55 protein-coding genes (2 of these 55 only partly in view) are annotated in these 57,671 nt (G+C 53.7%); 29 read left to right on the top strand and 26 right to left on the bottom strand.

Annotated elements, in window-relative coordinates; all coding sequences use genetic code 11:
* From mrdA to lipA, 8 genes are all read left to right on the top strand, one after another.
* Nucleotides 1-726 carry the 3' portion of a peptidoglycan DD-transpeptidase MrdA gene (gene mrdA / locus ABVM99_RS12020; RefSeq protein WP_000828700.1) on the top strand. The gene continues 1,176 nt to the left of window position 1, outside the view, so the window shows 726 of its 1,902 coding nt (coding positions 1,177-1,902); the start codon falls outside the window, past its left edge; it ends in the stop codon at nt 724-726.
* A gap of 2 nt (nt 727-728) precedes the next feature.
* Nucleotides 729-1,841, top strand: a complete 1,113-nt coding sequence (gene mrdB / locus ABVM99_RS12015) for a peptidoglycan glycosyltransferase MrdB (protein WP_000131713.1) — start codon at nt 729-731, stop codon at nt 1,839-1,841.
* A 10-nt stretch (nt 1,842-1,851) separates the two neighbouring features.
* A complete protein-coding gene (gene rlpA, locus ABVM99_RS12010; RefSeq protein ID WP_023195557.1) occupies nt 1,852-2,985 on the top strand; it encodes an endolytic peptidoglycan transglycosylase RlpA in 1,134 nt (377 codons plus the stop codon).
* A gap of 139 nt (nt 2,986-3,124) precedes the next feature.
* Nucleotides 3,125-4,336 carry a D-alanyl-D-alanine carboxypeptidase DacA gene (gene dacA, locus ABVM99_RS12005; protein ID WP_000858711.1) on the top strand — a complete coding sequence of 404 codons (1,212 nt, stop codon included), beginning with the start codon at nt 3,125-3,127 and terminating at the stop codon, nt 4,334-4,336.
* A 107-nt stretch (nt 4,337-4,443) separates the two neighbouring features.
* A complete protein-coding gene (gene ybeD / locus ABVM99_RS12000; protein WP_000850547.1) occupies nt 4,444-4,707 on the top strand; it encodes a DUF493 family protein YbeD in 264 nt (87 codons plus the stop codon).
* Nucleotides 4,708-4,806: 99 nt separating this feature from the next.
* The gene (lipB, locus tag ABVM99_RS11995; protein WP_000284009.1) at nt 4,807-5,448 is read left to right on the top strand and encodes a lipoyl(octanoyl) transferase LipB; all 642 of its coding nucleotides are present in this window, start codon (nt 4,807-4,809) and stop codon (nt 5,446-5,448) included.
* 301 nt (nt 5,449-5,749) lie between these two features.
* Entirely contained in the window at nt 5,750-6,703 is a 954-nt protein-coding gene (locus tag ABVM99_RS11990) for a YbeF family transcriptional regulator (RefSeq protein ID WP_001282817.1), read from the top strand.
* A gap of 205 nt (nt 6,704-6,908) precedes the next feature.
* Nucleotides 6,909-7,874, top strand: coding sequence for a lipoyl synthase (gene lipA, locus ABVM99_RS11985; protein WP_000042640.1), 966 nt, complete (start codon nt 6,909-6,911; stop codon nt 7,872-7,874).
* A gap of 85 nt (nt 7,875-7,959) precedes the next feature.
* Here lipA and tatE read toward each other — a convergent pair whose 3' ends face one another.
* Both tatE and ABVM99_RS11975 read right to left on the bottom strand, forming a co-directional pair.
* Nucleotides 7,960-8,163 carry a twin-arginine translocase subunit TatE gene (tatE, locus tag ABVM99_RS11980; protein WP_000503938.1) on the bottom strand — a complete coding sequence of 68 codons (204 nt, stop codon included), beginning with the start codon at nt 8,161-8,163 and terminating at the stop codon, nt 7,960-7,962.
* A 128-nt stretch (nt 8,164-8,291) separates the two neighbouring features.
* Complete coding sequence (locus ABVM99_RS11975) at nt 8,292-9,080, bottom strand: deaminated glutathione amidase (protein ID WP_052938299.1); 789 nt, start codon at nt 9,078-9,080, stop codon at nt 8,292-8,294.
* A 90-nt stretch (nt 9,081-9,170) separates the two neighbouring features.
* Between ABVM99_RS11975 and crcB the strand changes: the two genes are divergently transcribed.
* Nucleotides 9,171-9,554, top strand: coding sequence for a fluoride efflux transporter CrcB (gene crcB, locus ABVM99_RS11970; RefSeq protein ID WP_000939753.1), 384 nt, complete (start codon nt 9,171-9,173; stop codon nt 9,552-9,554).
* Between the two features lie 57 nt (nt 9,555-9,611).
* On the opposite strand, the gene cspE is transcribed toward crcB, so the two are convergent.
* Together cspE and pagP are read right to left on the bottom strand one after the other, a co-directional pair.
* Complete coding sequence (cspE, locus tag ABVM99_RS11965) at nt 9,612-9,821, bottom strand: transcription antiterminator/RNA stability regulator CspE (protein WP_000034826.1); 210 nt, start codon at nt 9,819-9,821, stop codon at nt 9,612-9,614.
* A 187-nt stretch (nt 9,822-10,008) separates the two neighbouring features.
* Nucleotides 10,009-10,581, bottom strand: coding sequence for a lipid IV(A) palmitoyltransferase PagP (gene pagP / locus ABVM99_RS11960; RefSeq protein WP_001623090.1), 573 nt, complete (start codon nt 10,579-10,581; stop codon nt 10,009-10,011).
* A 377-nt stretch (nt 10,582-10,958) separates the two neighbouring features.
* Between pagP and dcuC the strand changes: the two genes are divergently transcribed.
* Entirely contained in the window at nt 10,959-12,344 is a 1,386-nt protein-coding gene (gene dcuC / locus ABVM99_RS11955; protein ID WP_000958619.1) for an anaerobic C4-dicarboxylate transporter DcuC, read from the top strand.
* Between the two features lie 53 nt (nt 12,345-12,397).
* On the opposite strand, the gene dpiA is transcribed toward dcuC, so the two are convergent.
* Complete coding sequence (dpiA, locus tag ABVM99_RS11950) at nt 12,398-13,078, bottom strand: two-component response regulator DpiA (RefSeq protein ID WP_000138779.1); 681 nt, start codon at nt 13,076-13,078, stop codon at nt 12,398-12,400.
* A complete protein-coding gene (dpiB, locus tag ABVM99_RS11945) occupies nt 13,047-14,708 on the bottom strand; it encodes a sensor histidine kinase DpiB (protein ID WP_000121823.1) in 1,662 nt (553 codons plus the stop codon). Before dpiB ends, dpiA begins: the two co-directional genes overlap by 32 nt.
* Nucleotides 14,709-15,093: 385 nt before the next feature.
* Here dpiB and citC point away from each other — a divergent pair, with 385 nt between their 5' ends.
* The 9 genes from citC to rnk all read left to right on the top strand — a co-directional run bounded on the left by citC (nt 15,094) and on the right by rnk (nt 23,392).
* Complete coding sequence (citC, locus tag ABVM99_RS11940; RefSeq protein ID WP_023195552.1) at nt 15,094-16,170, top strand: [citrate (pro-3S)-lyase] ligase; 1,077 nt, start codon at nt 15,094-15,096, stop codon at nt 16,168-16,170.
* Complete coding sequence (citD, locus tag ABVM99_RS11935) at nt 16,167-16,463, top strand: citrate lyase acyl carrier protein (protein ID WP_000700679.1); 297 nt, start codon at nt 16,167-16,169, stop codon at nt 16,461-16,463. Before citC ends, citD begins: the two co-directional genes overlap by 4 nt.
* The gene (gene citE, locus ABVM99_RS11930; RefSeq protein ID WP_000622342.1) at nt 16,460-17,368 is read left to right on the top strand and encodes a citrate (pro-3S)-lyase subunit beta; all 909 of its coding nucleotides are present in this window, start codon (nt 16,460-16,462) and stop codon (nt 17,366-17,368) included. Before citD ends, citE begins: the two co-directional genes overlap by 4 nt.
* 9 nt (nt 17,369-17,377) lie before the next feature.
* Entirely contained in the window at nt 17,378-18,907 is a 1,530-nt protein-coding gene (gene citF / locus ABVM99_RS11925) for a citrate lyase subunit alpha (protein ID WP_000192334.1), read from the top strand.
* A gap of 3 nt (nt 18,908-18,910) precedes the next feature.
* Nucleotides 18,911-19,462: a citrate lyase holo-[acyl-carrier protein] synthase gene (gene citX / locus ABVM99_RS11920; protein ID WP_052938300.1), complete on the top strand. Its 552-nt coding sequence runs from the start codon at nt 18,911-18,913 to the stop codon at nt 19,460-19,462.
* On the top strand, nt 19,434-20,330 hold the full coding sequence (gene citG, locus ABVM99_RS11915; RefSeq protein ID WP_017441656.1) for a triphosphoribosyl-dephospho-CoA synthase CitG: 897 nt from the start codon (nt 19,434-19,436) through the stop codon (nt 20,328-20,330). Before citX ends, citG begins: the two co-directional genes overlap by 29 nt.
* Before the next feature lie 37 nt (nt 20,331-20,367).
* Complete coding sequence (gene citT, locus ABVM99_RS11910; RefSeq protein WP_000059028.1) at nt 20,368-21,831, top strand: citrate/succinate antiporter CitT; 1,464 nt, start codon at nt 20,368-20,370, stop codon at nt 21,829-21,831.
* 109 nt (nt 21,832-21,940) lie between these two features.
* Nucleotides 21,941-22,747 (top strand): ribonuclease I, encoded by an 807-nt coding sequence (rna, locus tag ABVM99_RS11905; RefSeq protein WP_001092586.1) that lies wholly within the window; start codon nt 21,941-21,943, stop codon nt 22,745-22,747.
* Between the two features lie 234 nt (nt 22,748-22,981).
* Nucleotides 22,982-23,392 carry a nucleoside diphosphate kinase regulator gene (gene rnk / locus ABVM99_RS11900; RefSeq protein ID WP_000089748.1) on the top strand — a complete coding sequence of 137 codons (411 nt, stop codon included), beginning with the start codon at nt 22,982-22,984 and terminating at the stop codon, nt 23,390-23,392.
* Between the two features lie 82 nt (nt 23,393-23,474).
* Here rnk and ABVM99_RS11895 read toward each other — a convergent pair whose 3' ends face one another.
* The gene (locus ABVM99_RS11895) at nt 23,475-24,713 is read right to left on the bottom strand and encodes a zinc-dependent alcohol dehydrogenase (protein ID WP_000646110.1); all 1,239 of its coding nucleotides are present in this window, start codon (nt 24,711-24,713) and stop codon (nt 23,475-23,477) included.
* A 222-nt stretch (nt 24,714-24,935) separates the two neighbouring features.
* On the opposite strand from ABVM99_RS11895, the gene uspG reads away from it, so the two are divergent.
* Nucleotides 24,936-25,364, top strand: a complete 429-nt coding sequence (uspG, locus tag ABVM99_RS11890) for a universal stress protein UspG (protein ID WP_000278499.1) — start codon at nt 24,936-24,938, stop codon at nt 25,362-25,364.
* A gap of 67 nt (nt 25,365-25,431) precedes the next feature.
* Here uspG and ABVM99_RS11885 read toward each other — a convergent pair whose 3' ends face one another.
* From ABVM99_RS11885 to ahpC, 6 genes are all read right to left on the bottom strand, one after another.
* Complete coding sequence (locus ABVM99_RS11885) at nt 25,432-26,199, bottom strand: dimethyl sulfoxide reductase anchor subunit family protein (RefSeq protein WP_023195551.1); 768 nt, start codon at nt 26,197-26,199, stop codon at nt 25,432-25,434.
* Complete coding sequence (locus ABVM99_RS11880) at nt 26,199-26,756, bottom strand: 4Fe-4S dicluster domain-containing protein (protein ID WP_001250381.1); 558 nt, start codon at nt 26,754-26,756, stop codon at nt 26,199-26,201. Before ABVM99_RS11880 ends, ABVM99_RS11885 begins: the two co-directional genes overlap by 1 nt.
* The gene (locus ABVM99_RS11875) at nt 26,753-29,032 is read right to left on the bottom strand and encodes a molybdopterin-dependent oxidoreductase (RefSeq protein WP_017441654.1); all 2,280 of its coding nucleotides are present in this window, start codon (nt 29,030-29,032) and stop codon (nt 26,753-26,755) included. Before ABVM99_RS11875 ends, ABVM99_RS11880 begins: the two co-directional genes overlap by 4 nt.
* Nucleotides 29,025-29,585, bottom strand: coding sequence for a molecular chaperone (locus ABVM99_RS11870; RefSeq protein WP_023195550.1), 561 nt, complete (start codon nt 29,583-29,585; stop codon nt 29,025-29,027). Before ABVM99_RS11870 ends, ABVM99_RS11875 begins: the two co-directional genes overlap by 8 nt.
* Nucleotides 29,586-29,917: 332 nt before the next feature.
* Nucleotides 29,918-31,483, bottom strand: coding sequence for an alkyl hydroperoxide reductase subunit F (gene ahpF / locus ABVM99_RS11865; RefSeq protein ID WP_000887644.1), 1,566 nt, complete (start codon nt 31,481-31,483; stop codon nt 29,918-29,920).
* Nucleotides 31,484-31,724: 241 nt separating this feature from the next.
* A complete protein-coding gene (gene ahpC / locus ABVM99_RS11860; RefSeq protein ID WP_000052802.1) occupies nt 31,725-32,288 on the bottom strand; it encodes an alkyl hydroperoxide reductase subunit C in 564 nt (187 codons plus the stop codon).
* A gap of 440 nt (nt 32,289-32,728) precedes the next feature.
* Between ahpC and dsbG the strand changes: the two genes are divergently transcribed.
* The 4 genes from dsbG (at nt 32,729) to ABVM99_RS11840 (ending at nt 36,685) form a co-directional block, all read left to right on the top strand.
* Nucleotides 32,729-33,475: a thiol:disulfide interchange protein DsbG gene (gene dsbG / locus ABVM99_RS11855; protein WP_023195748.1), complete on the top strand. Its 747-nt coding sequence runs from the start codon at nt 32,729-32,731 to the stop codon at nt 33,473-33,475.
* Between the two features lie 316 nt (nt 33,476-33,791).
* A complete protein-coding gene (locus tag ABVM99_RS11850; protein ID WP_000002487.1) occupies nt 33,792-34,697 on the top strand; it encodes a LysR family transcriptional regulator in 906 nt (301 codons plus the stop codon).
* Between the two features lie 162 nt (nt 34,698-34,859).
* Nucleotides 34,860-36,095: a phosphoadenosine phosphosulfate reductase gene (locus ABVM99_RS11845; protein WP_000118142.1), complete on the top strand. Its 1,236-nt coding sequence runs from the start codon at nt 34,860-34,862 to the stop codon at nt 36,093-36,095.
* Entirely contained in the window at nt 36,068-36,685 is a 618-nt protein-coding gene (locus tag ABVM99_RS11840) for a ParB/RepB/Spo0J family partition protein (protein ID WP_001164751.1), read from the top strand. Before ABVM99_RS11845 ends, ABVM99_RS11840 begins: the two co-directional genes overlap by 28 nt.
* Here the strand turns inward: ABVM99_RS11840 and ABVM99_RS11835 are convergent, their stop codons facing one another.
* Nucleotides 36,686-37,846, bottom strand: coding sequence for a pyridoxal phosphate-dependent aminotransferase (locus ABVM99_RS11835; RefSeq protein ID WP_052938301.1), 1,161 nt, complete (start codon nt 37,844-37,846; stop codon nt 36,686-36,688).
* 126 nt (nt 37,847-37,972) lie between these two features.
* Between ABVM99_RS11835 and ABVM99_RS11830 the strand changes: the two genes are divergently transcribed.
* On the top strand, nt 37,973-39,061 hold the full coding sequence (locus ABVM99_RS11830) for an oxidoreductase (RefSeq protein WP_023194513.1): 1,089 nt from the start codon (nt 37,973-37,975) through the stop codon (nt 39,059-39,061).
* 35 nt (nt 39,062-39,096) lie between these two features.
* On the opposite strand, the gene ABVM99_RS11825 is transcribed toward ABVM99_RS11830, so the two are convergent.
* The 7 genes from ABVM99_RS11825 to entC all read right to left on the bottom strand — a co-directional run bounded on the left by ABVM99_RS11825 (nt 39,097) and on the right by entC (nt 46,482).
* On the bottom strand, nt 39,097-39,294 hold the full coding sequence (locus ABVM99_RS11825) for a YbdD/YjiX family protein (RefSeq protein WP_000460619.1): 198 nt from the start codon (nt 39,292-39,294) through the stop codon (nt 39,097-39,099).
* 63 nt (nt 39,295-39,357) lie between these two features.
* Nucleotides 39,358-41,463 (bottom strand): pyruvate/proton symporter CstA, encoded by a 2,106-nt coding sequence (cstA, locus tag ABVM99_RS11820; RefSeq protein WP_023194512.1) that lies wholly within the window; start codon nt 41,461-41,463, stop codon nt 39,358-39,360.
* 181 nt (nt 41,464-41,644) lie between these two features.
* Nucleotides 41,645-42,058: a proofreading thioesterase EntH gene (gene entH / locus ABVM99_RS11815; RefSeq protein ID WP_000637966.1), complete on the bottom strand. Its 414-nt coding sequence runs from the start codon at nt 42,056-42,058 to the stop codon at nt 41,645-41,647.
* Between the two features lie 2 nt (nt 42,059-42,060).
* Complete coding sequence (entA, locus tag ABVM99_RS11810) at nt 42,061-42,816, bottom strand: 2,3-dihydro-2,3-dihydroxybenzoate dehydrogenase EntA (RefSeq protein ID WP_020839499.1); 756 nt, start codon at nt 42,814-42,816, stop codon at nt 42,061-42,063.
* Complete coding sequence (locus tag ABVM99_RS11805; RefSeq protein WP_001007166.1) at nt 42,816-43,673, bottom strand: isochorismatase; 858 nt, start codon at nt 43,671-43,673, stop codon at nt 42,816-42,818. Before ABVM99_RS11805 ends, entA begins: the two co-directional genes overlap by 1 nt.
* A gap of 13 nt (nt 43,674-43,686) precedes the next feature.
* Nucleotides 43,687-45,297 carry a (2,3-dihydroxybenzoyl)adenylate synthase EntE gene (gene entE / locus ABVM99_RS11800; RefSeq protein ID WP_001222447.1) on the bottom strand — a complete coding sequence of 537 codons (1,611 nt, stop codon included), beginning with the start codon at nt 45,295-45,297 and terminating at the stop codon, nt 43,687-43,689.
* 9 nt (nt 45,298-45,306) lie between these two features.
* Nucleotides 45,307-46,482, bottom strand: a complete 1,176-nt coding sequence (gene entC, locus ABVM99_RS11795) for an isochorismate synthase EntC (protein WP_000367596.1) — start codon at nt 46,480-46,482, stop codon at nt 45,307-45,309.
* Nucleotides 46,483-46,789: 307 nt separating this feature from the next.
* On the opposite strand from entC, the gene fepB reads away from it, so the two are divergent.
* Complete coding sequence (gene fepB, locus ABVM99_RS11790) at nt 46,790-47,746, top strand: Fe2+-enterobactin ABC transporter substrate-binding protein (RefSeq protein ID WP_001238992.1); 957 nt, start codon at nt 46,790-46,792, stop codon at nt 47,744-47,746.
* Between the two features lie 62 nt (nt 47,747-47,808).
* Here fepB and entS read toward each other — a convergent pair whose 3' ends face one another.
* Nucleotides 47,809-49,053: an enterobactin transporter EntS gene (gene entS, locus ABVM99_RS11785; RefSeq protein WP_001081661.1), complete on the bottom strand. Its 1,245-nt coding sequence runs from the start codon at nt 49,051-49,053 to the stop codon at nt 47,809-47,811.
* A gap of 110 nt (nt 49,054-49,163) precedes the next feature.
* Between entS and fepD the strand changes: the two genes are divergently transcribed.
* The 3 genes from fepD to fepC are packed head-to-tail and all read left to right on the top strand — an operon-like array spanning nt 49,164 to nt 51,951.
* The gene (gene fepD / locus ABVM99_RS11780; RefSeq protein WP_023195368.1) at nt 49,164-50,171 is read left to right on the top strand and encodes a Fe(3+)-siderophore ABC transporter permease; all 1,008 of its coding nucleotides are present in this window, start codon (nt 49,164-49,166) and stop codon (nt 50,169-50,171) included.
* Nucleotides 50,171-51,160 (top strand): iron-enterobactin ABC transporter permease, encoded by a 990-nt coding sequence (gene fepG / locus ABVM99_RS11775; protein WP_072101795.1) that lies wholly within the window; start codon nt 50,171-50,173, stop codon nt 51,158-51,160. The genes fepD and fepG overlap by 1 nt, the downstream gene beginning before the upstream one ends.
* Complete coding sequence (fepC, locus tag ABVM99_RS11770) at nt 51,157-51,951, top strand: iron-enterobactin ABC transporter ATP-binding protein (RefSeq protein WP_023195366.1); 795 nt, start codon at nt 51,157-51,159, stop codon at nt 51,949-51,951. Before fepG ends, fepC begins: the two co-directional genes overlap by 4 nt.
* A 53-nt stretch (nt 51,952-52,004) precedes the next feature.
* Here fepC and wzz(fepE) read toward each other — a convergent pair whose 3' ends face one another.
* The 4 genes from wzz(fepE) to fes all read right to left on the bottom strand — a co-directional run.
* Entirely contained in the window at nt 52,005-53,141 is a 1,137-nt protein-coding gene (gene wzz(fepE), locus ABVM99_RS11765) for an LPS O-antigen length regulator Wzz(fepE) (RefSeq protein WP_023195365.1), read from the bottom strand.
* A gap of 249 nt (nt 53,142-53,390) precedes the next feature.
* Nucleotides 53,391-57,275 carry an enterobactin non-ribosomal peptide synthetase EntF gene (gene entF / locus ABVM99_RS11760; RefSeq protein ID WP_052938302.1) on the bottom strand — a complete coding sequence of 1,295 codons (3,885 nt, stop codon included), beginning with the start codon at nt 57,273-57,275 and terminating at the stop codon, nt 53,391-53,393.
* Nucleotides 57,272-57,490 carry an MbtH family protein gene (locus tag ABVM99_RS11755; protein ID WP_000396006.1) on the bottom strand — a complete coding sequence of 73 codons (219 nt, stop codon included), beginning with the start codon at nt 57,488-57,490 and terminating at the stop codon, nt 57,272-57,274. Before ABVM99_RS11755 ends, entF begins: the two co-directional genes overlap by 4 nt.
* 30 nt (nt 57,491-57,520) lie before the next feature.
* Nucleotides 57,521-57,671, bottom strand: partial view of an enterochelin esterase gene (gene fes / locus ABVM99_RS11750; protein ID WP_000656603.1) — the 3' end only. Its footprint extends 1,064 nt past the window's final position; the window shows 151 of its 1,215 coding nt (coding positions 1,065-1,215); its start codon lies beyond the right edge, outside the window — the gene reads right to left on this strand; its stop codon occupies nt 57,521-57,523.

The following is a 57,671-nucleotide window of genomic DNA, read 5'->3' as shown; positions in this document are numbered from 1 at the left end:
TATCAGGTGGCCTATGACATGGGGATCGATCGCCTGTCGGAATGGATGGGTAAGTTCGGCTATGGTCACTATACCGGAATTGATCTCGCAGAAGAGCGCTCTGGTAATATGCCGACCCGCGAGTGGAAACAGAAACGCTTTAAAAAACCGTGGTATCAGGGCGATACGATTCCGGTGGGCATCGGCCAGGGTTACTGGACAGCGACGCCGATTCAGATGAGTAAGGCGCTGATGATCCTTATTAACGACGGCGTAGTTAAAGTCCCGCACCTGTTAATGAGCACCGCGGAAAACGGTAAACAGGTGCCGTGGGTACAGCCGCATGAGCCGCCGGTGGGCGATATTCACTCCGGCTACTGGGAAATTGCGAAAGATGGCATGTATGGCGTCGCCAACCGCCCTAACGGCACGGCGCATAAATATTTTGCCAGCGCGCCCTATAAAATCGCGGCGAAGTCGGGCACCGCGCAGGTCTTTGGCTTGAAGGCCAACGAAACGTACAATGCGCATAAAATCGCCGAGCGCCTGCGCGACCATAAATTAATGACCGCCTTTGCGCCGTATAACAATCCCCAGGTCGCCGTCGCGATCATCCTTGAAAACGGCGGCGCAGGCCCGGCAGTAGGCACAATCATGCGCCAAATCCTTGATCACATCATGCTGGGCGACAACAACACCCATTTGCCTGCGGAAAACCCGGTGGTTGCAGCGGCGGAGGACCAATAATCATGACGGATAATCCGAACAAAAAAACCTTCTGGGATAAAATTCATATCGATCCCACGATGCTACTTATTCTGCTGGCGTTACTGGTTTACAGCGCATTGGTCATCTGGAGCGCCAGCGGCCAGGACATCGGCATGATGGAGCGTAAAATCGGTCAGATTGCGATGGGGCTGGTGGTTATGGTGGTGATGGCGCAGATCCCGCCGCGCGTGTATGAAGGCTGGGCGCCCTATCTCTATATCATTTGTATCATTCTGCTGGTCGCCGTTGATGCCTTCGGCGCAATATCCAAAGGCGCGCAGCGCTGGCTCGATCTGGGAATCGTTCGCTTTCAGCCTTCGGAAATAGCCAAAATCGCCGTGCCGCTGATGGTCGCCCGCTTTATTAACCGCGACGTCTGCCCGCCCTCGCTGAAAAATACCGCCATCGCCCTGGTATTAATCTTTATGCCTACCCTGCTGGTCGCCGCCCAGCCGGACCTGGGGACGTCTATTCTGGTCGCCCTTTCCGGTCTCTTTGTCCTATTTTTGTCTGGTCTGAGCTGGCGCTTAATTGGGGTCGCCATTGTATTGATCGCTGCATTTATTCCTATTTTGTGGTTTTTCCTGATGCACGATTACCAACGCCAGCGCGTCATGATGCTCCTTGATCCGGAGACCGATCCGCTGGGCGCGGGCTATCATATTATTCAGTCTAAAATCGCCATTGGCTCAGGCGGCCTGCGCGGTAAAGGCTGGCTCCACGGCACCCAGTCGCAGCTGGAGTTTTTACCCGAGCGCCATACCGACTTTATCTTCGCGGTACTGGCGGAAGAGCTCGGTCTGGTGGGCATCCTGATTCTGCTCGCGCTCTATATTTTGCTAATAATGCGCGGCTTGTGGATTGCCGCCAGAGCGCAAACTACATTTGGTCGCGTGATGGCTGGCGGATTAATGTTAATATTATTCGTTTATGTCTTCGTAAATATTGGTATGGTGAGCGGTATTCTGCCTGTGGTTGGAGTACCTTTACCCCTGGTCAGCTACGGGGGCTCCGCACTGATTGTGCTGATGGCCGGGTTCGGGATTGTGATGTCGATCCACACCCACAGAAAAATGTTGTCGAAAAGCGTATAAGGGGTGCGCAATGCGTAAGCAGTTGCCTGTAATCTGCGTCGCGGCAGGGATAGTACTACTCGCGGCATGTACTAATGACGGCGGTCAGCAGCAAACCACCGTCGCGCCGCAACCTGCGGTATGTAATGGTCCGACTGTGGAAATCAGCGGAGCGGAACCGCGTTATGAACCTCTGAATCCGACCGCAAACCAGGATTATCAGCGTGACGGTAAAAGTTATAAAATCGTTCAGGACCCGTCCCGCTTTAGCCAGGCTGGCCTGGCCGCTATTTATGATGCGGAACCCGGCAGTAATTTAACCGCCTCCGGGGAGATGTTCGATCCGATGCAGCTTACCGCCGCCCATCCGACACTGCCTATCCCCAGCTATGCGCGAATCACCAACCTGGCCAACGGTCGCATGATCGTCGTGCGTATTAACGATCGCGGCCCCTATGGCACCGATCGGGTCATCTCCCTGTCCCGCGCGGCGGCGGATCGTCTGAATACCTCGAATAATACTAAAGTACGGATTGACCCCATTATCGTGGCGCAGGATGGTTCGCTCTCCGGCCCGGGGATGGCCTGTACGACGGTGGCGAAACAGACCTACGCTCTGCCCCCGCGCCCTGATTTAAGCGGCGGAATGGGAAGCGCCTCTTCAGTACCTGCGCAACCGCAAGGCGACGTGCTTCCGGTCAGTAATTCCACGTTGAAAAGTGACGACACCACCGGCGCGCCGGTGAGCAGCAGCGGCTTCCTCGGCGCGCCGACTACGCTGGCGCCTGGCGTGCTGGAGGGTAATGAACCGACGCCGGCGCCACAGCCAGCGCCGGTTTCCGCGCCGGTGGCGGCTCCAGCGACTGCGACGCCGGTGAGCGCGCCTGCCGCCGCGGCCCCGGTATCTGCCCCGGTGAGCGCACCAGCCGCCGCGGCGAGTGGTCGTTTCGTCGTCCAGGTCGGCGCCGTCAGCGATCAAACGCGCGCGCAGCAGTACCAACAGCGTTTAAGCCAGCAGTTCAGCGTACCAGGGCGCGTAATACAAAACGGCGCGGTCTGGCGTATTCAACTGGGGCCTTTTGCCAGTAAAGCCGAAGCCAGCGCGTTACAGCAACGTTTGCAAACAGAAGCACAATTACAGTCCTTTATCGCCAGCGCGCAGTAACCGATCGCAGGTATCTGTACTGTCAATTTCTGTAAATGACATTAACAAAGTCACGCGGAAAGTCAGATGCCTGCCAGTTATGCTTTTGCTATAGTAGGGCTCTTTTTTTAATTTCATCACGGACGTCGTAGTTCAGACCATGAAGACCACTTTTTCCGCTCGTTTTATGCAGCGCATGGCGCTCACCACGGCGCTTTGTGCCGCGTTTATCTCAACCGCACATGCCGATGACCTGAATATCAAAACTATGATCCCGGGTGTTCCGCAGATCGATGCGGAATCCTACATCCTGATCGACTACAACTCCGGTAAAGTTCTGGCGGAACAAAACGCCGACGAACGTCGCGACCCGGCGAGTCTGACGAAGATGATGACCAGTTACGTCATCGGACAGGCAATGAAAGCGGGTAAATTTAAAGAAACCGACCTGGTTACCGTCGGTAATGATGCCTGGGCCACCGGCAATCCGGTATTTAAAGGCTCCTCGCTGATGTTCCTCAAGCCGGGAATGCAGGTACCGGTCTCTCAGTTGATACGCGGCATCAATCTGCAATCCGGCAATGACGCCTGTGTGGCGATGGCTGATTTCGCCGCCGGTAGCCAGGATGCTTTCGTCGGGCTGATGAACAGCTATGTGAACGCGTTGGGGCTGAAAAATACCCACTTCCAGACCGTACACGGCCTGGACGCCGACGGACAATACAGTTCAGCTCGCGATATGGCGCTGATTGGTCAGGCGTTAATTCGCGATGTGCCTAACGAATATGCCGTTTATAAAGAAAAAGAGTTCACCTTTAACGGCATTCGCCAGTTAAACCGTAACGGTCTGCTGTGGGATAACAGCCTGAATGTGGACGGCATCAAAACCGGCCATACCAGCAAAGCGGGCTATAATCTGGTCGCTTCCGCAACCGAAGGCCAGATGCGATTGATTTCCGCCGTGATGGGCGGACGGACCTATAAAGGCCGTGAAACAGAAAGCAAAAAACTGCTGACGTGGGGCTTCCGTTTCTTTGAAACCGTTAATCCGCTGAAGGCTGGTAAAGAGTTCGCTTCTGAACCCGCCTGGTTTGGTAATACCGATCGCGCCTCGCTGGGCGTCGATAAAGACGTTTACCTGACGATCCCTCGCGGTCGCATGAAAGATTTGAAAGCGAGCTATGTACTGAATACCGCAGAACTGCACGCGCCGCTGCAGAAAAACCAGGTGGTCGGCACCATCAACTTCCAGCTGGACGGTAAAACCATCGAGCAGCGTCCGCTGGTCGTACTGCAAGAGATCCCGGAAGGGAACTTCTTCGGTAAAATCATTGATTACATTAAATTAATGTTCCATCACTGGTTTGGATAAAAATTGAACGCTTGAAAGTGTGATTTTCGTCCCCATATACTATGCATCAGTAAAACTCCCGCCCTGTGGCGGGAGTTGTTATTTTTTTACGTAATGCCGGAGCTGACATGAAAACCAAACTTAACGAACTGCTTGAATTCCCTACGCCATTTACTTACAAAGTAATGGGGCAGGCGTTACCTGAGCTGGTTGATCAGGTGGTTGAAGTGGTACAGCGCCATGCGCCTGGTGATTACTCTCCGACGGTAAAACCGAGCAGCAAAGGCAACTACCACTCGGTCTCTATCACCATTAATGCCACCCATATTGAACAGGTTGAAACGCTGTACGAAGAACTGGGCAATATTGATATCGTGCGAATGGTATTGTAATACATCCAGACGGTTACCCGGTCTTATCCGGGTAACTCCCCGCCTCCCCCGCTGTGATATACTTTCCTCTCTTTTTTCATTCTCTACGGAGATGCCGTTTTGTATCAGGATAAAATCCTTGTCCGCCAGCTCGGCCTTCAGCCCTATGAAGCTATCTCTCAGGCCATGCATAACTTTACCGATATGCGCGATGAAAACAGCCATGATGAAATCTGGTTGGTTGAGCATTACCCGGTGTTTACCCAGGGCCAGGCCGGTAAAGCGGAACATATATTGATGCCTGGCGATATTCCCGTTGTGCAGAGCGATCGTGGAGGACAGGTGACCTATCATGGTCCGGGCCAACAGGTAATGTACGTTTTACTTAACCTGAAACGACGTAAACTGGGCGTGCGTGATTTAGTCACCCTACTTGAACAGACCGTGGTGAATACGCTGGCTGAAATTGGTATTGAGGCGCATCCGCGCGCCGATGCGCCGGGCGTCTATGTGGGTGAAAAGAAAATCTGCTCGCTGGGTTTACGTATCCGTCGCGGCTGCTCATTCCACGGTTTAGCGCTAAACGTTAACATGGATCTTTCTCCTTTCCTACGTATCAACCCGTGTGGTTATGCCGGCATGGAAATGGCCAAAATAACACAGTGGAAGGAAGACGCTACCACGGATAATATTGCGCCCCGCTTGCTGGCGAATATTTTAGCTCTGCTAAATAATCCACCGTATGAATATATTGCTGCTTAATGCGTAAAATATAATGGCCCAAGAAATTTATGGGTCATTAATCATATATGATTTGAATGCTTTACTTCTCCCCCCGCTTTCTATATTTTCGTTATATCCCTGCTGTAGCCGCCAGGCGGCATGGCCTCTTCAGTCCTCATGATGAGGAATTTTCCGTGACCAAAATCCCGGCCTTGCTGTTACTTATCTTATTGAAATGACTAAAAATACATTCATAAGAGTAATTTTAAAACCAACTCATAAATGCAAAATATACTATTTCATCTATTATTCATAATACGAATGAATTCGGAGCCAGAGCGTGAGTGATAATAATCAGGCAGAAAGACAACCGGCCGATCAACACCTACAAGACAAACCGCAAATTTTCAGAACACTGAGAAATATTGACCTCAATCTGTTGACGATTTTTGAGGCCGTATATGTCCATAAAGGGATCGTCAATGCAGCGAAAATTCTTAACCTGACGCCGTCAGCCATCAGCCAGTCCATTCAAAAATTACGGACTATATTTCCCGATCCGTTGTTTATTCGCAAAGGCCAGGGCGTAACGCCCACGACGTATGCTACGCATCTGCACGAATACATCAGCCAGGGGCTGGAATCTATTCTTGGCGCCCTGGATCTCACGGGCAGCTATGATAAGCAACGCACCATTACAATTGGCACGACGCCTTCAGTCGGCGCGCTAGTGATGCCGATTATTTACCAGGCCATCAGGCCGCGTTATCCTCAGCTTTTGCTGCGCAACATTCCGGTAGACGATGCCGAAAGCCAGCTTAGTCAGTTTCAGACCGATCTCATTATCAATACCCATAGCTATAACAACCGGAGCATCCAGCATCACGTCCTGTTTAGCGATACGCTTGAGATTGTCTGCCGCCAGCATCACCCGTGTCTGGCGAACGCCATTACTGAAGAGAGACTGAACAGCGCGGATCACACCTTTCTGATGCTGGAGGGACAACATCTTTCCCTCCTGCGCCAGCGACTGCAGGAGACATTTCCCGATCAGCAAATCAGTTTTAGCAGCTACAATATTTTTACCATTGCCTCGCTGATCGCCAGCAGCGATCTGCTGGGACTGATGCCCACCCGCTTCTACGACTTATTTAGCCGTTGCTGGCCGCTTGAACGCCTTCCCTACGCGCCGGTGAATAGTGAACAGGTCGAGTTCTCGCTGCATTACAATAAACTGAGTCTGCGCGATCCGGTGCTGGAGAACGTCATTGATATCATCCGTGAGGCGTTCTGACAAAAATGTTGCATTCAGGTCACGGAAGATATGGGCAAACAGCACAAAACAACAACTATTTTACATTTTGCCGGGCTGTCAGGCTGCTTTATGGCCCTTATCAATGATATACTGCGTGTCACAAATTCAAAAATAGTTGATAAATACAACTTTCCCTTGAATTGAAACGCTTTCCTTCGTTATTCGCAACTGGAACACGCACGCTATGAGTAAACCCATTGTGATGGAACGCGGTGTAAAATACCGCGATGCCGATAAGATGGCTCTTATCCCGGTTAAAAATGTGGTCACAGAGCGCGACGCTCTACTACGTAAACCGGAATGGATGAAAATAAAACTTCCGGCGGATTCTACCCGTATCCAGGGCATCAAAGCCGCAATGCGCAAAAATGGCCTGCATTCTGTCTGCGAGGAAGCGTCTTGCCCAAACCTGGCTGAATGTTTCAACCACGGTACCGCTACGTTTATGATCCTTGGCGCCATTTGCACTCGCCGCTGTCCGTTCTGTGATGTCGCCCATGGCCGCCCCGTTGCGCCGGATGCGGAAGAGCCGCAGAAACTGGCGCAAACGATCGCCGACATGGCGCTACGCTATGTGGTCATCACCTCTGTCGACCGTGACGATCTGCGTGACGGCGGTGCCCAGCATTTTGCTGACTGCATCACTGCCATCCGTGCCAAAAGCCCGGAGATAAAAATAGAGACGCTGGTGCCAGACTTCCGTGGACGTATGGATCGCGCGCTGGATATCCTTAACGCGACGCCGCCGGATGTGTTTAACCACAACCTGGAAAACGTGCCGCGTATTTACCGCCAGGTTCGTCCGGGCGCCGATTACAACTGGTCGCTGAAATTACTGGAACGCTTCAAAGAAGCGCACCCGGAAATTCCGACAAAATCGGGTCTGATGGTGGGCTTAGGCGAAACCAATGCGGAAATCATTGAGGTTATGCGCGACTTACGCCGTCACGGCGTTACCATGCTGACGCTTGGTCAGTATCTACAGCCAAGCCGCCATCACCTGCCGGTACAGCGTTATGTCAGCCCGGAAGAGTTTGACGAGATGAAAGCGGAAGCCCTGGCGATGGGCTTTACCCATGCCGCCTGTGGCCCCTTTGTACGTTCTTCGTACCATGCTGATCTCCAGGCCAAAGGCATGGAAGTGAAATGATCGTGTAATAGACGCTTACATTTCAGGCAAAAAAAACCGGCAACTCGCCGGTTTTTTTACTCTGCGGAGCAAGCGCATTGCGCTATTACTCTTTATGCGAGAGTTTTTCAGCCTGAACGCTACCGTCGACGTCTTTCTTAACGCCCGCGTCTTCATCGTTCATTGCTTTCTTGAATCCTTTAATCGCCGTGCCCAGGTCTCCGCCCAGCGTACGTAACTTCTTGGTACCAAACAGCAGAACAACCAGTGCGGCAACCACCAGCAGTTTGGTAATACTAATCTCACCCATAGATACCTTCTTCACTAAAAACAGGCTGCGTAACGCGCCGGATTAACCTGAGAATATTAACGGTCTTTCGACGCGCGCACACAATAGCAATCTGTAACAAGGTGAATCAAGCTTTGCGTAAAAAAACATCATAATAATTGCGGTGGCGCAAATCGTCGTTGCTGCAAAAGAGGAAGTTGCTCCCGCACCTGGTCTATTCGTTCTCTGAATATTTCCGCGACGATCAGCGCCGGACGATCGGCTGCTGCGGCTATCGTTACCCCCAACGGATCGATAATACGACTTTGACCAATATTACGATTACCACACTCCCCGGCCGCAATCATATAGCAGGTGGTATCCAGCGCTCTCGCCGCCAGCAGCGTCGACCACTGCTGCTCTTTCAACGGGCCGCGAACCCAGCCCGTCGGCAGCGCCAATACGTCAGCCCCCTGTAAAGCCAGCGCTAACGCCATGTCAGGAAAGCGCAGGTCATAACAGGTCATAAGCCCCACCTTAACCCCCACCACGTCCAGCACAGGCGCGATAACGGTTCCGGCATCAATACTGTGGGATTCTTGCATCGAAAACGCATCATAAAGATGCAGCTTCGCGTAACGCGCGACAATGTGACCTGCCCGTAGCGCCACCAGCATATTAACCGCCCGTCCAGGCGTTGACGGGACAAGGATAGTGAATATCGTCGTCATATTATTATGAGCGCTTTCTTCCAGAAGCCGCGTCATAAACGCGCCATCCAGCGGCTGCGCGGCGCGAATCGGCAGGTCAAGGTCGATGTCATCTCGCGCTAATATCCCCTCAGGCAACACCAGAAGCGATACGCCGCGGCCCGCCGCCTGAGCCATTAACGAAACGCAAACTTGCGCATTCTTTTCCCATACAGAACTCACCACAAACTGCCCGGCTGCAACGAACATATCCCCTCCCACACCTCTGTCAGGACTCGCCAATTATGCGTGTTCGGCGTTACACTCCTCCTGTATAGCAATTAAATAAAGGATTCGGCAGTGTTACAGCTTCTTTTAGCAGTTTTTATCGGCGGTGGAACGGGGAGCGTAGCCCGGTGGATGCTAAGTATGCGTTTTAATCCGCTTCATCAGGCGATTCCCATCGGTACGCTAACAGCAAATTTGCTTGGCGCGTTTATTATCGGCATGGGGTTCGCCTGGTTTAACCGCATGACACATATCGATCCGATGTGGAAAGTGCTCATCACAACCGGCTTTTGCGGCGGCCTGACGACCTTTTCTACTTTTTCTGCTGAAGTGGTATTCTTGCTGCAAGAGGGGCGCTTTGGCTGGGCGCTGCTGAATGTGCTGATTAACCTGTTGGGTTCGTTTGCCATGACGGCGCTGGCATTCTGGCTATTTTCCGCCGCCGCAGCGCGTTAAGCGCAAAAAAAACCCGCCGAAAGGGCGGGTTTTGAAATCTTGCTGTCGGACGTATGCTTACAGAGCAGTTACGTTTGCAGCGGAAGGGCCTTTGGCACCGTTAGTGATTTCGAACTCTACGCGCTGACCTTCAGCCAGAGTTTTAAAACCATTGGTCTGGATTGCAGAGAAGTGTACGAACACGTCTTTGCTGCCATCTTCCGGAGTAATGAAACCGAATCCTTTGGATTCATTAAACCACTTAACGTTACCTTTAATCTTAGACATCAAAATTACCTTTACATGAAAAATAGACACAAATGCTGTGTCGGATACCAGTACAACAATTGTGATGCATTTTGTCCAGTCGAACTTTGCGAAAAAGTGATAAATATCGCGTTAATTTTTAGCTAACCCTATCTACTTATTGTTTTTTAAGGATTTTTAATTCACAACTGAAGCATGCCCTTCCCCGTCAAAACTGGAAACGCATCCAGGCGAAATAGACGTTTCCGTTGTTATACGAGCCCGGAATGTAGGTCATCTGAAAGGTAGCGGGCCCATAGCCTATCGACGCTAAAGGCAACAGCACAGGGATGGGAATATAATTCCAGTTGTCGCGCGCGGTAACGCCTGCGGTAAAGCCCAGTCCCAGACGAAAATTATCGTCTTCCAGCGGTCGCCAGGTTTTTTCCCAGCCATAACCGCCTATGGGTTCCCATTTGTTAAATGAATCTTTAAAGGCCATCATATAGAGGCCATGCCAGTTGCCTTTGTCGTCCCAGCGCGACTGACCAAAACCAACGCCCCACGGCCGCTCGTTATAGCGATCCGTTTTCTCTTTATCGTAGGCAAAGCGCGCATGCCAGGTAATGGCGGGGACATACAAATCATAATGCTCAGGCTGTCGCCACGTTTCTGCGACGTTATCGGTAAACGTGTTAAACCACCCTTTATCCGCCGCAGAGACTGAAGGAATAGCCAGCCATGGCATAACAAGGAGAGCAATAATAAGAAAATACTTTCTGATAATCATCACAACAGCCATACCGTTCAAAAATTCGACTGTGATAATAACAACATTAACCTGAATAAAATCTTAACAAACTATAAACAGAGAATAATCTGAGAAAGTATCGGGTTAACGGCGTTTGATTTAGCACTCAGAACCGTCGCGCGCTCCTTAATAAGCTTTCACAAAAACACAAAACAAAGCACAACAAACAAAACAATAAAATAACAATAAATTAATACTTATAGCGCTACAGAAAATTCGTATAAGCATATTTCATCTTTAGCGATGACATGAAAAAATAACCGCGCCGTGATTTTAATCAGTAAGGCGCCATCCTTTATTCGGTACATTTTTATACCACTTTTGTGGCTCTTATTTTTACTCTGGGTGTCGATAAGACAGGGGAAACAATGCTAACAGTTATAGAACTCCTTATCGGAGTCGTCGTTATTGTGGGTGTAGCGCGCTACATCATTAAGGGATATTCCGCCACTGGCGTTTTATTTGTCGGCGGTCTGGTTCTGCTTATTATCAGCGCGCTGATGGGGCATAAGGTATTACCTGCCAGCGAAACCAGTACCGGCTATACCGCAACAGATATTGTTGAATACATCAAAATTTTGCTTATGAGTCGTGGCGGCGATCTTGGCATGATGATCATGATGCTGTGCGGCTTTGCCGCTTATATGACGCATATCGGCGCGAATGATATGGTCGTGAAGCTGGCGTCGAAACCTTTACAGTACATAAACTCGCCCTACCTGTTGATGATTGCCGCCTATTTTGTCGCCTGCCTGATGTCGCTGGCCGTCTCTTCCGCGACGGGGCTTGGCGTACTGCTCATGGCTACTCTCTTCCCGGTGATGGTCAACGTCGGCATTAGCCGCGGCGCGGCGGCGGCTATTTGCGCCTCTCCGGCCGCCATCATCCTCTCGCCAACGTCTGGCGATGTGGTTTTAGCCGCAAAAGCGGCGGAGATGCCGTTAATCGATTTCGCGTTCAAAACCACGCTGCCGATTTCCATCGCCGCCATTATCGGTATGGCGATTGCGCACTTTTTCTGGCAACGCTATCTGGATAAAAAAGAGAACATTTCACATGAGATGCTGGACGTGGCGGAGATTACCACCACGGCCCCGGCGTTTTATGCTCTTTTGCCGTTCACGCCCATTATCGGCGTACTGATTTTTGACGGTAAATGGGGGCCGCAGTTGCACATTATTACCATTCTGGTGATCTGTATGCTGCTGGCCGCCGTGCTGGAATTCGTGCGCGGCTTCAACACGCAAAATGTGTTTTCCGGCCTGGAAGTGGCTTATCGCGGCATGGCGGATGCGTTTGCCGGCGTTGTGATGCTGCTGGTCGCGGCGGGCGTTTTCGCCCAGGGGCTGAGCACCATTGGCTTTATCCAAAGTCTGATCTCGATTGCCACTTCTTTTGGCTCCGCCAGCATTATTCTGATGCTGGTCTTAGTGATTTTAACCATGCTGGCCGCGATGACCACCGGTTCAGGCAATGCGCCTTTTTACGCCTTTGTTGAGATGATCCCTAAACTGGCGCACTCCTCCGGCATCAACCCAGCCTATTTATCCATCCCAATGCTGCAAGCCTCAAACCTGGGGCGCACGATTTCGCCGGTCTCCGGCGTCGTAGTCGCTGTCGCCGGGATGGCTAAAATATCACCGTTTGAAGTGGTGAAGCGCACGTCCGTTCCGGTCATCGTCGGTCTGTTGATCGTCATTATCGCCACGGAAATTATGGTGCCAGGCGCCTCTTCCGCCGTTACTGGCGGCTAATAGCCGGTAAGCCGGGGCGAGGGAAAACATCGCCCCGGCATCTTAAACCAGGCTTAGCCGCCGTGGTAAATACGCTGCGGCCTGCCCACTTTGCCATGAATAATCTCTGCGACAATCAGGTGCCGACTCGCGCAATATTCCAGGTAGCGTCGGGATGTGGTGCGGCTTATCGTTAAGGCCTGCGCGACCGTTTCAGCCGTATGGCGTACGGTTGGATCGGCAAACAGCTTCATCACCGCATTAAGGGTTAAGGCATCAATACCGGTCGGCAAATCCCCTTTCGGTTCGCCGCGCGCATAGGCGTTGAACATTTCATCTATCTGCTTCTGGCTTGCGCTATCCGCGCTCGCCAGCATACGTCTGCGCTGTTGATAGCGGGTCAGCGTCTGTCCCAAACGTTCATAAGCAATAGGTTTGACCAGATAATCAAACGCGCCGCTACGTACCGCTTCCGCTACCGTCTCCATGTCACTGGCGGCGGTCGTAAACACGACGCCGCCGGGATAGCGCGACTGCATTAATTCATGCAGCAGCGTAATCCCCTTCCCATCCGGCAGATAATTATCCAACAGAATTAATCCAGGTTTGAACCGGTCAATCATCATTCTCGCCTGCGCCAGATTGCCCGCCAGCCATATCTGCTTAAAGCCAGGAATATGGCGGATATATTCTGCGTGCATCTCCGCCAGCAGCGTTTCATCCTCAACGATCAATAGGGTTAATGGTTCTGTCATCGTTTTTTTTCACTTTCGGAAGGAATAAAGAAAATAAGGTGCCACAAGGATCATTGTCTTCCAGCGTAATGACCCCGCCACAGCGCCCCACATAACTTGCAATCAGATATAACCCGATACCATGCTCACCGGGTTCGTCGGTGCGGGTACTTACGCCCTGTTCAAAAATCTTTTCCCGCAGCGCTTCAGGAACGCCGCAGCCTTGGTCGGCGACCTCTATTACCACCTCGTCGCCCTCGTCGCTCAGGAAAAGTTCGATGGTATTGTCGCCTTCCTGTGTACGTAAACTCGCCTCAAACGCGTTATCCAGCAGATTCCCGACGATGGCGGCGAACTCCGTGCTATCCAGCCCCTCCGGCAGTTGATGTAGCTGGCTGCCGGGAACAATCACCATCTTGAGCCCCAGTTCACGCGCGCGCTGAACTTTGCCAAACAGCAAACCGGCCACCTGACGATCGGCGAAGGCGCCGCGTAAACTATCAATAAGTTGCTGCTGCGCCTGCGACTCACCCTGCACCATCTCTCTGACCCGATCATACTCTTTCATTTGCAGCAGGCCGTTCAGAGTCGACATCCAGTTCAGGTGCTCATGGCGTAGCGTGCGCAGGCTCTCAACATACTGTTTAATCTGGGTTAGCTGCGCGTTCAACGTCGCGATTTCATCTTTGCTGCGAAAACTAATAATAGCGCCCAGCAGCTCCTCGCCGGAACGGATAGCCTCACGATTGGCGATGACGCTCAGGCCATTGAAGTTGGCCATCACGTCCTGGCGTCTTTCTGCGATCTGGCAGGTAAAAAAGTCTGCCGGATTGACGACTTCCGCGATCAGCTTGCCCAGCCACTGACGCCCCGGCGACGGCAGCCCCAACATTTTTCTCGCACTGCGGTTAATCGCGGTAATATGTCCCTCCGGATCAACGGCGATCAGCCCTTCATAAACCGAGCTAAACAACGCCTCCTGCTGGCGTACCACGCGCGCAATCTGTTTCGGCTCCATGCCCAGCATTTGTCGGCGGATATGCGCGGCGAAAAACCAGGAAAGCAGCATTAATACCACCAGCAACAGGACAAAAACCCCCGCCATCGGTAATAAGAAGTCCAGCCGCCAGGAGTCGATTTTACTGACCAGATAGCCAATTGAAACAACGCCGATCACGTTGCCTTTGTTGTCAAAGATAGGCGTTTTGGCGCGCATCGCCATCCCTATTGAGCCCTTACCGGTAATGAAATAACTTTCTCCTCTTTCCAGCGCGCCGGGTTTCGTAAACTGCATGGGATAGCCGATTTTTTCCGGATTCGGATGGTAAAGCCGGATCGAGTGGCGATCGCCTATCACCACATAGTCAAAATCCGTCCCGCGCTGCAGTTTATTCGCAATTATCGCCAGGCGTTTATAGTCCCGGTTTTTTACGGCAGCGATAATGCTGTCGTTAGAAGCAATAATTTTTGCCTGATTCATCGCCATATCACGAACATGGGACGCCAGATAATCTTCGAAACTGGCAGACAAATATTGTGCTAACGCTGCCACGATGAAAACAGAAACCACCAGAATGAGCAGAAAAATACGTAACGGAAACGCGAGTTGCCGAAAAAAAGGAAACAGTTTTTTATTTTTCTGATAGGACATTAAGGTTCCTTATGGGCATTTCTCTTCAGATTTATCGCAAATGTAATAAAAATGTTTTCAGCATCATGAAGCATATAAAAACCAATCGTTACAGATTCCCCACATTAAATCAATTAAACAACTAAAACCCACCGCCGGAATGGTGATTAAATTAATTAAAAAACTTAAAACCATAAAACACTTAAAAACCATCTAACGCTTTGTGAAATAAATCAAAATTTACCACCAAAATACTCCTTACGATGTATACGTCAGTGAGAAAAAATAAATAACTCGTCATAAAAATACTCCCACTCTGACTGAAAAGAAAAAGTTATCAAGTTGCAACACAGCGCAACATATACAGAAAAGTGGCAACAAGCATATCACCAGGATATTTCTTACTATGTTTGGCAATAATGTATTCACTCGGGTAAAACGCTCTGAAAATAAAAAAATGGCGGAGATCGCTCACTTTCTCAAAGAGAATGATTTAAGCGTCGATACCACTGTAGAAGTGTTTATTACCGTCAGCCGTGATGACCGTCTTATTGCCTGCGGCGGTATTGCCGGAAATATCATTAAATGCGTGGCCATTAGCGAATCAGTACGCGGCGAAGGCTTAGCGTTAACGCTGGCGACGGAATTGATTAATCTCGCCTGGGAACGGCACTGCACCCATCTTTTTATTTATACCAAAACGGAATACGAAGCGCTGTTTAAACAGTGCAGCTTTTCGACGATAGCCAGCGTCCCTGGCGTGATGGTCTTAATGGAAAATAGCGCGACCCGGTTGAAACGGTATGCGGAATCGCTGGCGACATTACGTCATGAGGGAAAGAAAATTGGCTGTATTGTGATGAACGCCAATCCTTTCACGAACGGCCATCGCTATCTGATCCAACAGGCGGCGGCACAGTGCGACTGGCTGCATCTGTTCCTGGTCAAAGAAGATACGTCACGCTTTCCCTATGAAGACCGACTCGATCTGGTCCTTAAAGGGACCACCGATATCCCGCGCTTAACCGTTCACCGCGGCTCCGAATACATTATCTCTCGGGCGACGTTCCCCTGCTATTTCATTAAAGAGCAGAGCGTTATTAATCACTGTTATACCGAAATCGACCTGAAGATTTTTCGCCAGTATCTGGCGCCCGCGCTTGGCATCACACACCGCTTTGTCGGTACGGAGCCGTTTTGCACCGTTACCGCCCAGTACAACCTTGATATGCGTTTCTGGCTGAAGACGCCAACGCTTCCCGCCCCACCCATTACGCTGGTGGAAATAGAGCGGCTTTGCTTCCAGGAGACGCCGATATCCGCCTCCTGGGTACGCAAGCTGCTGGTTAAACACGATCTCACGGCTATCGCGCCGCTGGTTCCCGACGCCACCCTGCGCTATTTGCAGGGCATGGTCGAACGCCATCCGGGCAGCGCGGCAGCCCGTCAAAAGTCCCCCGTATTAGCAACAGGTGAAAAATGAAAATAAACCAGCTAGCCGTCGCAGGCACGCTTGAGTCCGGCGATGTGATGATACGCATTGCGCCGCTCGATACGCAGGATATTGACCTGCAAATCAACAGTAGCGTTGAAAAACAGTTTGGCGAGGCCATTCGCGCCACCATCCTGGAGGTGCTTTCTCGCTACGACGTGCGCGGCGTACAACTGAACGTCGATGATAAAGGCGCTCTGGACTGCATTTTGCGCGCCCGACTGGAAACGCTACTGGCGCGCGCCAGCGGTATTGCCGCTCTGCCCTGGGAGGATCGCCAATGATTTCCGCCTCTCTGCAACAACGTAAAACCCGCACCCGCCGCAGTATGTTATTCGTACCGGGCGCCAACGCAGCGATGGTGAGCAATTCGTTTATCTACCCGGCCGACGCGCTGATGTTCGACCTGGAAGACTCCGTTGCATTACGCGAAAAAGACGCGGCGCGCCGTCTGGTATATCACGCGCTGCAACATCCGCTTTACCGTGACGTCGAAACCATCGTCCGCGTGAATGCGCTGGACTCCGAATGGGGCGTCAACGATCTGGAAGCGGTCGTGCGCGGCGGCGCGGACGTGGTGCGTTTACCGAAAACCGACACTGCGCAGGACGTCATTGATATCGAAAACGAAATTCTGCGCATTGAAAACGCCTGCGGTCGCGAACCGGGCAGTACCGGCCTGTTAGCCGCCGTGGAATCGCCGCTGGGTATTACCCGCGCGGTAGAAATCGCCCACGCCTCTGAACGGTTGATCGGGATTGCGCTGGGCGCGGAAGACTATGTTCGCAACCTGCGCACCGAACGCTCTCCGGAAGGCACCGAACTGCTGTTCGCCCGCTGCGCCATTTTGCAGGCCGCGCGTTCCGCCGGCATTCAGGCCTTCGATACCGTCTATTCCGACGCCAACAACGAAGCCGGTTTCCTGCAAGAAGCCGCCCACATTAAACAGTTGGGCTTTGACGGTAAGTCACTGATCAACCCCCGCCAAATAGAACTGCTGCACAACCTTTATGCGCCGACGCGTAAAGAAGTCGCCCATGCGCGTCTGGTCGTTGAGGCCGCAGAAGCCGCCGCCCGCGAAGGTCTCGGCGTCGTTTCCCTTAACGGCAAGATGGTCGACAGCCCGGTGATTGAACGCGCCCGTCTGGTGCTCTCCCGTGCAGAACTTTCCGGTATTCGCGAAGAATAAGGCAAAAAAATGACGCAGAAAAATGAATCTCAACGCCAGGATCGCGTAGCCGCCTGGAGCCGTCACGCTGAAAGCGAACTGAGCGCTTACCAAAGTGCGGCAAAATTGGATCTACAAGCGCAAAAACCGCGCGACCACAAACTGTGCGCCAGCCTGGAAGAGGCCATCCGCCGTTCCGGTTTACGCGACGGCATGACGGTCTCCTTTCACCACGCGTTTCGCGGCGGCGATCTGACGATTAACCTGGTGATGGAAACCATCGCGAAGATGGGCTTCAAAAACCTGACCCTGGCCTCCAGTTCGCTGAGCGACTGCCATGCGCCGCTGGTTGAACACATTCGTAACGGGGTGGTCAGCCGCATCTACACGTCAGGCCTGCGCGGCCCGCTGGCGGAAGAAATTTCTCGCGGCTTGCTGGCTGAGCCGGTTCAGATTCACTCCCACGGCGGTCGTGTACATCTGGTACAAAGCGGCGAACTCAATATTGATGTTGCGTTTCTTGGCGTGCCCTCCTGCGATGAATTCGGTAATGCTAACGGTTATACCGGCAAAGCCTGTTGCGGTTCACTGGGCTACGCGATGGTGGATGCCGACAGCGCGAAGCAGGTCGTGATGCTGACGGAGCAACTGCTGCCGTATCCGCATAACCCGGCAAGCATCGCTCAGGATCAGGTTGATCTGATCGTGCAAATCGAAGAAGTCGGTGATGCAAACAAAATCGGCGCTGGCGCGACCCGCATGACCACTAATCCGCGTGAACTGCTGATCGCCCGCAGCGCGGCGGAAGTCATTGCTCACTCCGGCTACTTCAACGAAGGTTTCTCCCTGCAAACCGGCACCGGCGGCGCATCGCTGGCGGTCACCCGCTTCCTGGAAGACAAAATGCGTAGCCGCAACATTGTGGCTAATTTCGCGCTGGGCGGTATCACCGCCACCATGGTCGACCTGCATGAAAAGGGCTTAATCCGCAAACTGCTTGACGTGCAGAGCTTCGATCGTAACGCTGCGCAATCTTTGGCCCGCAACCCGAACCATATCGAAATCAGCGCTAACCAGTACGCCAACTGGGGCTCTAAAGGCGCTTCCGTCGACCGTCTGGACGTGGTGGTGCTGAGCGCGCTGGAAGTTGACACCCACTTTAATGTTAACGTGCTGACCGGCTCCGACGGCGTTCTACGCGGCGCGTCTGGCGGCCACTGCGATACCGCCGTCGCGGCGGCGCTGTCCATCATCGTCGCGCCGCTGGTGCGCGGTCGCATCCCAACGCTGGTTGATAACGTCACCACCTGCGTCACACCGGGCTCCAGCGTTGACATTCTGGTCACCGATCACGGTATCGCCGTCAATCCGGCGCGTCCGGAGCTGGCTGAACGCCTGAAAGCAGCGGGAATGAAAGTGGTATCGATTGAGTGGCTGCGCGAACGCGCGCAACTGCTTACCGGTCAGCCCCGCCCTATCGAATTCACCGACCGCGTGATTGCTGTCGTGCGTTATCGCGACGGTTCAGTGATCGATGTGGTGCATCAGGTGAAGGAATAAGCCATGCGCCTGTTTCCTGAACTCGCCACCTGTCACGACGTTTCTATTCCTGAGCTGCTCGCCAGCCGGGATGAGAGACAAGCAAGACAGCGCGCCTGGCTAACGCGCCACGCCACTCCACTGGTCTCCTTTACCGTGGTGGCGCCAGGCCCGATAAAAGACAGCGCGTTAACCCGCCGGATCTTTAATCACGGCGTGACTGCCCTGCACACGCTGGCAGAAGAGTATGGCTGGACCATCCGGGAGCAGGCTGCACTGGCTTCCGCCAGCGGGCCGGAAGGACTGCTGGCGATTGACGCGCCCGCTCAGGCGCTCAAACAGGCGACCATCGCGCTGGAACAGCGTTATCCACTGGGGCGCCTGTGGGATATCGATGTCCTGACGGCGGAAGGCGAAATACTCTCCCGCCGCCATTTCGCGCTTTCCGCTCGCCGCTGTCTGCTGTGCGGGCAAAGCGCGGCTGAATGCGCGCGGGGTAAAACCCACGCGCTGACTGATTTACTGATTCATATGGAGGCGCTGCTGCATGATGCCGATTCCCGCCAACCCGACTAACGCCTCCATTCAGCCTCAGTCGCTGTATGACGCCTGGGCCGATTTGGCCTGGCGCGCCATGCTGACCGAGGTAAATTTATCGCCAAAACCCGGTCTGGTAGACCGACTAAACTGCGGCGCGCACAAAGATATGGCGCTGGCGGATTTTCACCGCAGCGCGGAGGCGATTCGACACTGGCTGCCGCGCTTTATGGAATATGGCGCCAGCTGCACGCGCCTGCCGCCAGAGTCGGTTCTGGTGGGCCTGCGTCCATTGGGGATGGCCTGTGAAGCAGCGATGTTTCGCGCAACGGCGGGCGTCAATACCCATAAAGGCAGCATTTTCTCGCTGGGGTTACTGTGCGCCGCCATTGGCCGCCTGTATCAGCTACGCCAGCCGATCACCGCAGAAACACTCTGCGCTACCGCCGCCGATTTTTGCCGCGGCCTGACCACGCGCGAACTGCGCCAGAACAACCTACAGCTCACCGCAGGCCAGCGGCTGTATCAGCAACTGGGATTAACCGGCGCGCGCGGTGAAGCGGAAGCGGGCTATCCGCTGGTCATCCGCCACGCGTTGCCGCACTACCGCGCATTGCTGGCGCAGGGGCGCGATCCGGAACTGGCGCTGCTTGATACCTTACTGCTGCTGATGTCGCTTAACGGCGATACCAACGTCGCGTCGCGCGGCGGGGCGGACGGTCTGCGCTGGTTACAGCAGCAGGCTGCGGTCTTATTACATCAGGGCGGCATACGGACGCCTGACGATCTCGTTTATCTCCACCGGTTCGATCAGCAATGCATTGAACGCAATCTCAGCCCAGGCGGTAGCGCCGATCTGCTGATCGTGACCTGGTTTTTAGCGCAAATTTCGCAAGTTAATCATTAACACAATTATAGAAAATATCCTTTCCGGAGAGTCATTTATGTCTTTATCCAAAGATAATATATGGAAGTTGTTGGCCCCATTAGTGGTGATGGGCGTCATGTTGCTAATTCCTGTTCCAGATGGTATGCCGCCGCAGGCCTGGCACTATTTTGCGGTTTTCGTCGCGATGATTGTCGGTATGATCCTGGAGCCGATCCCGGCGACAGCGATCAGTTTTATCGCCGTAACCATTTGCGTTATCGGCAGCAATTACCTGCTATTTGACGCTTCAGAACTGGCCGATCCGGCGTTTAAAGCCAGTAAACAGGCGCTGAAATGGGGGCTTGCCGGTTTCTCCAGCACCACGGTCTGGCTGGTTTTCGGCGCGTTTATTTTCGCGCTGGGCTACGAAGTGACCGGGCTGGGGCGCCGCATTGCGCTGTTTCTGGTAAAATTCATGGGTAAACGCACGCTGACGCTCGGCTATGCGATTGTCATTATCGATATTTTGCTGGCGCCGTTTACTCCCTCCAATACGGCTCGTACCGGCGGGACTGTCTTCCCGGTCATCAAGAACCTGCCGCCGCTGTTTAAATCGTTTCCAAACGATCCTTCCGCACGCCGCATCGGCGGTTATTTGATGTGGATGATGGTGATCAGTACCAGCCTGAGCTCTTCGATGTTTGTCACTGGCGCGGCGCCAAACGTGTTAGGTCTGGAGTTCGTCAGCAAGATCGCCGGCGTCCAGATTAGCTGGCTGCAGTGGTTTCTCAGCTTTCTGCCGGTGGGGATTATTTTACTGATCGTTGCGCCGTGGCTCTCCTATGTACTTTATAAACCTGAAGTGACCCACAGTGCGGAAGTCGCGGCCTGGGCTGGCGGCGAGTTAAAAAACATGGGGCGTCTGTCCCGCAAAGAGTGGACGCTGATTGGCCTGGTGCTGCTTAGCTTAGGATTGTGGGTTTTTGGTGGAAAAATCATCAACGCCACTGCCGTGGGTCTGCTGGCCGTCTCGCTGATGCTGGCGCTGCATGTTGTGCCGTGGAAAGACATTACGCGCTACAACAGCGCCTGGAACACCCTGGTGAACCTCGCTACGCTGGTGGTCATGGCTAATGGCTTAACCCGCTCCGGCTTTATTGACTGGTTCGCCAATACCATGAGTACACATCTGGAAGGTTTCTCGCCGGATGCAACCGTCATTGTACTGGTACTGGTGTTCTATTTCGCGCACTACCTGTTCGCCAGCCTTTCCGCTCACACCGCGACCATGCTGCCGGTCATTCTGGCGGTGGGTAAAGGCATTCCGGGCGTTCCGATGGAACAACTGTGTATTCTGCTGGTGCTGTCTATCGGTATCATGGGCTGTCTGACGCCGTATGCCACCGGCCCTGGTGTGATTATCTACGGCTGCGGTTACGTGAAATCCAAAGACTACTGGCGGCTTGGCGCAATCTTTGGCGTTATCTATATCGCGATGCTGTTGCTGGTGGGCTGGCCGATTCTGGCAATGTGGAATTAAACATTACGCCAACGTAGGTTAAAAATGATGCCGTTCAGGTTCACCTGAGCGGCATTTTTTATGATTAAATGAGTAACATTCATAATGTGTATAAATTATCGAATTCATCATGAACACAATATGGCATTACAGTCCGCTGCTGGCTGTCCTCTTAACCCCAATTTTTGCCGCCAACGCCGACGAACTTCAGGCGCAACAGTACGGTGATTTCACTGACTATGTGCTGGCGCTTTCCTGGCAAACCGGTTTTTGTCAAAGCCAGCATGAACGCCGCCATCGGGAACCCGATGAGTGCCGTCTGCAAAAAGAGCCAGCCAACAAAGCAGACTTTCTGACCGTCCACGGCCTGTGGCCAGGATTACCCAAATCTATCGCCGCACGCGGTGTTGACCAGCGACGCTGGCAGCGCTTTGGTTGTGCGACGCGGCCAATCCCGAATCTGCCTGAAGTCAAGGCCAGCCGGAAATGCTCCGCCCCCGCCCCCGGACTTTCGCCTGACATCGCGGCAGCGCTTAAGGAAGTGATGCCCGGCGCGGGGGGGAATTCCTGTCTGGAGCGCTACGAATATGCCAAACATGGCGCCTGTTTCGGGTTTGATCCCAATGCCTATTTCGGCACCATGATACGGCTGGATAAGGCGATAAAAGACAGCGCGCTGGGGCAGTTTCTGGCGGATAATTACGGCAAAACCGTTAGCCGCGCTGAGTTTGATAGCGTCGTCGCACAAATGTGGGGCCAGGATAATGTCAAAGCCGTTAAAGTAAACTGCCATGGCAATCCCGCCTATTTAACAGAGATTCAGTTTTCATTAAAGGCGTCGATGATTAACGCCCCGCTCTCCTCTGCCTCATTCCAGCCGCAGCCGCATCCCGGCAACTGCGGGAAACAGTTTATTATCGATAAAGCCGGTTATTGACGAAGCAGAGGTTTAAAACCGTAGCCACATTTGAGAACACGCCCGAATGTAGACTAAAATTCACTCAGGGCTATGACGTTTGAGGATTTACCCGAATGTGAACTAAATCACTTCAAAGACGGGGTAAGTCTCAGTATCATCATGAGAGTTAAACCCTCGCCGCCAGACGGTGAGGGTTTTCTTTTGGGACCATTTACCTGCACTACTCGCAGTATCGATGACATGGAGTAAGAAATGTCCAGACCCACTATTATCATTAACGACCTTGACGCCGAACGTATTGATCGTCTTCTGGAACAGCCTGCGTATGCGGATCTGCCGATTGCCGACGCGCTCAACGCCGAACTGGATCGCGCGCAAATGTGTTCGCCACAAGAGATGCCGAACGATGTCGTCACCATGAACAGCCGCGTTAAATTCCGCAATTTGAGCGATGGTGAAACACGCGTGCGGACGCTGGTGTATCCCGCCAATATGACGGACAGCAGTACCCAGCTTTCGGTAATGGCGCCCGTCGGCGCGGCGTTGCTGGGACTGCGCGTCGGCGACACCATTCACTGGGAACTGCCGGGCGGCGCCTCCACCCATCTCGAAGTGCTGGAACTCGAATATCAGCCTGAAGCCGCGGGCGACTTCCTGCGTTAAACCATCTGCATAAGCGTTAATGCGTTTACACAGAGGATGCCTGCGCATCCTCTTTCCGTTAGCCCTTTCATTTCTGCCTGCTTCAGACAACGCCGCCTGGCATCGGGTTGACTACTCCCGTCGCCTGTTTCTGCGCCGCTTGTGCCGACGTCGCTCCCGGCACCAGGATAACCTTCCGGCACTCTTCTTCGCGTTTTTCGAAAATTTCGTAGCCGCGCGCCGCCTCTTCAAACGGCATATAGTGCGTGACAATCTCCTCCGGCTTCAGCAACCCTTTTTCAATAAGCGGTAATAATTCCCCCAGCCACGCGTGAACATGGGTTTGACCCATTTTAAAAGTTAGCCCCTTATCAAAGGCGTCGCCGAATAAAAAGCCGTGAATAAAACCGGCATACACGCCGGGCACGCTGACCACGCCGCCGCGTCTGACCGCCGCGATACATTGTCGCAGCGCTTTGCCGCTGCTGCCTTCCAGTTTAAGGTTCGTCAGCACCGTCTCCGTCATGCTGCCTTTCGCTTCAAAGCCTACGGCATCAATTACCGCGTCCACGCCGCGGTGTCCTGCCGTCTGCTCGATGATTTTTTCCGCCGGATCGTTCTCATCATCGAAGTTGATCGGTATCGCGCCGTAACGTTCTTCGGCGAAACGCAGGCGCCAGGCGTGGTGATCAACGACGAAGATCTGCTCCGCGCCCAGCAGTCGCGCACAGGCGATAGTCAGTAATCCTACCGGCCCTGCGCCAAAAACCGCCACGCTGGAACCTTGCTGAATCTGGGCATTTTTTGCCGCCTGCCAGGCGGTAGGCAAAATATCAGAAAGAAACAGCGCCTTATCGTCAGATAACAGCGGCGGCACCTTAAATGGACCAACATTACCTTTTGGCACGCGAACATATTCGGCCTGTCCGCCGGGAACGCCGCCATACAGATGGCTATACCCAAACAGCGCCGCCGGTGGCGGGATCTGTTTTTTATTCATCGCCGCGCCGTGTCCGTCGTTAGTGTTTTCACACGCTGAATATTGCTGTAGCCGACAGAAAAAGCAGTCACCACAGGCAATGACAAACGGGATAACGACCCGATCCCCTTTCTGAATATTCTTTACATCATGTCCGGTTTCCACCACTTCGCCCATAAATTCATGGCCGAAAATATCACCATGTTTTACCTGTGGGATCTTGCCGCGATAGAGATGCAAATCAGATCCGCAAATCGCGGTGGCGGTAACACGCAAAATGATATCGTCAGGCTGCTCAATGCCGGGATCGGGTACGTTTTCAACCTTTACGTGATGTGGACCATGATACGTCAATGCTTTCATGCAGCCTCCGGGGTAACGGTGAATGTTACGTTCGACTATAAAAGGGTAGCTATCCCGGAGAGACTGCCGGAAAAACATGCGGCTTTAGGATTTTTCCTGGAAAATACACGACTTTTTTAACGTCAGGTTGCCGCAATATTTAAAATTGCCAGACAAATAGCAGAAAGAAACATTATTATATGCTTGAATAAATTCAGTATTGATTAACAGGGAGTAACGGGTATGTATAAGACAATCATTATGCCGGTTGATGTTTTTGAAATGGAACTTAGCGATAAAGCCATTCGCCACGCTGAGTTTCTGGCGCAACAGGATGGCGTCATTCATCTGTTGCATGTACTGCCTGGGTCCGCGAGCATGAGCCTGCACCGCTTTGCCGCCGACGTGCGTCGCTTTGAAGAACATTTACAGCATGAGGCGGAAACGCGTCTGCAAACGATGGTGGGACACTTCAGTATCGATCCTTCACGAATTAAAACGCATGTTCGCTTTGGTAGCGTGCGCGATGTCGTCAATGAGATGGGCGAAGAACTGGATGCGGATGTCGTGGTAATCGGTTCGCGTAATCCGTCCATCACGACACACCTGTTGGGGTCTAACGCCTCAAGCGTGGTGCGCCATGCGACGCTGCCAGTATTGGTTGTGCGTTAACCCTGGTGGCTAAAAACTGACACGCCCTGCCAGGTCACGCCTGGCAGGGCTTTTTACTGCATCATCGTTAGTACAAATGCCCGATATTCACAATAGTACTCACCGTGTCGCCAAAAAAGACCAGCCGACTCAGAAATACGCCAACGAATAACAAGACGAACAGGAGTTTCGGGCGCGAATCACCGTGACGGCTGGCGACAAAAGCAAGCGCAAGGCAGACCAGGCTTGCCAGATAAAACGGGGAAGCCAGCCATGAACGCGCCGTCATCTGCATGACCGTTCCCCCGCTTAACCACATCAGCGGCGCCGCGATAAGTACCGCGATACACACCACAATTCCCTGGCGTAACGCAGGAACGGCAGGCCTGAGTTTTAACAGCGGAATCGCCGCGCAACCCATGACCCATACCGTAATAAAAAATAACAGCATGGTAAATCCATTAGCGATAGCCACCATCGCTGGCGCGGCGTAGGTCATTCCCTGCACCGCCACCAGTAACACGCCGAACACGGAGGCGATAAGAGCCATCGCTTTATGTCCCTTTGCCAGGAACGTTACGCCGACCGCTGCGCCAAACAACGTGGCGCCAAGGATTTCCCGACTTAACCAGGCATGTCGCAGGTTAATCAGCGCATTATAAGCGCGATCGGGATGCGCCAGATGCAGAATCGCGGCAATAGACGCCAGTGCCAGCACCAGCCCGGTGACCAACCAATAGAAACGCTGGCCTTCCACTTCACCACGCAGCGTACGCCATGTCAGTACCAAAGCCATCCCGACAGACATCTGGCTTAATACCGTAAAAAACACCAGCGGCAGTTCATATTTTTCCATTACTTGTCCTCCGGCTGCTTAGGCTGGCGCGCCAGAATAAAGCGCGTTCCTGGATTGAGCTGTGGCATATGCGGGAACCCTGGCGGATACTGCACCGCATTATCGGGCACAGGATCGGCATCCAAATCGATAATCGACAAGGCGCCCACCGGGCAGGCGTTTACGCACGCCGGATTCATACCGATATCAAGACGCTCGTAGCACATACTGCATTTTTCCGCTTTACGCGTCTCTTCATTAAAACGCGGCGCGCCATAAGGACAGTTACGAATACAGTTTTTACAGCCGATGCAGCGCTCAGGGTTATGCACCACCACGCCATCTTCACGTTTGGTATAGGCTTCGACCGGACAGGCGGCGACGCAGGCCGGATGTTCGCAGTGGTTACAGGCCAGCGAGTAAAACGCCCGCTCTTCATGTGGATAGATGTCTTTATCCAACGGATAAACGTAGCGCCAGAAGCGATCCGGCTCCAGTTGGTTAAAGCTTTTACACGCCATAGCACAGCCGCGGCAGCCGATGCACTTATCGCTATTCACTAAAAACGCACGTCTCATGCTACGGATTCCCCTTTACCGATCAATACAACGTCAGCAAACTGACTGTGGATAGCGGCGCCCGGCGCGCCAGTTTTCATCAGCCCCATATCAGCAGGCGTATCGGCCACGACGTTTTGCACGTTGTACTGCCGTTTCGGGAACCACGCTTCATACATCACCAGAAAATCTTCCGGCACGTTGGTGGTAACTTTTGCCCGCAGCTCAACTTCACCGGTGCCATTGAAAACTTTGACCAGATCGTTCTCGCTGATGCCTTTTTTTTGTGCGGAAGAAGGATGGATATAAACGAACGGTTCCGGGTAGAACACCTGCATCCAGTCCAGGTTGATAAACTGCGAGTGCAAGCCAAACTGCACGTGCGGCGTAAACAGATGGAAAGGCAGTTTGCTCTCGGCTTCCGGTTTGTATTCCGGCAGCGCGGTATGGCCGTTTTTCTCCGCCAGTTCAGATTTAAATTCATACTTGCCTGACGGCGTTTTGAATTTGCGGTCGTACCAGGCGGCAGAGCTTGGCAGAATCGCTTTTTTTGGCCCGTCCAGCAGATCGTCCCAGGAAGAGATGCCGAACATTTTCGCCATACCGTCGTTGAACTCCTGATCCAGCCAGCGCTTGTGATCGAACTCTTGCGGGAAGGTACAGGAACCCGGCGCCATCTTATTAATGGTGCGCGACAGCATGGTCGCGATTTCAAGGTCGCATTTTGCTTCATACATCGGCTTAATCGCCGGCTGATTAATGGAAAGCCAGTAGTGCCAGTAAGAAGCATCCACGTTCCACTCTTCAAACGCAGTGGTAACGGGCAGCACGATATCAGCGTGTTGCACCGTTTCGTTGAAGAACTGATCGGCGCAGACCACCATTTCCAGTTTTTCAAACGCTTTTTTCATCTTGCTGCGATCGAAATCCTGGGCAAACGGGTTTTTACAGGCGACCCACAGCATACGAACCGGCGGATCGTTGGCCTCCAGAATCCCCTGCGCCGTCTGGTTGATATTCAGAGAGCGATCGGAGTACTGCACGGCGTCGCTGCCAGCGGCAGCCCCGAATTCACTGGTGGTGCCCGCCGCTCCCGGTATGCCAATAGCGCCCACCGGCGGCTTCTGCAGCATGGCGTTATAGTTAAAGCCCCAGGTATGCAGATGGCCATAACGCGCGCCGCCGCCTTCGACACCGATGTTGCCGGTCATAGCGACAAAGGCATCGATAGCGCGAACGTTGGCGCCGCCGTTGACATGACGCTGCATCCCGTAACCAATCCAGACCGTGGCCGGCTTAACCGCCGTAAACTCTTCTGCCAGCTGGCGAATGACATCCGCAGACAGGCCGCAGATTTCTGCCGCCCATTCCACGGTGACGTTATTGCGCAGATAGGCTTCAAATTCCGGATAGCCGTGAGCGTCGTTGTTGACAAAATCCTGATCCACCAAGCCTTTATCCACCAGATGACGCGCCATCCCCAGCGCCAGCGCGCCGTCTGAGCCAGGCCGTACGCGCAGGTAGAGATCGGCTTTGGCGGCAGTCTGCGACAGCAGCGGGTCGATAACCACGACCTTCGCCCCTTTCTCGCGCGCCTGATAGATGTACTTCATGCTATGCATTGAGCACCAGGCCGGGTTGGCGCCCCAGATAATGATGTATTTCGCTTTCACCATATCTTCCGGGTCGTTACACCACATGTCGCCCATGTCGTAGTTTTGCGCGTCGATACCGGCAGGCCAGCACGGCGTACCGGCAAAACGGGTGGTGTAGCCAAGCGAGGACATCATCCCTTCAACGGCATAGTTCAGCACGCCAAACTTACCGGAATATTTGGTCAGCGCCAGACCGAGCATAGAACCGTCTTTTTTCTTAATCTCCAGCATTTTGGCGGCAATGCGCTGCATCGCCTCTTCCCATGAGATGCGACGCCAGTTGCCGCTACCGCGAACGTCCTGCGCCATGGGATATTTAATACGATCGGGGCTATAAACCCGGCGCGGATAGCTTAACCCTTTGACGCAAGGGGTACCGTGAGTAAATGTTGATTCCGGCGCACCTTCCACGAAAGTAATGACCCCGTCCTTTACCCACGTCTTGAGGCTACAGGTGTCATAGCAGTTACGCGGACACGCGTTACGATAAATTTTGTACGTTTTAGGGTTAAAGGGAACAGGCGGCTGCGCAAGCGCGCATCGGGAGGTCAGTAATCCTCCGGGTAAAGCCGCAACGGCGCCCAGTGCCACTATCCCCTTTAAAAAAGAACGTCTGTTCAGATGTCCTGTCTCATTACTCATATTGATACTCTCGTTTTAATTCATCAAACCAATAAAATAAGATATCCGCCACCGTATATAACGTGGTCGTTTGTGCATGAGTTTTTATTTTTTCGATATATAATGGCACCCACTTTGTTAAATAGTTATTGATATATTGAGTGAGAGTAGATCGGTATTGTGACGTTTGCCGGGTATTAGCCAGTAATAGTGTGGTCAATTCCAGCACGCAGGAAATATGATCGTCAGGAATATTGCTCCCCTGATTAACCGATAATCCCAACGCTGCCATAAACTCCCGCATCTCCAGCGTCGCCTTTCCCATCACCAGCGCATCATCTTCCAGATACACTGAAGCGAAAGGCGCAGCCAGCAGCTTGCCAGGACCGACGAATAGCGCATTAAAGTCATACTCCGCCTCCAGCCACGCCCGATCGGTAAGGTTTACCGCAGCAGTGGGATTTAATCTCACGTAGGCAGATTTCAGTGAACGACTATCATGAGAATTAAAAAAATCACGCAATGTAAGCCCTGTTTTTTCTAATTCCGTCAGTGATTCATAGATTGAATCCATGAATAAATAACCTCACATACAAATGCAATATAAATCAAGAAAAAAGAATGGGCATGTTAGCGGAAGCGCTTAATCTTTCTTTGATAAAAAAACAGAAAAATTCCAGTTAAATCCGTAGAAGGCTTTTTTATTGTTTCAAAGTTTAAAAACAGAAGACCGTTGAAATAAAAAACCGTCTGTTATTAACAGACGGTTTCAGAGTATTGATAATGAAGAACGTGTTTTACCCGGCGGCGTTCCCCGGGCATAAACACCGCAGGCCCGAATAGCTTACACTATCGGGCCATTTACGATGGCCAGTTAACTGGCCTTGCAGGTGTGCTTACTTCTTTTTATGCGATTTTGGTACGAATCAGATAATCAAAGGCGCTCAACGAGGCTTTCGCCCCTTCGCCTGTGGCGATGATAATCTGTTTGTAAGGAACGGTGGTACAATCGCCTGCGGCGAAGACGCCCTTAACGCTGGTTTCACATTTGGCGTCAATAATGATCTCGCCCATGCGGTTACGCTCAAGCGCGCCTTCCAGCCAGTGGGTATTCGGCAACAGACCAATCTGCACAAAAATGCCTGCCAGCGCGACGCTATGAATATCGCCGCTGACACGGTCACGATACTCCAGCCCCACCACTTTCGAACCGTCGCCCTTCACTTCTGTCGTTTGCGCATTCAAAATGATATCGACATTTTTCAGGCTACGCACTTTGTCCTGTAGCACCTGGTCCGCCTTCATCTCCGGCGCGAACTCCAGCAACGTAACGTGTTCTACAATACCTGCCAGATCGATAGCCGCTTCAACGCCAGAGTTGCCGCCGCCGATGACCGCCACACGCTTCCCTTTAAATAACGGACCGTCGCAGTGCGGACAATAGGTGACGCCTTTGGTGCGATACTGATCCTCGCCCGGCACATTCATATTGCGCCATTTCGCGCCGGTGGCGATGATGATACTGCGCGCTTTCAATACTGCGCCGGACGCCGTTTCAATCTGATGCAGGCCGCCTTCTGTCGCGGCCGGAACCAGTTTACTTGCGCTCTGGCTGTCGATAACGTCAACGTCGTAATCGCTGACATGCGCTTTCAGCGCGCCCGCCAGTTTCTGGCCTTCGGTTTTCGGCACCGAGATATAGTTTTCGATATCCACGGTATCCAGCACCTGACCGCCGAAGCGCTCGCCCATCAGACCGGTACGGATGCCTTTGCGCGCCGAGTAGACCGCCGCCGCCGCGCCCGCCGGGCCGGAGCCGACAATCAGCACGTCATACGCATCGCGTTTGTTCAGCGCTTCCGCCGCGCGTTTTTCTGCGCCAGTATCCACTTTAGCGACAATCTCGGTCAGAGTCATACGTCCCTGGCCGAACTCTTTACCGTTGACAAACACCGCCGGAACGCCCATCACGTTACGTTCGGTGATTTCGTTCTGGAAGGTGCCGCCATCAATTGCCGTATGTTTAATACGCGGGTTCAGCACCGCCATCAGGTTCAGCGCCTGCACTACGTCCGGGCAGTTATGGCAGGAGAGTGAATAATAAGTTTCGAATTCAAAATCGCCGTCAATATCGCGAATCTGCTCCAGCAGCGACTGCGCTTCTTTTGACGGATGACCGCCGGTCCACAGCAGCGCCAAAACCAGCGAGGTAAATTCGTGGCCCAGCGGAGAACCGGCAAAGCGCGGCCCTTGCTGAGAACCTGGATTCGTAATCAGGAAAGACGGCTTGCGCACCGGCAGAGTATTGTCTTCTTTAAATGTGACTTTGTCGGACAGCTCGGCGATTTCAGCCAGCAGTTCCTTGATTTCCGCCGATTTAGCGCTGTCATCCAGCGTGGCAATCAGCTCAACAGGTTTGGTCAGTTTCTCAAGGTAAGCCCTGAGCTGGGTTTTCATATTTGTGTCGAGCATTCTTCTTCCCTCTCTGAAAACATCATCATGCAAGCCGACTTCGCGGGACTGCATTAATGCAACTTGCGTCATGGTGCTGAAATGAAATGGGCGCGGGTGCGCCCATGACTGAAACAATTTCCAAAGTATTTCACGTCAGAGTAAGGCGGCTAGCCTGAGAATCCCCGGGAGCTTACTGAAGTAAGTGACCGGGGTGAGCAGGCGACGCCAACGCAGCTATGGCGTGAAAGACGACGGAAATTTAGATTTTACCGACCAGGTCTAAAGATGGAGCCAGAGTCGCTTCGCCTTCTTTCCATTTCGCCGGGCATACTTCGCCTGGGTGAGCGGCAACGTACTGTGCTGCTTTAATTTTACGCAGCAGGTCAGACGCGTCACGGCCGATACCTTCAGCGGTAACTTCGATCGCCTGGATGATACCCTGCGGGTCAACAACAAAGGTCGCACGGTCTGCCAGACCTTCATCTTCACGCATGTTGTCGAAGTTACGGGTCAGGGCGCCAGTCGGGTCGCCGATCATCGCATATTTGATTTTTGCGATAGTTTCAGAGCTGCTGTGCCATGCTTTGTGCGTGAAGTGAGTATCGGTTGAGACGGAATAAACGTCTACGCCCAGCTTCTGCAGTTCTTCGTAATGGTCGGCAACGTCACCCAGTTCAGTCGGGCAAACAAAGGTAAAATCGGCCGGGTAGAAGAAGAAGACGCTCCAGCGGCCTTCGGTATCTTTCTCGGTGACTTCAATGAATTCACCGTTTTTGAACGCCTGGTTTTTGAAAGGTTTGATTTTGGTGTTAATTAAGGACATCTATACTTCCTCCGTGTTTTCGTTGAGGAGTAAGTTAACGAAATTTTGCTGATTCGGCTAATGCGTTTCCATTATCAAATCAATAAGCGTTAACTAACAACCCGATTCGGGCGACATTGTGAACACTGCGCCCTGTCAGCCATCTAAAGTAAAAAGGCCGCCTGACAGGCGGCCCCATTACCTGAACTACCCGTAGGTAACTTCAGAGCCAGTACGACTCGTCTTGCAAATTACAGACGTATTGTCTGCAACTCGAAATCCATAGCGTATATGCTGGCTAAGTGTTGCGCTCTACATTACCTTAACAAAGGCTGTAACAGCGAAAAGGATTACATCACCCCAGCATAGAAAGGGCAATCCCGGCACGCCAGCTCTTACCTATGTCTGTGATAGGCATCATCATTAATACTCTTTTCGCTTTGATCTTAAAAGGAAAAAATATGATTAAACGTACATTGCTGCTTGCTATGCTGCCCATTCTCGCCCACGCGGAAGAACTGCCTGCGCCGGTTAAAGCCATTGAAAAACAGGGCATAACTATCCTGAAATCCTTCGAGGCGCCGGGGGGCATGAAGGGCTATCTCGGAAAGTATCAGGATATGGGCGTCACGATTTACCTGACGCCGGACGGCAAACACGCGATTTCCGGCTATATGTATAATGAAAAAGGTGAAAATCTTAGCAACGCCCTGATAGAAAAAGAGATCTATGCGCCGGCCGGACGAGAAATGTGGCAGAAAATGGAAAAAGCGTCATGGATACTCGACGGTAAAAAAGACGCGCCGGTGGTGCTGTATGTCTTCGCCGACCCTTTCTGCCCCTATTGTAAGCAGTTTTGGCAGCAAGCTCGCCCGTGGGTCGAATCCGGCAAGGTACAATTACGTACGTTACTGGTCGGGGTGATTAAACCGGAAAGCCCGGCCACAGCCGCAGCGATTTTAGCCGCGAAAGACCCGGCGAAAACCTGGCATGACTATGAAGCCTCCGCAGGAAAGATGAAGCTGGAGGTTCCGTCGTCCATCCCCCCGGCGCAGATGAAAGTCATTAATCAGAATCAGCAGTTAATGGACGATCTTGGCGCTAACGCGACGCCAGCAATTTATTACATGAATAAAGATAAGATTTTGCAACAGGTTGTGGGTTTACCGGAAAAAGCGCAACTGGACGCCATGATGGGGCAGCCTTAACGCAGAAATTAGCAAGGCAGAAGCTTAACCGTACCCCGCCCGATAGCGCTGCCTTTGTCGGGCCAACCTCCTCCCGGCATTAACGCGACGCCAGACCAGCATGTCATCCGGCACAGCCTTTTTAGACTAACGGCGTGATTATAAAAGTGTACGTTATGTCCGCCTTTACTGTGATTATTTACTCGCTAAAATATTCATAACTGTGGTATTTTAGTTTAAATAAACTCTACATTAAGTTTAATAAACATAACTCTGGTAAATTATTGAGATTAAGTCATAATCATGAAAGATACCATGATGATGCCGGGAAGATACTATGGCTAACCTTTACGACCTGAAAAAATTTGATCTTAACTTGTTGGTTATATTTGAATGTATCTATCAACATTTAAGCATTAGCAAAGCAGCAGAAACACTCTATATTACACCTTCTGCCGTAAGCCAGTCATTGCAACGCCTGCGCACGCAATTCAACGACCCTCTATTTATTCGTTCAGGTAAAGGAATTACGCCTACCGTAACAGGCATTAATTTACATTATCATTTAGAAAATAACCTTAACAGCCTGGAACAAACTATTAATATAATGAATCAGTCCAGCCTGAAGAAAAAGTTTATTATCTACAGCCCACAATTGTTGATAACGAAACAATTACTGGAACTGATGAAATATCTGCGTAAAGACCCACAGATTGAAATTGAACATCACGACATTTTGGGAACGGAAGAATCTCCTGAAGATCTTCTCGCCTACCGTAAAGCAGATATTGTCCTCTCGATGTCGCCGATCAGTAATCGCTCCATTGTTTGTACGCACTTTTATAGGGTGGAATGCGTTCTGGTTTGCAGTGAAAACCATCCCCGATTGCGAGAGAGCGTAAGCGTTGAAGAACTGCTGAAAGAAACTTTTACTCATCTCATCGCCGCCGATGATGCCGCAGTAAAAGAGCATCAGACTTTCCTTAATCATGTATTAGCAGAAAGAACTATAGGCTTTAAAAGTAAGTCGCTTATCACTATTGCCAATGCGATTAGCGTGACAGATCTTATTGGTTTTTTACCTAAGATTATTGTGGATTATTATCAACCCACGGTTAAGCTTAGACAAATTTCCACACCTTTTTCTGTTCCTGCTAACCCCCTCTATCTTATGTATAATAGAGCTTCGCTGAATAATAGCGGATTTGCTGAGCTCATTGAGCACATCACAAAAAAGTATTAATAAGAAGGCCCAAGAGGGAGGTAATATAAATTCAATGTATATGTCTACATAATGTATTTATTTAGCAAATATAATAAAGCATTGCAAGTTCATCTAATCCGCTTATCCTTTATGTTAATTATTCGAATATACTCTAGTTAACACATCGGAGACTATCCAGAGATGTCGGTTTATAAAGTTCCGCTTGAGCAAAATGTTCTGGAAGCGGCTCAAGAGCGTATAATGTGGACCCTGGAAACCTTACCCCGGGTCTGCGTCTCATTTTCTGGTGGTAAAGATTCAGGACTTATGCTGCACCTGACGGCAACGTTGGCGCGCAAAATGAATAAAAAGATCCATGTTCTCTTCATTGACTGGGAAGCGCAATTCTCCTGTACCATCGCCTATATTGAATCATTACGTGAATATTACGCGGACGTTATTGAGCGTTTTTATTGGGTCGCATTACCCTTAACCACACAAAATTCCCTTTCACAATACCAGCCGGAGTGGCAGTGTTGGCAGCCGGGTACCGACTGGGTACGACAACCGCCAGAAGATGCGATTACCGATCCGGCCTTTTTTTCCTTTTATCAACAAGGCATGACCTTTGAACAGTTCGTTCGCGATTTTGCCGACTGGTTTTCAGAAAAACGTCCTGCCGCTATGCTGGTCGGTATTCGTTCCGACGAATCCTATAACCGATTTGCCGCTATCGCTAACTCGCATAAGCTGCGCTTTGCCGACGATAAGCCCTGGACCACGTTAGCCCCTAAGGGGCACACCTGGTATATCTATCCCATCTATGACTGGAAAACCGCAGATATCTGGACCTGGTTCGCCAAAACAGGTAAACCCTGTAACCCTTTGTATAATTTGATGTATCAGGCTGGCGTACCGCCCCGTTACATGCGTATTTGCGAACCGTTCGGCCCGGAACAACGACAGGGGTTATGGCTGTATCATGTTATCGAACCTGAGCGCTGGGCGGCCATGTGCGCCAGAGTCAGCGGCGCACTCAGCGGAGGAATATACGCCGGACAAGACAGCCATTTTTATGGCCACCGGAAAATTTTAAAACCCGATCACCTTAACTGGGAAGAGTACGCGCTGCTCCTGCTACACAGTATGCCTGAAGTCACTGCCGAACATTACCGTAATAAAATCGCCGTTTATTTGCAGTGGTATAAGAAAAAAGGCATGAACACTATTCCACAGACGCAGCATGGCGATATCGGATCGCGCGATATTCCGTCGTGGCGACGGATCTGCAAGGTATTACTGAACAATGATTACTGGTGCCGGGCGCTGTCATTCAGTCCGACAAAACCTAAGAATTACCAGCGTTATAACGAACGTATGAAAGCTAAACGCCAGGAATGGGGGATCTTATGCAACACCGACTCACAGCCGAAATAACTCACTTTCTCTCTGAACTGCCTGAAGAGGAGAGGATCGCCGCCATTAATGAATTTAGAATGGCGATACATAGCGTTAGTCCTTTTCGCGATGAGCCTGTCGATTGTGTCCTGTGGGTGAAAAACGATCATATTTCACCTAATGACTACAACCCGAATAACGTTGCGCCGCCCGAGAAAAAACTGCTGCTTAAATCGATTGAACAAGATGGGTTTACGCAGCCGATCGTGGTGGTAAAGGCCGATGCCGAGGAGTACGAGATTGTGGACGGTTTTCACCGCCATGAGCTGGGCAAAGGAAAAGCGGCCCTGAAAAGGCGTCTGAAAGGCTACCTGCCGATAACGTGTCTGGACAGAGAACGTCACGAACGTATGGCGGCAACCATTCGGCATAACCGCGCGCGCGGGCGTCACCAGATCCACGCCATGTCAGAAATCGTGCGCGAACTTTCTCTGCTAGGCTGGGACGAGAGCAAAATCGGCCAGGAGTTAGGTATGGACGCCGATGAAGTCCTGCGCCTGAAACAGATCAACGGCCTGCAGGAGCTTTTTGCAGACCGTCGATTCTCCAGAGCGTGGACGGTTAAATAACTACAGTTTACACAGGCGCTCTGCGGCGGCCAGCAGCGTTGATTCCTGTTTAGCGAAACATAAACGTATAAGCTGATGCGGGAAAGGGGCGGCGCAAAAGACAGAGAGCGGAATAGCGGCGACACCGACTTCTTCGGTTAGCCACTGACAAAACTCAACGTCATTTAGCGTCGACACTGCGCTGTAATCGATTAACAGAAAATAGGTACCTTCACAGGGCAGCACTTTTAATCGGCTTTGCGCCAGCGCGTTAACCAGCACATCGCGTTTTTTCCGGTAAAAATCGGGTAACGCGCGATAGTGTTCCGGCGCGGCGCGCAGCATATCCGCCAGCGCCAGTTGCGCCGGCGTATTGACGCAAAACGTCAGGTACTGATGAACTTTGCGTATTTCGGCGCTAATGGCCGCAGGCGCAACGCAGTAACCAATCTTCCATCCCGTCATATGAAAGGTTTTACCAAACGATGAAACGGCAACCGCCCGCTCTCGTAACTGAGGGTGCGCCAATACGCTGGCATGACCTTCGACGGCAAAACAAATATGTTCGTACACTTCATCGCTTAACACATAAATTTCCCGCTCGCCGATAGCCTGCCACAGCGCCTCGATATCCTCCTGACGCCAGACGGTAGCGGTGGGATTATGCGGCGTATTGAGGATCACCAGCCGCGTGCGCTCGCTAAGCAACGCCGAAAACGCCTGCCAGTCGACGCGAAAATGCGGCGGCGTAAGCGCTATGCGTTTTAACACGCCGCCGGAGAGCTCCACGGCCGGGGCATAGCTGTCGTAACTGGGATCGAAACAGATAACCTCATCCCCTGCCCGCACCAGCGCGGTAATCGCCGCATACAGCGCTTCTGTCGCGCCCGCTGTGACGGTGATATCACTGACGTCATCGGGTCGATAACCATATATTTCCGCCGTTTTATCGGCTATGGCCTCCCTCAGCGCCTGCGCGCCCGTCATCGGCGCATATTGATTCGCGCCCTGCGCGACATGATAAGCCAACCGCTCGTGCAAATAAGAAGGACCATCAAAATCAGGGAAGCCTTGCGATAAATTTATTGCCTGATGTTTCTGCGCCAGCGCGCTCATTTGCGTAAAAATCGTGGTGCCAAGATTGGGCAATTTGCTTTTTGGAATCAGTGGGTTATTTCTCATTATCTTCATACCCGCCAGTGATGTGGTTATTGACACACTATCACAGGGTGTTAGTATTTGGCAATCAAGACGTTTAGATGTCTAAATATAATAACAGCGGTGAGAAGACCCTAAGGACAACACAACATGAACCACACTGAAATCCGCGTCGTTACCGGCCCGGCGAATTATTTTTCCCATGCCGGAAGCCTCGGAAGACTGACAGACTTTTTCACGCCGGAACAGCTTTCCCACGCCGTTTGGGTGTACGGCGAACGCGCGATTGCCGCCGCCCGGCCTTACCTGCCGGAAGCGTTTGAACGTGCTGGCGCAAAACATCTGCAGTTTACCGGCCATTGTAGCGAACGCCATGTTGCCCAACTGGCGCACGCCTGCAACGACGATCGTCAGGTGGTGATAGGCGTCGGCGGCGGCGCGCTGCTCGATACCGCCAAAGCGCTCGCCCGCCGTCTGGCGCTGCCGTTTGTCGCTATCCCGACCATCGCGGCAACCTGCGCCGCCTGGACACCGCTTTCCGTCTGGTATAACGACGCGGGACAGGCGTTACAGTTCGAAATTTTTGATGATGCCAATTTTCTGGTGCTGGTCGAACCGCGCATTATTCTGCAGGCGCCCGATGACTATCTGTTAGCTGGCATTGGCGATACGCTGGCGAAATGGTATGAAGCCGTTGTGCTTGCGCCGCAGCCTGAAACGTTGCCATTGACCGTAAGACTGGGCATTAACAGCGCGTGCGCTATTCGCGATCTCCTGCTGACCAGCAGCGAACAAGCATTAGCGGATAAACAGCAGCGTCGGCTGACCCAGGCATTTTGCGACGTGGTGGATGCGATTATCGCTGGCGGCGGTATGGTCGGCGGCCTCGGAGAACGCTATACCCGTGTCGCCGCCGCCCACGCGGTACACAACGGTCTGACCGTCCTGCCGCAAACGGAAAAATTCCTGCACGGAACGAAAGTGGCTTATGGCATTCTGGTGCAAAGCGCGCTACTGGGACAAGATGACGTGCTGGCGCAATTGATTGCAGCGTACCGGCGATTTCATCTGCCGGCCAAGCTTAGCGAACTGGACGTGGATATTAATAACACCGCCGAGATCGATAGGGTAATCGCGCATACCCTGCGCCCGGTCGAATCCATCCACTATTTACCGGTGACGTTAACGCCAGACACCCTGCGTGCGGCGTTTGAAAAAGTGGAATTTTTCAGAATATAGCCTGGTGACGTTGCGTTTATCAGGCCTGGCAACCCTCAGCAGCAACGCGCGCCGCCTTTTCCACCATAGCGCGCATCCTGCCGCTCGCGGAAAAATTCTTCATAGGTCATCGGCGTCTGATCCGGATGCGTTATGCGCATATGTTCCACATAGTTGTCGTAGTCTGGCACGCCAATCATCATTTTTGCGGCCTGTCCCAGATATTTTCCGGCTTTCGAAAGCGTATCGAACATCGTTGTCACCTGTCATCCAAATGCCCTCTCCTTATTCTGGAGAGGGCTATTGATGTAAAAAGATTAGTGCGCGCCTTTCGCCTGCGTCACGATCTCATCCACATTTTCCGGCATCGGCTCATACGGCGTTTCATTCGCCGTCGGTTTATCAATCTTCAGAGCGGCCAGCGCCGTCTTAATAGAGAAGACCGCCAGCACCACGACCACCACCATAAAGAAGATGGTTAGCCCGGCATCCAGACGGTTATTGAATACCAACTGCGCGAGCTGCGATTCGGTGTACTGCGGCGGAATATTGCCGCTGTCGATCATCGCCTGGAACTTATTGGCAATGGCCAGGAAGCCGATTTTCGCATCCGGACTAAACGCTTTCTGCCAGCCCGCCGTCAGCGTACAAATCAGCAGCCAGGCCGTTGGCACCAGCGCGACCCACGCATAACGCTGACGCTTCATTTTGAACAGTACCACGGCGCAAAGCATCAGCGCCATGCCCGCCAGCATCTGGTTAGCGATGCCAAACAGCGGCCACAGGGTGTTAATACCGCCCAACGGATCGACCACGCCCTGATGGAGGAAATACCCCCACGCCAGCACGCACAATGCCGTAGCAAGCAGGTTCGCTGGCAGCGAATCGGTACGTTTCAGCCCTGGCGACACTACGCCCAACAAATCCTGCAACATAAAGCGCGCCGCACGGGTACCCGCATCCACCGCCGTCAGAATAAACAGCGCTTCAAACAGAATGGCGAAGTGATACCAGAACGCCACATCCATCATGCCGCCCAACGCGCCATGTAAAATGTAGGCCATCCCTACCGCCAGCGTTGGCGCACCGCCTGCGCGGGAGATAATGGATTGTTCGCCGACTTCATTGGCAATCTGGTGTAACGTATCCGGCGTGATAGCGAAACCCCAACTACTGACCACCTGCGCAGCAGAAGCCACGACATCCGCAGTCCCCGCTGGCGCCAGTACCGCCATCGGACTATTCATCGCAAAGTAAACGCCCGGATCGATAATACAGGCGGAGACCAGCGCCATAATGGCGACGAAAGATTCCATTAACATCCCGCCGTAGCCGATAAAGCAGGCCTGGCCTTCGTTGGCCAACATCTTCGGCGTCGTGCCGGAGGAGATGAGCGCATGGAAACCGGAGACCGCGCCGCAGGCGATGGTAATAAACAGGAACGGGAACAGGTCGCCCGCCCAGACCGGTCCGGTACCATCAACAAATTTGGTCAGCGCCGGCATAGTCAGCGTCGGACGCATGATCAGAATCCCGACCGCCAGACCGACAATCGTACCAATTTTCAGGAAGGTAGAGAGGTAATCACGCGGCGCGAGCAGCAGCCAGACCGGCAGTACCGCCGCGACAAAACCATACCCCACCAGCATCCAGGTAAGCTGCACGCCAGTAAAATCAAAGTACGGCGCCCAGGTTGGGCTTGCCGCCACCCATCCGCCGGAAATAATAGCGAAAATAAGAAATACCAGCCCAATGACCGACACCTCGCCGATGCGCCCCGGACGCAGATAACGCAGGTAGATGCCCATAAAAATCGCCAGTGGAATGGTGAACGCGACAGTGTACGTTCCCCACGGGCTATGGGTCAGCGCTTTCACCACGATCATCGCCAGGACGGCCAGAATGATCACCATGATCATAAAGCAGGCTACCAGCGCGATCACCCCTGCCGTCGCGCCCATCTCCTCTTTAACCAACTCGCCAAGCGAACGCCCATCGCGCCGGGTCGAGACGAACAGCACCATAAAGTCCTGCACCGCTCCCGCCAGCACGACGCCCGCCAGCAGCCAGATCATCCCCGGCAGATAGCCCATCTGCGCCGCCAGTACCGGCCCGACCAGCGGACCTGCGCCAGCAATGGCCGCAAAATGGTGACCAAAAAGCACTTTCTTATCGGTCGGGACATAATCCAGACCATCATTATGACGTACCGCGGGCGTCATACGCGTTGGGTCAACCGCCAGCACTTTTTTGGCGATATAGAGCCCATAAAAACGATACGCAATAAGATAGACACAGACCGACGCCACCACGATCCATAGCGCGTTGATCTGTTCCCCACGATTTAACGCAATATAGCCCAGGGCAAACGCACCCAATACTGAGAGCGCTGTCCAGACGAGGTATTTCCCTGATTTATTCATAGTTGTTGTCCGTTTGGGTGTTCCAGAGAGATGTTACATTTTGTTTCTATAACACCTTTACCGTAATTAACAACACAACAACATGATAAAACCGTATCGTTACCCATTTTTTACATTACAGTGTTAACCAGATCACTTCCTTTCTTCGTTGACGCTGCAATTGCATTTTACTTTGCCAGAACTATCCCATTACCGCCGTTCCCAGGCGACAGGTGCAGCAGCGCCTCCCCTGCTCGTCAAAGAGCGTAATTTCCCAGCTTTGATTCTGCCGCCCCAGATGCAGCGGCAGGCAAACGCCGCGTACTTTCCCCTGCGAGACGGCGCGGTGGTGGGTGGCGTTTAACTCGGTCCCGACCACGCACTGCCCGTCGCGGGTCATCAGATAACCCGCCATTGATCCTAACGTCTCCGCCAGCGCTGCCGATGCGCCGCCGTGTAGCAGACCAAACGGTTGATGAGTGCGGGCATCGACAGGCATTTCCGCCTCCAGCACGTCATCGCCCAGACGGGTGTAAACAATGCCCAGATGCGCCACCAGCGTGTTCTGACTGGTAGCGTTCAATTCATCCAGCGTTAAATGCCGTTTCCAGATCATCGTCAGGCTCCCAATGTTGAACCGCCGTCCACCACGATATCCTGCAAGGTAATGTGGCTGGCCAGATCGGAGGCAAGAAACAAAATGGTATTGGCTATCTCCTGCGGACGGGCGATTTTACCGAGCGGTATGCCGAGCTTAAACTGTTCGCCGAAACCGCGAATACGCTGCTGTTCGGCATCTTCACTTACCCATAACGTGCGCTGCATATCGGTGTCAGTCGAACCCGGCGACACCACATTACAGCGCACCCCGCAGCCCGCCAGCTCCAGCCCTACGGTTAGCGCCAGGCTTTTCAGCGCCGCTTTAGAGGCGCCGTAGGCGCTCATACCGATACGCGGCGTATGCGCCGCATCTGAGGCTACGGTGACAATCGCCCCTCCCTGCTGACGGCGAAACTGCGCCATCGTCTGCGAAAACAGGTTAAATGCCCCGCCCACATTGACCGCAAATGTCTGCTGCCAGTCGTCGACGCTAAGCGCATCGGTCGCTCCCATACGTAAAATACCGGCGGCGTTGACCAGCACATCCAGCCGCGGCGTTTTTTGCAACACACGCTGGCACACCTGCGCAACCTGTGCGGCATCCGCCACATCCATGACTTCGGTAGCAAAGGGATAATTCTCTTGCGTAAATTCGCGATCGAAGCCGATTACCCGCGCCCCGGCGTCAACAAACGCCAGCGCCGTCGCGTAACCGATCCCTTTCCCCGCCCCGGTCACCCATACCGTTTTGTCTGAAAAATCAATACAGGGCATTACTCTACCCCGCGAGAAAGCAGCGCCCACCAGGCGTCAATGGTCGGGTTTTTCGCCAGCATCACGAAGTCGATATCGCCGTGTACTTTACGCCAGCGCGCCGCCAGCCCCATCATGCGTACTGAATCCAGGCCATAATCAATCAGGTTTTCATCGTCCAGCGGCTCGTCGGTCTCATCCAGCAACGGCAGAATCAACGCCCGCAGCGCCGCTTTACTGGCAGGAACCGGCGTCGGCAGCAGCGACTCGGTCATGACGACGCGACCGGAACGCCCCGCCACATAGTTCAGCGCCATCAGATGCTCTTCCCGGCTGAAATCCGCCAGCGCATCCGCCACCATAAACGGCTTAATGTCGCGCATAAACGCATCGGTAGCGGTGGTCATACAGCCAATATGCGCATACACGCCGGTAATGATGAGCTGATTACGTCCGGTATCTTTTAACATCTGTTCCAGCGGCGAGCGGTGAAACGCGCTATAGCGCCACTTCACCAGCACCGTATCCGCCTCATCCGGCGTTAAGGCTTCTACCACCTTCTGCTGTTCCGGAGAGCGTGTCAGTCCCGGCCCCCACATATCATTGAGTAACGCGCGATCTTCATCGCTTTGCTCTTTCGGCTGAGCGGTGTAATAGACCGGGATATGATGTTCCTTACAGTACTGGCGCAGAGCGGCGATATTGGCAATCACCTGGTCCATCATTGGGCAGTTGCGGCCCCAAAAGCTGACAAAGTAATCCTGCATATCGTGGATGAGCAGCGCCGCGCGCTCCGGCTCAAATGCCCAGTTCACTTTGTTGGTCGGGATATCCAGTGCGGTGGGCAGCGCGTAAGACTGTAGTTTTGGAATGGCCATCTCTCTTTCTCCTTCAGAGCGGTGAACGTGACGCCAACCGCTGGCGTAATTGTTTTTTATCGACTTTACCAACCGGCGTCAGCGGCAGTGACGCAACGCACTCCACGCGATCCGGTAATTTAAATTCCGCCACGCCCTGCTCTCGCAGGAAACGGCGTACCTGTACCGCTCGCAGCGGCTCTTTTACCACCAGATATGCGCAACTTTTTTCTCCCAGCAGTTCATCTTCCATGCTGACCAGCGCCGCATGGATCACCGCCGGGTGGCGCAGTAACAGGTTTTCTATCTCTTCGGCGGCTATCTTCTCGCCTCCCCGATTGATCTGATCTTTTTCACGCCCGTGAACGGTGATGTAGCCGTCTTGATCAATGGAGATCAGATCGCCGGAGCAGTAAAAACCGTTGGCGTCAAAGGCGCTGGCATTGTGTTGCGGACTGTTGAAATAGCCGCGAAAAGTATAGGGGCCGCGCGTCATCAGACGACCAATCTCGCCCGGCGGCAGCGGATTCCCGTCGGCATCCGCCACCCACACTTCGTCGTCCGGACACATGGGTCTTCCCTGGGTATTGATAATCCGTTCCGGACTATCGTCCAGCCGGGTATAGTTCACTAACCCTTCCGCCATGCCGAAGACCTGCTGCAACTGACAGCCAATTTCAGCCGGAATACGGGCGGCCAGCGTCGCAGAAAGCCGCGCGCCGCCGACCTGCAATAACCTTAATGACGCCAGCGGCGCATTGCCGCCCCACTCCTGGATAGCCTGTAGCCATAGACTGACCGCGGGCGGCACCAGCGCCGTGGCATTAATCTGGTGTTTTTCGATCAGCGGGAAACAGAGCGTGGCGCTGGGATCGGTCGCCAGCACTACCGTTCCTTTGGCGAGAAAAACGCCCAGCGCGCCCGGCGAACTCATGGCGTAGTTATGCGCGGCGGGAATCGCGCACAGAAAACGCGTCTCCTCGTTGAAACCGCAAATCTCATTGCTGCGACGCACGCTGTAGTAATAGTCGTTATGGGTACGGGGAATAAGCTTTGGCGTGCCGGTAGTACCGCCGGAAAGCTGAAAGTAGGCCACTTCATCAGCAGGTGATGGCGTGGCGGTGAAATCTTCCGCCGCCTGCCGCATCGCCGCGTCCAGGCTGTGATCGCCGTCGTCGTTGCGCAATAACACCACCCGCACAGAGCGGTGTTCAGCCACAAACGTGTTGAGAAAGTCCTCCCCGGCGAACAGCGTATGTTGGCGATCGGCGATCACCAGCGTCGGCGCGATCTGCATCGCATAGGCGTTAAGTTCGGTACGTTGATGGCTAAACAGCGCCAGAACGGGCGCTACGCCAAGCTTCAACAGGGCGAAAAAGGTGATATACAGTTCCGGTACATTCCCCAGTTGTACCAGAGCGGTTTCGCCAGGTTTGATGCCCTGACGGCGTAAACTGCAGGCCAGATTATCTGCGGCCTGGTTGAGCTGGCGATAGCTGAATGCGCGCTCGCCTTCAATGACCGCCGTCTTGTCGCTGTCAGCGTGGCGGGTCAGAATATCGGTCAACGGCACGTCTTGCCAGTAGCCTTTTTCACGATAACGGCGGGCAAATTCATCCGGCCAACGGGTGAAAGGTATACGCATCATCGTTCCTTAATGCAGTCCAAAAACGTTCAACATCGTAGAGAGCTTGACGCCGGTTTCCCGCCACTCGCCGACTGGCGAAGAGGCAGGGACAATCCCGGCGCCGGCGAACAGGCGCACCTGATTACCGTGCAATTTCGCACAACGAATCGTCACTACCCACTCGCCGTTTCCTTCGGCATCGCACCAGCCGACAATGCCGCCAAACAGTTCACGATCGAACGGTTCCAGTTCAGCAATCAGCTTTTTCGCGACCTGATGAGGGAAACCGCTTAACGCAGGCGTTGGATGCAGCAGACAGGCCAGCGTCAGCGCGTTTTCTCCGGCGTTGGCCTTGCCCTCAAACGGCGTACCGAGATGCCATAGCGTCGGCGTGGTGATCAACTGCGGAGAGGAAGGTAATTGCAGTTCCGTGCTGCGATCGCGCAGGATCTGCTTCATCGCCTGCGTCACCAGCTCATGTTCATGGCGATCTTTTTGTGAAGCCAGCAGTCGGTTTCCCGCCTCGCGATCCAGAACGTCATCGGGCTGTCGGCGTGCCGAGCCTGCTAACGGCAGCGAACTAAACCGCTCGCCCTCCTTGCGTAGCAGCAATTCGGGGCTGGCGCCCAGCAGAACGCCGCCATCCGCCAGTGGTACATGGAAGTTGTAACTAACTGGATTCTGCGCAACCAACCGCTCCAGCAATGCTCCGCTATCCACCGCCACATCAGTGGTGATATCTATTAGCCGGGAAAGCACCACTTTATCGACGTCTGGCGTGGCGGTCAGCATAGCCGCGCGTGCGACCATCGCTTCAAAAGCATCCTGCTCCGGAATCGCCTTTCGCGCCGTCACCGTCAGCGGCTGATGGTCAGTAAAATAACGCGCCGTGCGCTGCTTTTGCTGGCGGGAAAAGGACTGCCACGCCATCGGGATAAATAGCGACGACGGCTGGCGGGTATCAAAGGGAATCGCCCCCACCAGGATAGGGTTGGCGATGCCCTGCGATTTGGCCTCGGCAAACTGCTGGCGCAATTTCTGCTGGAAAGGGCTATCCGGCGAATCGCCGGCAACCGCAGGCTCGGTATAACGGGCGAAGCACCCGGAAGTGGTAAAACTGCGATACGGCGACATGAAGAAAAAGCGATCGGGAGCAAGCGTTGCCATTGTCTCCTGAGCGTCCTCGGCCAGTGACATATCCATATCATCCTCCAATGATAAAGGCTTATATACACTTCATCTTTCAAGCTGCCTCTTTGTTGGCTGCGATCAGAAACCCCGGTCACACAGTTATCTATGCCCGCGGGGATTCTTCCCTTGCCGTCGCGATGCTTCTTGAATGATTTTGTGTATAATAATGATTATTATTTCTATTTTTAGTGCGCTAACCTAAGAGTAAAACGTCGCTCTGTCAACTCTGGTCATGAGTTAAATGGCACTAAGGCTTGCATCTCGCTGCCGCTGACATGAAAATGAGAAGCATTAACTTTATTAATAACAGGACGCTATTGTGAGACTCCCCGCCTTTTATCGTTGGCTGCTTTTAGTGGTTGGTTTATCAATTTCAGGAATATCCTTAGCCCAGGACGCCGGTTGGCCCCGGCAAATTCAGGACAGCCGCGGCGTTCATACTCTGGACCACAAACCCGCGCGTATCGTCTCTACCAGCGTGACGTTGACAGGCTCGCTGCTGGCGATTGATGCGCCCGTCGTCGCCAGCGGAGCCACTACGCCGAATAACCGCTTTGCCGACGATCAAGGGTTCATGCGCCAGTGGAGCGACGTAGCAAAGGCTCGCCATGTCGCCCGGCTGTATATCGGCGAACCGAATGCCGAAACGGTCGCCGCGCAAATGCCGGATCTCATTTTGATTAGCGCCACCGGCGGCGACTCCGCGCTGGCGCTTTACGATCAGCTCTCCGCTATCGCGCCGACGCTCGTCATCAATTATGACGATAAAAGCTGGCAGAGTTTGCTCACGCAGCTTGGCGAGATCACCGGTCAGGAGAAACAGGCCGCCGCGCGAATAGCGGAATTTGAGGCGCAACTGACGACGGTTAAACAGCGAATCGCCCTGCCGCCGCAGCCGGTTAGCGCGCTGGTGTATACCCCTGCCGCGCATAGCGCCAATCTGTGGACGCCAGAATCAGCACAAGGCAAGCTATTGACGCAGTTAGGCTTTACGCTGGCGACATTGCCCCGAGGGCTGCAAACCAGCAAAAGCCAGGGTAAGCGCCACGATATCATTCAGCTTGGCGGTGAAAATCTGGCCGCCGGGTTAAACGGCGAATCTCTTTTCCTGTTTGCCGGCGACAACAAAGATGTCGCGGCCCTTTACGCCAATCCGCTGCTGGCGCACCTGCCAGCGGTGCAAAATAAGCGCGTCTATGCCCTGGGTACGGAGACGTTCCGTCTGGATTATTACAGCGCAACATTGTTGCTTAACCGGCTTGCCGCCCTGTTTTAGCCTTATCGGAGTCTTATCCGACTGACCAGACCGATTTGGTCAGTCGGATAAACGCCTCTTCATCAGCCAGCATCGCTAACCGGCGGCGTCTGGCGAAAACGGCGTAGCTCGCCCAGCACTAACAGCAGCAACAAACCGATAATCACCAGCCCGAATCCACTCACGCTCGCGGAAGCGACCGGCGTCATCATTGCGCCAAGACCGCCTAACAGCGCCGCGCCGATAGCGTCTCCCGTGACGTTTTGCGCGGTCCACAGGCCGTTCATTCGCCCCAGCATATTTTCCGGCGTCTGGGTTTGCAGCAGAGTGTATTGTAATAACGAACTGATGGCGCTAAGCCAGCCAAATAGCGCCAGACAGATAACACCTGCGATCCAGACCGGCATGATGGCGAACAGCCCCACCGCCAGAAAAGAACCGACTGTCGAAACCAGCATAATGAGCCCCGGACGAACGCTATGCGCCAGTTGTCCGCTGGTCAGCGCGCCAATGGCCGCCCCCAGCGGAATTGCCGCATACAGCAAACCGATTTGCGCCGCCGACATCTGCCAGCTCATCGCCAGCGCCGGATAGAGGACGCGTACCGCGCTTGCCATCGTCACCAGACCGCCAAGCAGCGCAATACCGCCGATAAGCGGACTGGCGAGCAAAAAACGAAATGCCGCCAGTAACGCGATAAATGGATTTTCCCGCGGCTGCGGAGGGACAGGCAGTCGCGGCAGCGTCAGTAACGGCAATAGCGTAATAAACGTCCCGGCGGCCGCCAGCCCATAGTTCCAGGCTACGCCGCCGCTGGCAAGCAATATGCCCCCCAACATCGGGGAAATAACCGATCCCAGACGTACCGTCAGCATGGTAATCGCGCCGGCCTGCATCAGATTTTCTCTTCCGACCAGCGCTGGCGTCGCCGCCAGTAACGCGGTCACGCCCAGAGACGCGAAAAAGCCGTCCCACAGGCCAAGGAGATATATCGCCAGCAATGATGGTTCCGGCAGCAGCGCGTTCACGCACAGGCCAATAAAGCCAATACCGCAAGTACCGCGCGCCAGCAGAATCACCTTTTTACGTTCGTAGCGATCGGCCAGCACACCGCCCACCATTAAGCCAATAAACATGGCGCCGCCGGTTAACGTTACCGACAGCCCCACCTGCCAGGTGGAGTGCGTCATCATTTGGATCTGTACCGGAACCGCCACGCCAAGCAGCCCCAGCGAGACAATAGAGATAAAACGGGCCAGAAATACTGCGCGAAATGCAGGGTGCGTCTTCAACAGGCTGAGATTGAGCAGCCAGGATTGTCGATTCATTACAACGCCTTAATGCGAGTTTTTTTAAATATCCATTCAATGGCTGCACATGCTAACATAACCAAATAAGATAGATAACGATAATTACTATCATTATCAGGGAAGTTACTATGTCATGCTCGTTTTCCGTGACGCGCGCGTTTGCCGTGCCCGGATTGTTGTTATTACTGAGTCTCGCCGCGGTTTTAAGCCTGGTCATTGGCGCGAAACCGCTGCCCGCCGCCGTCGTGCTGGAGGCGTTCACCGGCGTATGCCAAAGCGCCGATTGCACTATCGTCCTGGATGCGCGTTTGCCGCGTACGCTGGCCGGATTACTGGCAGGCGGCGCGTTGGGTCTCGCCGGGGCGCTCATGCAAACACTCACTCGCAACCCGCTCGCCGACCCGGGGATTCTGGGCGTTAACAACGGCGCCAGCTTCGCCATTGTACTGGGTGCGGCGCTGTTTGGTTTCTCCACGCCGCTGGAACAGCTTTTCATGGCATTTAGCGGCGCGCTTATCGCATCGCTGATTGTCGCCTTCACCGGTAGTCAGGGCGGCGGCCAGTTAAGCCCGGTCCGCCTGACACTAGCGGGCGTGGCGCTTGGCGCGGTACTGGAAGGACTGACCAGCGGCATCGCGCTGTTAAATCCAGAGGTCTATGACCAGCTTCGCTTCTGGCAGGCGGGATCGCTGGACATTCGCAGCCTGCAAACGTTGAAAGTCGCGCTCGCGCCCGTGGTTATAGCTGGGATCGTGGCGCTATTTCTGAGCCGATCGCTGAACAGCCTGAGCCTCGGCAGCGATACCGCGACGGCGCTGGGGAGTAAAGTGGCGCGCACCCAACTTATCGGTTTACTGGCGATTACCGTCTTGTGTGGCAGCGCAACGGCGCTGGTCGGCCCTATCGCCTTTATTGGTCTGATGATGCCGCATATGGCGCGTTGGCTGGTGGGCGCAGACCACCGCTGGTCGCTGCCGGTAACACTACTGGCAACCCCTGCTCTGCTGCTTTTTGCCGATATTATTGGTCGTCTGTTGGTGCCGGGCGAACTCCGCGTATCGGTCGTCAGTGCGTTTATCGGCGCGCCGGTACTTATCTTTCTGGTACGTCGTAAATCGAGCGGAGGCGGCCTGTGATGTTTCTTTCTCGTCGGCTTATCGTAAGTTGCCTGCTTCTGGCGGCTGGCTGCTTCGCCATTGGCTTATGGAGCCTGCAAAGCGGCGCCGTGCCTCTTGAGACCGGGCAGATTATTGCCGCGCTGCTGGGCGACGCGCCGCGTAACATCATCCTTGTCGTAACCGAATGGCGACTACCGCGCGTATTAATGGCGCTGCTGATTGGCGCTGCGCTTGGCGTCAGTGGCGCGATTTTTCAGTCGTTGATGCGTAACCCGCTAGGCAGCCCTGATGTGATGGGCTTTAATACTGGCGCCTGGAGCGGCGTACTGGTCGCAATGGTCCTGTTTGGCCAGCATCTTACCGCGATCGCGCTGGCGGCAATGGCGGGCGGTATCGTCACGTCATTGATTGTCTGGCTGCTCGCCTGGCGTAACGGGATTGAAACTTTCCGGCTGATTATCATCGGTATCGGCATCCGCGCGATGTTAGTCGCCTTTAATACCTGGCTTCTGTTGCAGGCGTCGCTGGAAACGGCGCTCACCGCCGGCTTATGGAACGCCGGGTCGCTCAACGGTCTGACATGGGCAAAAATCTGGCCTTCGGCGCCGCTGATTATTGTGATGCTGACAGGCGCCGCGCTACTGGCGCGTCGTATGCGGCTGCTGGAGATGGGCGATGACAGCGCCTGCGCGCTGGGTGTTAGCGTGGAGCGGTCACGCCTGATGTTGATGCTGGTGGCGGTGTCGCTCACCGCTGCGGCAACGGCACTGGCTGGCCCCATCTCATTTATTGCCCTTGTCGCGCCGCACATCGCCCGCCGTCTTAGCGGCACAGCGCGCTGGGGATTAACCCAGTCGGCGCTGTGCGGCGCATTATTACTACTGGCCGCCGATGCGTGCGCGCAGCAACTGTTTATGCCTTATCAGCTTCCAGTGGGCGTGGTCACCGTCAGCCTCGGCGGTATTTACCTTATCGTCTTGTTAATTCAGGAGTCCCGCAAAAAATGACCGAATCCGTAGCCCGTTTGCGCGGCGACCAGTTAACGCTGGGTTATGGCAGCTATACCGTCGCAAAAAACCTTAATGTTTCGATTCCGGACGGCCATTTTACCGCCATCATCGGCCCTAACGGCTGCGGCAAGTCAACGTTGCTACGCACGCTAAGCCGTCTGATGACGCCTGTTGACGGCCATGTCTGGCTGGATGGCGAACAGATACAGCGTTACGCCAGTAAAGAGGTGGCGCGGCGCATCGGATTGCTGGCGCAAAACGCCACTACGCCGGGCGATATCACCGTACAAGAGCTGGTCGCCAGAGGGCGTTATCCGCATCAGCCGTTATTTACCCGCTGGCGCAAGGAAGATGCCGGCGCCGTCGCCAGTGCCATGCGTGCAACAGGTATCACCTCACTGGCGACGCAAAGCGTAGATACTCTGTCCGGCGGCCAACGTCAGCGGGCGTGGATAGCCATGGTGCTGGCACAGGAAACGTCCATCATGCTGCTGGATGAGCCGACAACGTGGCTGGATATTAGCCATCAAATTGATTTGCTGGAGTTGTTAAGCGATCTCAACCGCGAAAAAGGTTATACGCTCGCCGCCGTCCTGCACGACCTGAATCAAGCCTGCCGATACGCCACGCATTTGATTGCATTACGCGAAGGTAACATTGTCGCGCAGGGCGCGCCGAAAGAGATTGTTACCGCAGAGCTTATCGAAAAAATCTATGGGCTGCGCTGTATGATTATCGACGATCCGGTTGCCGGGACGCCGCTGGTGGTACCGCTGGGGCGGCGATAGTCGTTCACACAGATGACAAAGCCGGATAATCGCTATCCGGCTTTTCATGTAAATCAGACTAACCGTTCATCTATCGCCAGCGCGTTTTCCATTTTACGCGAGACCATCGCGTGACGCAGTAATACGCCGCCGCAGGCCATCATACCGCCAATCAACGCCGCCAGAATAATAATGATCGCTTTACCCGGGCCATCTTTTTTCACTGGCAGAGACGGCGACAGTTGATATTTAAACGGGGTAAACTTCACGTCGCTCACATTCATTGCCGCCAGTTGTTCAACATGGTATTGACGGTTACGCAAATCACCGTCGATCTCGGCCACGTCCGTTACCCCTTTTTCAATTTCCAGTTTGCGGGAAATACCATCCGCACCGAGAGAAATAGAAAAATCCGGATCATCTTTTACCGCCTGACCATTGCTGTAAACCGGTCTCTTAATGCCAGCGGCGTTGGCGATTTCCAGCGAATAATGGAGACGTTGAATATTGGCATCAAGCTGGTTTTTGAGACGCACCCGATCCATCGCCAGCTTTTCCTGCTCGTAGCGGGTTTTGATTTCCAGCTGGTTACGAATATTTTCCAGCGTCTCTTTCACGACGATATCGGAGATGTACTGAATATAGCCAGCTAACACTTTTTGCGCATCTTCCCGCGTCGGCGCGGTAAAACTCAATGTCCACGACGTGAATAACGACGTTTCATTTTTCTTGCCGACATTACTGTCCACCGCTTTCATTTTTTCGCTCAGCAGGACAATCGCCCGGTGAAGATCCTGCTCGTCTATTTGCGCGCCTTTTAATTGATCCATGACATACGGAGAAGAACGAAGATATTCTTCCAGCAGCGATGGCGAGCTAAACTTTTTAATAAACAGATTAAAGACGCTGGCCCGATCAACGCTTACCTCCATATCCAACACGCGCAGCGCGGTCAACGTTCTCTCCAGCCCCTGCCACTGTACCGACTCCGCCGGTGTGACAATCGCCTGACTGGTCCATTTTTGCGGCAGCAGAAAGGACAGAAGCAACCCCACGCACGCAAAGGCGAAAACGGTAGCAAGAATACGACGTTTCGCCTGCCATAACACCTCTATAAGGCTAAACAAATCGATTTCATGACTGTTGGCGGGCGGCAGTGAGTAACCTGCAAATGACTGATTTTTTTCTTGTTTTACATTAAGAGATGGCATGCCGTATGACCTGAAAACTTTATCCAATGAAAGAACACATTCCTGTCAGAGATTCTAACAGCAAGTCAGAATTATCCGAAACACTCTTTGCGCGCCAGTGCCCGAAAAGCTAAATATTCGGAATTAAACTTGCCTGTAGCATGTATCACTTATGTTAAAAGAATTAATAGTTGCAATAAAAAACCCATAATAATTAGTCATTATTATGGGTTTCAGGATTTAATTTGTTAAAGCTAGAAACAACGCCCGTTATTTATTAATAAGCTCGCTGATGATGGGCCCGATAGTTTCAAAAGCGGAGGGAGAAATAATATCTACATGCGCGCACGGCTGGCGATAAATAGCCAAAGACGCTATCCACGGCGACCAGCTCTGTTCAGGCGATACGCCTTCCGGCACCGTTTTATCCGCCACAAAGAGCGTGGCATGTCCATCAAACGGTGCGCTATGCGCCGTCGTCAGCAAACGGACGGCATCCGCATAATTGCCTTCAATGGCGGTAAATAAGGCTTCGGAGGCATTTCCCTGCTGCGCGGCGACAAACGCAGCGCGTTCACGTTCAATTTCCGCCAATACGTCCGGATTGAGGCCATTCGCCTCTTTTTCTCGCCAGTTTTGCGTTTCCGGCGGCCAGGTGTCCAGTAACCCCAAAAACGCCACCGTTTCGCCGCGTGCGCGCAACCGGGCGGCGATCCCTTGCGCCAGCGTCCCGCCCAGCGAATAGCCTAATAAATAATAAGGGCCATGCGGCTGCCGGGAGAGCAATGTCGCCAGATGATGTTCACATACCTCATCAAGGGTGGTTGCGGTTTGCATAGGGCCAGCGGGGCGCGGCGACTGAATCCCCATAATCGACCACGACGGGCTGAGATAGCGTGATAATACGCTAAATTGCCAGGCGAACCCCGACGCCGGATGGAAACAAAATAACGTTGGACCATCGCTTTCACGCAGCGGCAACAGCGGCCCGAACCCCAGATTGCGCGAGCGTTCGTCATCGTCAGTATCGAGCAGCTTACTTAACTGCGCCACGTCAGACGCCACCATCACCTGCCCCGGCGTCACCTGGCGGTTAAACGTCTGACTTAGCTGCGCGGCCAGTTTCATCGCCAGCAGCGAATGTCCGCCCAGCGCAAAGAAATCACTTTCAACGTCGTTAATCTCACAGCCCAGCAGGCGGGAAAACGCCGCGGCGACAGCAATCTCCGTTGCGGACTGCGGCGCACGCCCTTTCACGCGCGGCGTCAGGTCCGGCAGCGGCAGGGCTTTACGATCCAGCTTGCCATTAGCGCTAAGCGGCAAACCGGCAAGTTGCAACAACACAACCGGCACCATATGCGCGGGAAGTTTTTGGCGTAATTTTTCCTGCAGCGCCGGTAAATCCAGCGGCAAACCGGAGTGCGACACCAGATAGCCGACCAGTTGCCGGGCATCCCCGCCCGTGGCCGCCGCCTGATTAAAGACGCAGGCATGTGCTACCGCCTGTTCAACATCCGGCAGCGTTTGCATGACGCGGTCAATCTCGCCCAGTTCAATACGTTGACCCCGAATTTTGAGCTGATCGTCGCTGCGCCCCAGGTACTCCACCGCGCCGGAATCCAGCCAGCGCGCCACATCTCCGGTACGGTACATCCGTTCGCCTGGCGCAAAAGGATCGGCGATAAAACGGCTGGCAGTAAGATCCGGACGCCCCAGATAGCCCTGCGCCAGTTGGATACCGGTAAGATAGAGATCGCCAGCCACGCCCGGCGGCACCGGCTGCATATGCGCATCGAGAATACGTAAACCGGTATTCCAGACGGGATAACCAATCGGGATACTGTTGCCGTCAACAGCCGCCAGCTCATCGCCATAGGCCGGATACCAGCTCACATCCACCGCGGTCTCCGTTGGCCCGTACAGATTGTGTAGCGGCGCGTTGGTTAACGTCTCCCATTCGCGGCACAGCGCCGTCGGCAGGGCCTCGCCGCTACAGAAAACGCGCTTTAAGGAAGCGCAGCTTTTCCCAGCCGACGCTGGCGTGAGCGAGGCAATAAAGGCCGCCAGCATCGACGGCACAAAATGAGTGGTCGTGACGCCGTATTGCGCAAAGAACCGTTGCATCGCGAGCGGGTCGCGGTGCGCTTCCGGTTCAGCCATCACCAGTTTCGCCCCGGCGATAAACGGCCAGAAAAACTCCCATACTGAGACGTCAAAACTGCACGGCGTTTTTTGCGCTACTACATCATCCGCCGTCAACGGATAGTGATCCTGCATCCACAGCAGCCGGTTGACTATCGCCGTTTGTCCCACCATCACCCCTTTCGGCCTGCCCGTCGAGCCAGAGGTGAAAATGATGTAAGCGGTATGATGCGGTAACGACAGCCCCAGCGGAGTGGCGTCACTGACCGGTAGCGGTTGGCTATAACACAAATATTCCATCCCCGGAATATCGTGAAAGCGCGCCAGCTGCGCCTGAGTCGTAATTAACAGTTTCGGCTGCGCATCTTCCAGCATCATTCGCAGCCGATCGTCAGGATAACCGGTATCCAGCGGCAGCCAGGCGGCGCCCGCCTCGACAATGCCATGCAGCGCTAAGGTCAGAAAAGCCGACCGCGGCAACGCCACCGCCACGCTATCGCCAGGCTGAACGCCGCGTTCCCGCAGCGCGTACGCCAGCGCCACAACCTGTTCACGCATTTCACGGTAGGTAAAATGATAATGCGCATCTGCCAACGCGGAAGCCTCTGGCGTTTTTTGCGCCTGCTGCGCCACCAAATCGCTAAGCGTGGCGGCGGGAATCGTTACCGCCGTATTATTAAGGTGTGTTAATTGCGTTTGTTCTTCCGCCAGCAGCATTTGCGCATCGCCGCAGCGCAGCGCCGGGTTATCCGCAAACTGCGTGATAAGCGCCATCAATCGTAAGGCATGGCGGGAGAGCGTGGCATCATCGTAACGCTGTGCATTCGCCAGCAATTCAATATCCAGACCGCCGTTTTCATCCGGAAAAAGCGCCAGTTCAAGATCGTTAACCGGCCCCGTCGCCAGGGTATGGGTTTGCGCCTGTATGCCAGGAAGATCCAGATGATAATCAAACACTTTTATATTGAGCACCGGGCCAAATAGCGGCGTCTCCCCTGCGGCTCGCCCGCTATCGCGTACAATCTGTTCGGCGTCGTAACGCTGGTGACGGCGCATCTTCTTTAACTGCGCCGCAAGACGCTTCGCCAGCGTTGGCAGATCTTCCGTCGCATGAAGGTTAACCGCCAGCGGCAACACGTTAAGGACAGGCCCGGTCGCCGTTAACGCCGCCGAACCCATCCGCCGCATAAAGATAAATCCGGCGGCATAATCCATACGCCCGCATAATCGTCCCAGCCACAACGTCACCAGCGCCAGGGCAAGATCCGCTCGCGGTATCTCAGGCATGTGCGCCGCCAGTTGGCGAAACGCCCCCGCCGGCGCGCTCAATTTCATACGCAGAATATCCGCGCTCGCCGACCGCCCCGGCAGCGGCGCGGCAGACATTGACGCCGGCGGCGGCAGCTCGCGGCGCTGCTGCGCCCAGAAGGCGCCGTCACGCTGCCAGGCCTCGCTCTGGCGATAGCGCTGATATTCCTCGACCACATCCGCAAAGGGGGTAAAAGGCGACTCCGGCGTAGGAGCGTCGCTCTGCCAGGCGCGATAAATCGCCGCAATCTGGCGAGTTATCGCCGGGAAGCTAAAGCCATCCACCAGCAAATGGTGATAGCGCTGATACCAATACCAGCGGGTATCATCAATGCGGATTAACTGGTGAAACGCCAGCGGCTTACCGCTATCTGCGCGCAGGTTTTGCCGTAAATCCGCCTGCATTAACGCCTGCGCCGCGTAATGCGGATCGGGCTGGTCGCGTAAATCGGCAATCGGGGGCTCGCCGAAGGTGTGCTCAGGATCTATCCATTGCCAGACCTCGCCGTTCTCTTCGGTAAAACGCATCCGTAGCGTATCCGCCTGTTGCATCCCTACCGCTACCGCTTTTGCCAGCAAGGCGGCATCCAGCTCGCCGTTCAGTTCCACATAGTGCGCCACGCTCCAGGCGGAGGGTAAATCAGAGAGTTTTTCCGCCATCCAGATCCCCGGCTGGGCGGCGACTAACGGTAAACGCTGCGTCATTTCGCCTCCTGCTTATCGGCATAATGCGCCGGATTCAGTGTTGTCCAGCGCGTATTAAGCCACTGCTGGCACGCGTCCTGCGATTGCGGTTCGCATACCACGTCCCAGCCTGCGGGAAGCGCACATGCCGCTGGCCAAAGGCTGAATTGACGCTGCGCATTTTGCAGGATGTAAAACTGTCCCTGCGGATTATCGAAGGGATTACTGAATTCCATACTCAACTCCTGTCATGGACATGTGCCCGGTTAAAGCGTGTCGATAAGCGGCTGCCAAAGCAGCATCAGCCCTTGCGTTAGCCCGCCGCGCCAGCAAAGCGCATCGTGTCCGCCGTCAACCTGACGCCAGAAAATGGACTGCTGCGAGGTATTCAGTTGGGCATAAAGCGCCTGATTTGCC

The organism is Salmonella sp. SJTUF15591, assembly GCF_043356435.1.
In the GTDB taxonomy this organism is placed as follows: domain Bacteria; phylum Pseudomonadota; class Gammaproteobacteria; order Enterobacterales; family Enterobacteriaceae; genus Salmonella; species Salmonella enterica.
Note: the sequence above shows the minus strand (reverse complement) of the source record. Positions and strands in the feature narration are given on the sequence as shown.

Excerpts from the sequence above, each read along its gene's own strand:
- ABVM99_RS11840 (WP_001164751.1), top strand. The coding sequence starts at position 36,068 with ATGCAACACCGACTCACAGCCGAAATAACTCACTTTCTCTCTGAACTG.
- cspE (WP_000034826.1), bottom strand. The coding sequence starts at position 9,821 with ATGTCTAAGATTAAAGGTAACGTTAAGTGGTTTAATGAATCCAAAGGA.
- ABVM99_RS11895 (WP_000646110.1), bottom strand. The coding sequence starts at position 24,713 with ATGAAAGCATTGACGTATCATGGTCCACATCACGTAAAGGTTGAAAAC.
- rna (WP_001092586.1), top strand. The coding sequence starts at position 21,941 with ATGAACACAATATGGCATTACAGTCCGCTGCTGGCTGTCCTCTTAACC.
- ahpF (WP_000887644.1), bottom strand. The coding sequence starts at position 31,483 with ATGCTCGACACAAATATGAAAACCCAGCTCAGGGCTTACCTTGAGAAA.
- fepC (WP_023195366.1), top strand. The coding sequence starts at position 51,157 with ATGACCGAATCCGTAGCCCGTTTGCGCGGCGACCAGTTAACGCTGGGT.
- ABVM99_RS11885 (WP_023195551.1), bottom strand. The coding sequence starts at position 26,199 with ATGGAAAAATATGAACTGCCGCTGGTGTTTTTTACGGTATTAAGCCAG.
- citC (WP_023195552.1), top strand. The coding sequence starts at position 15,094 with ATGTTTGGCAATAATGTATTCACTCGGGTAAAACGCTCTGAAAATAAA.
- uspG (WP_000278499.1), top strand. The coding sequence starts at position 24,936 with ATGTATAAGACAATCATTATGCCGGTTGATGTTTTTGAAATGGAACTT.
- ABVM99_RS11830 (WP_023194513.1), top strand. The coding sequence starts at position 37,973 with ATGAACCACACTGAAATCCGCGTCGTTACCGGCCCGGCGAATTATTTT.
- ahpC (WP_000052802.1), bottom strand. The coding sequence starts at position 32,288 with ATGTCCTTAATTAACACCAAAATCAAACCTTTCAAAAACCAGGCGTTC.
- mrdB (WP_000131713.1), top strand. The coding sequence starts at position 729 with ATGACGGATAATCCGAACAAAAAAACCTTCTGGGATAAAATTCATATC.
- fepD (WP_023195368.1), top strand. The coding sequence starts at position 49,164 with ATGTCATGCTCGTTTTCCGTGACGCGCGCGTTTGCCGTGCCCGGATTG.
- dsbG (WP_023195748.1), top strand. The coding sequence starts at position 32,729 with ATGATTAAACGTACATTGCTGCTTGCTATGCTGCCCATTCTCGCCCAC.
- ABVM99_RS11755 (WP_000396006.1), bottom strand. The coding sequence starts at position 57,490 with ATGGAATTCAGTAATCCCTTCGATAATCCGCAGGGACAGTTTTACATC.
- entH (WP_000637966.1), bottom strand. The coding sequence starts at position 42,058 with ATGATCTGGAAACGGCATTTAACGCTGGATGAATTGAACGCTACCAGT.
- rlpA (WP_023195557.1), top strand. The coding sequence starts at position 1,852 with ATGCGTAAGCAGTTGCCTGTAATCTGCGTCGCGGCAGGGATAGTACTA.
- entF (WP_052938302.1), bottom strand. The coding sequence starts at position 57,275 with ATGACGCAGCGTTTACCGTTAGTCGCCGCCCAGCCGGGGATCTGGATG.
- citD (WP_000700679.1), top strand. The coding sequence starts at position 16,167 with ATGAAAATAAACCAGCTAGCCGTCGCAGGCACGCTTGAGTCCGGCGAT.
- citT (WP_000059028.1), top strand. The coding sequence starts at position 20,368 with ATGTCTTTATCCAAAGATAATATATGGAAGTTGTTGGCCCCATTAGTG.
- rnk (WP_000089748.1), top strand. The coding sequence starts at position 22,982 with ATGTCCAGACCCACTATTATCATTAACGACCTTGACGCCGAACGTATT.
- dacA (WP_000858711.1), top strand. The coding sequence starts at position 3,125 with ATGAAGACCACTTTTTCCGCTCGTTTTATGCAGCGCATGGCGCTCACC.
- entC (WP_000367596.1), bottom strand. The coding sequence starts at position 46,482 with ATGGATATGTCACTGGCCGAGGACGCTCAGGAGACAATGGCAACGCTT.
- ABVM99_RS11875 (WP_017441654.1), bottom strand. The coding sequence starts at position 29,032 with ATGAGTAATGAGACAGGACATCTGAACAGACGTTCTTTTTTAAAGGGG.
- entS (WP_001081661.1), bottom strand. The coding sequence starts at position 49,053 with ATGAATCGACAATCCTGGCTGCTCAATCTCAGCCTGTTGAAGACGCAC.
- ABVM99_RS11850 (WP_000002487.1), top strand. The coding sequence starts at position 33,792 with ATGGCTAACCTTTACGACCTGAAAAAATTTGATCTTAACTTGTTGGTT.
- ABVM99_RS11870 (WP_023195550.1), bottom strand. The coding sequence starts at position 29,585 with ATGGATTCAATCTATGAATCACTGACGGAATTAGAAAAAACAGGGCTT.
- citE (WP_000622342.1), top strand. The coding sequence starts at position 16,460 with ATGATTTCCGCCTCTCTGCAACAACGTAAAACCCGCACCCGCCGCAGT.
- ABVM99_RS11880 (WP_001250381.1), bottom strand. The coding sequence starts at position 26,756 with ATGAGACGTGCGTTTTTAGTGAATAGCGATAAGTGCATCGGCTGCCGC.
- ybeD (WP_000850547.1), top strand. The coding sequence starts at position 4,444 with ATGAAAACCAAACTTAACGAACTGCTTGAATTCCCTACGCCATTTACT.
- entE (WP_001222447.1), bottom strand. The coding sequence starts at position 45,297 with ATGCGTATACCTTTCACCCGTTGGCCGGATGAATTTGCCCGCCGTTAT.
- citX (WP_052938300.1), top strand. The coding sequence starts at position 18,911 with ATGCGCCTGTTTCCTGAACTCGCCACCTGTCACGACGTTTCTATTCCT.
- tatE (WP_000503938.1), bottom strand. The coding sequence starts at position 8,163 with ATGGGTGAGATTAGTATTACCAAACTGCTGGTGGTTGCCGCACTGGTT.
- ABVM99_RS11845 (WP_000118142.1), top strand. The coding sequence starts at position 34,860 with ATGTCGGTTTATAAAGTTCCGCTTGAGCAAAATGTTCTGGAAGCGGCT.
- entA (WP_020839499.1), bottom strand. The coding sequence starts at position 42,816 with ATGCCCTGTATTGATTTTTCAGACAAAACGGTATGGGTGACCGGGGCG.
- pagP (WP_001623090.1), bottom strand. The coding sequence starts at position 10,581 with ATGGCTGTTGTGATGATTATCAGAAAGTATTTTCTTATTATTGCTCTC.
- ABVM99_RS11975 (WP_052938299.1), bottom strand. The coding sequence starts at position 9,080 with ATGTTCGTTGCAGCCGGGCAGTTTGTGGTGAGTTCTGTATGGGAAAAG.
- dpiB (WP_000121823.1), bottom strand. The coding sequence starts at position 14,708 with ATGTCCTATCAGAAAAATAAAAAACTGTTTCCTTTTTTTCGGCAACTC.
- lipA (WP_000042640.1), top strand. The coding sequence starts at position 6,909 with ATGAGTAAACCCATTGTGATGGAACGCGGTGTAAAATACCGCGATGCC.
- citF (WP_000192334.1), top strand. The coding sequence starts at position 17,378 with ATGACGCAGAAAAATGAATCTCAACGCCAGGATCGCGTAGCCGCCTGG.
- dcuC (WP_000958619.1), top strand. The coding sequence starts at position 10,959 with ATGCTAACAGTTATAGAACTCCTTATCGGAGTCGTCGTTATTGTGGGT.
- fepG (WP_072101795.1), top strand. The coding sequence starts at position 50,171 with ATGTTTCTTTCTCGTCGGCTTATCGTAAGTTGCCTGCTTCTGGCGGCT.
- cstA (WP_023194512.1), bottom strand. The coding sequence starts at position 41,463 with ATGAATAAATCAGGGAAATACCTCGTCTGGACAGCGCTCTCAGTATTG.
- citG (WP_017441656.1), top strand. The coding sequence starts at position 19,434 with ATGATGCCGATTCCCGCCAACCCGACTAACGCCTCCATTCAGCCTCAG.
- ABVM99_RS11825 (WP_000460619.1), bottom strand. The coding sequence starts at position 39,294 with ATGTTCGATACGCTTTCGAAAGCCGGAAAATATCTGGGACAGGCCGCA.
- ABVM99_RS11835 (WP_052938301.1), bottom strand. The coding sequence starts at position 37,846 with ATGAGAAATAACCCACTGATTCCAAAAAGCAAATTGCCCAATCTTGGC.
- dpiA (WP_000138779.1), bottom strand. The coding sequence starts at position 13,078 with ATGACAGAACCATTAACCCTATTGATCGTTGAGGATGAAACGCTGCTG.
- ABVM99_RS11805 (WP_001007166.1), bottom strand. The coding sequence starts at position 43,673 with ATGGCCATTCCAAAACTACAGTCTTACGCGCTGCCCACCGCACTGGAT.